This window comes from Paenibacillus periandrae, assembly GCF_022458865.1.
GTDB lineage: Bacteria > Bacillota > Bacilli > Paenibacillales > NBRC-103111 > Paenibacillus_S > Paenibacillus_S periandrae.
Genome location: NZ_JAJNMU010000036.1, coordinates 1 through 57,671, shown reverse-complemented (window position 1 = coordinate 57,671; position 57,671 = coordinate 1). Strand labels below are relative to the sequence as shown.

At 47.1% G+C, this 57,671-nt stretch carries 47 protein-coding genes and 6 pseudogenes (1 of these 53 running past the window's edge); 11 read left to right on the top strand and 42 right to left on the bottom strand.

The features are described 5' to 3' along the window. Nucleotides 1–266 carry the 3' end of a LysR family transcriptional regulator gene (locus LRL21_RS39640; protein WP_240421317.1) on the top strand. 646 nt of this gene lie to the left of the window's left edge, so the window shows 266 of its 912 coding nt (coding positions 647–912); the start codon falls outside the window, past its left edge; its stop codon occupies nt 264–266. Between the two features lie 111 nt (nt 267–377). Here LRL21_RS39640 and LRL21_RS39635 read toward each other — a convergent pair whose 3' ends face one another. The 13 genes from LRL21_RS39635 to LRL21_RS39575 all read right to left on the bottom strand — a co-directional run bounded on the left by LRL21_RS39635 (nt 378) and on the right by LRL21_RS39575 (nt 12,051). After that, the gene (locus tag LRL21_RS39635) at nt 378–1,145 is read right to left on the bottom strand and encodes an SDR family NAD(P)-dependent oxidoreductase (RefSeq protein ID WP_240421316.1); all 768 of its coding nucleotides are present in this window, start codon (nt 1,143–1,145) and stop codon (nt 378–380) included. A 12-nt stretch (nt 1,146–1,157) separates the two neighbouring features. Then, nucleotides 1,158–1,928, bottom strand: coding sequence for an SDR family NAD(P)-dependent oxidoreductase (locus tag LRL21_RS47100; protein ID WP_240421315.1), 771 nt, complete (start codon nt 1,926–1,928; stop codon nt 1,158–1,160). A gap of 15 nt (nt 1,929–1,943) precedes the next feature. Then, entirely contained in the window at nt 1,944–2,849 is a 906-nt protein-coding gene (locus LRL21_RS47095) for a fumarylacetoacetate hydrolase family protein (protein WP_240421314.1), read from the bottom strand. A gap of 32 nt (nt 2,850–2,881) precedes the next feature. Continuing rightward, complete coding sequence (locus LRL21_RS39620) at nt 2,882–3,640, bottom strand: cyclase family protein (RefSeq protein WP_240421313.1); 759 nt, start codon at nt 3,638–3,640, stop codon at nt 2,882–2,884. A 14-nt stretch (nt 3,641–3,654) separates the two neighbouring features. Continuing rightward, nucleotides 3,655–4,428 carry an SDR family NAD(P)-dependent oxidoreductase gene (locus tag LRL21_RS39615; RefSeq protein ID WP_240421312.1) on the bottom strand — a complete coding sequence of 258 codons (774 nt, stop codon included), beginning with the start codon at nt 4,426–4,428 and terminating at the stop codon, nt 3,655–3,657. An 85-nt stretch (nt 4,429–4,513) separates the two neighbouring features. Then, the gene (locus tag LRL21_RS39610) at nt 4,514–5,617 is read right to left on the bottom strand and encodes an alpha/beta hydrolase family protein (protein WP_240421311.1); all 1,104 of its coding nucleotides are present in this window, start codon (nt 5,615–5,617) and stop codon (nt 4,514–4,516) included. A gap of 23 nt (nt 5,618–5,640) precedes the next feature. Then, entirely contained in the window at nt 5,641–6,843 is a 1,203-nt protein-coding gene (locus LRL21_RS39605) for an acyl-CoA dehydrogenase family protein (protein WP_240421310.1), read from the bottom strand. A gap of 26 nt (nt 6,844–6,869) precedes the next feature. Then, the gene (locus LRL21_RS39600; protein ID WP_240421309.1) at nt 6,870–7,826 is read right to left on the bottom strand and encodes a VOC family protein; all 957 of its coding nucleotides are present in this window, start codon (nt 7,824–7,826) and stop codon (nt 6,870–6,872) included. Between the two features lie 93 nt (nt 7,827–7,919). Continuing rightward, nucleotides 7,920–8,378 carry a pyridoxamine 5'-phosphate oxidase family protein gene (locus LRL21_RS39595; RefSeq protein WP_240421308.1) on the bottom strand — a complete coding sequence of 153 codons (459 nt, stop codon included), beginning with the start codon at nt 8,376–8,378 and terminating at the stop codon, nt 7,920–7,922. Beyond that, nucleotides 8,375–9,250: an FAD synthetase family protein gene (locus LRL21_RS39590; protein ID WP_240421307.1), complete on the bottom strand. Its 876-nt coding sequence runs from the start codon at nt 9,248–9,250 to the stop codon at nt 8,375–8,377. Before LRL21_RS39590 ends, LRL21_RS39595 begins: the two co-directional genes overlap by 4 nt. Before the next feature lie 492 nt (nt 9,251–9,742). After that, on the bottom strand, nt 9,743–10,777 hold the full coding sequence (locus LRL21_RS39585; RefSeq protein ID WP_240421306.1) for a sugar phosphate isomerase/epimerase family protein: 1,035 nt from the start codon (nt 10,775–10,777) through the stop codon (nt 9,743–9,745). Nucleotides 10,778–10,837: 60 nt separating this feature from the next. After that, the gene (locus LRL21_RS39580) at nt 10,838–11,233 is read right to left on the bottom strand and encodes a C-glycoside deglycosidase beta subunit domain-containing protein (RefSeq protein ID WP_240421305.1); all 396 of its coding nucleotides are present in this window, start codon (nt 11,231–11,233) and stop codon (nt 10,838–10,840) included. 119 nt (nt 11,234–11,352) lie between these two features. Next, nucleotides 11,353–12,051 (bottom strand): PhzA/PhzB family protein, encoded by a 699-nt coding sequence (locus LRL21_RS39575; RefSeq protein ID WP_240421304.1) that lies wholly within the window; start codon nt 12,049–12,051, stop codon nt 11,353–11,355. Here LRL21_RS39575 and LRL21_RS39570 point away from each other — a divergent pair. Beyond that, entirely contained in the window at nt 12,042–12,656 is a 615-nt protein-coding gene (locus LRL21_RS39570) for a hypothetical protein (protein ID WP_240421303.1), read from the top strand. The two genes, LRL21_RS39575 and LRL21_RS39570, sit on opposite strands and share 10 nt — an antisense overlap. Then, nucleotides 12,653–13,684, top strand: a complete 1,032-nt coding sequence (locus LRL21_RS39565; RefSeq protein ID WP_240421302.1) for a hypothetical protein — start codon at nt 12,653–12,655, stop codon at nt 13,682–13,684. The genes LRL21_RS39570 and LRL21_RS39565 overlap by 4 nt, the downstream gene beginning before the upstream one ends. 67 nt (nt 13,685–13,751) lie before the next feature. Here the strand turns inward: LRL21_RS39565 and LRL21_RS39560 are convergent, their stop codons facing one another. The 12 genes and pseudogenes from LRL21_RS39560 to LRL21_RS39505 all read right to left on the bottom strand — a co-directional run bounded on the left by LRL21_RS39560 (nt 13,752) and on the right by LRL21_RS39505 (nt 32,702). Further along, nucleotides 13,752–15,380: a glycoside hydrolase family 43 protein gene (locus LRL21_RS39560; RefSeq protein WP_240421335.1), complete on the bottom strand. Its 1,629-nt coding sequence runs from the start codon at nt 15,378–15,380 to the stop codon at nt 13,752–13,754. A gap of 25 nt (nt 15,381–15,405) precedes the next feature. Further along, the gene (locus LRL21_RS39555; protein ID WP_240421301.1) at nt 15,406–18,069 is read right to left on the bottom strand and encodes a glycosylhydrolase-like jelly roll fold domain-containing protein; all 2,664 of its coding nucleotides are present in this window, start codon (nt 18,067–18,069) and stop codon (nt 15,406–15,408) included. A 34-nt stretch (nt 18,070–18,103) separates the two neighbouring features. After that, the gene (locus LRL21_RS39550; RefSeq protein ID WP_240421300.1) at nt 18,104–19,570 is read right to left on the bottom strand and encodes a glycoside hydrolase family 140 protein; all 1,467 of its coding nucleotides are present in this window, start codon (nt 19,568–19,570) and stop codon (nt 18,104–18,106) included. A gap of 175 nt (nt 19,571–19,745) precedes the next feature. After that, nucleotides 19,746–21,476 (bottom strand): cache domain-containing sensor histidine kinase, encoded by a 1,731-nt coding sequence (locus LRL21_RS39545; RefSeq protein ID WP_240421299.1) that lies wholly within the window; start codon nt 21,474–21,476, stop codon nt 19,746–19,748. A gap of 30 nt (nt 21,477–21,506) precedes the next feature. Continuing rightward, nucleotides 21,507–23,114, bottom strand: a complete 1,608-nt coding sequence (locus tag LRL21_RS39540; protein ID WP_240421298.1) for a response regulator transcription factor — start codon at nt 23,112–23,114, stop codon at nt 21,507–21,509. Nucleotides 23,115–23,159: 45 nt separating this feature from the next. Beyond that, nucleotides 23,160–24,245, bottom strand: a complete 1,086-nt coding sequence (locus LRL21_RS39535; RefSeq protein WP_240421297.1) for a Gfo/Idh/MocA family protein — start codon at nt 24,243–24,245, stop codon at nt 23,160–23,162. Nucleotides 24,246–24,270: 25 nt separating this feature from the next. Then, nucleotides 24,271–25,062 carry a sugar phosphate isomerase/epimerase family protein gene (locus LRL21_RS39530; protein WP_240421296.1) on the bottom strand — a complete coding sequence of 264 codons (792 nt, stop codon included), beginning with the start codon at nt 25,060–25,062 and terminating at the stop codon, nt 24,271–24,273. A 601-nt stretch (nt 25,063–25,663) separates the two neighbouring features. Next, nucleotides 25,664–26,548: a carbohydrate ABC transporter permease gene (locus tag LRL21_RS39525; protein WP_240421295.1), complete on the bottom strand. Its 885-nt coding sequence runs from the start codon at nt 26,546–26,548 to the stop codon at nt 25,664–25,666. Nucleotides 26,549–26,561: 13 nt separating this feature from the next. Further along, the gene (locus tag LRL21_RS39520) at nt 26,562–27,479 is read right to left on the bottom strand and encodes an ABC transporter permease (protein ID WP_240421294.1); all 918 of its coding nucleotides are present in this window, start codon (nt 27,477–27,479) and stop codon (nt 26,562–26,564) included. A gap of 318 nt (nt 27,480–27,797) precedes the next feature. After that, nucleotides 27,798–29,268, bottom strand: a pseudogene (locus LRL21_RS39515) (MDR family MFS transporter). Nucleotides 29,269–29,558: 290 nt separating this feature from the next. Beyond that, nucleotides 29,559–31,088, bottom strand: coding sequence for an ABC transporter substrate-binding protein (locus LRL21_RS39510; RefSeq protein ID WP_240421293.1), 1,530 nt, complete (start codon nt 31,086–31,088; stop codon nt 29,559–29,561). Between the two features lie 504 nt (nt 31,089–31,592). Then, complete coding sequence (locus LRL21_RS39505; protein ID WP_240421292.1) at nt 31,593–32,702, bottom strand: Gfo/Idh/MocA family protein; 1,110 nt, start codon at nt 32,700–32,702, stop codon at nt 31,593–31,595. A gap of 204 nt (nt 32,703–32,906) precedes the next feature. On the opposite strand from LRL21_RS39505, the pseudogene LRL21_RS47090 reads away from it, so the two are divergent. Continuing rightward, nucleotides 32,907–33,075 (top strand): annotated as a pseudogene (locus LRL21_RS47090) (transposase); the annotation flags it as partial. Nucleotides 33,076–33,130: 55 nt separating this feature from the next. On the opposite strand, the pseudogene LRL21_RS39500 reads toward LRL21_RS47090, so the two are convergent. Then, nucleotides 33,131–34,845 (bottom strand): annotated as a pseudogene (locus LRL21_RS39500) (glycoside hydrolase family 3 C-terminal domain-containing protein); the annotation flags it as partial. Nucleotides 34,846–34,931: 86 nt separating this feature from the next. Between LRL21_RS39500 and tnpA the strand changes: the two are divergent. Together tnpA and tnpB are read left to right on the top strand one after the other, a co-directional pair. Continuing rightward, entirely contained in the window at nt 34,932–35,240 is a 309-nt protein-coding gene (tnpA, locus tag LRL21_RS39495; RefSeq protein WP_240421291.1) for an IS66 family insertion sequence element accessory protein TnpA, read from the top strand. Next, nucleotides 35,234–35,584, top strand: a complete 351-nt coding sequence (gene tnpB, locus LRL21_RS47085) for an IS66 family insertion sequence element accessory protein TnpB (RefSeq protein ID WP_420832553.1) — start codon at nt 35,234–35,236, stop codon at nt 35,582–35,584. Before tnpA ends, tnpB begins: the two co-directional genes overlap by 7 nt. A 192-nt stretch (nt 35,585–35,776) precedes the next feature. On the opposite strand, the gene LRL21_RS39490 is transcribed toward tnpB, so the two are convergent. Continuing rightward, nucleotides 35,777–37,429 (bottom strand): DHA2 family efflux MFS transporter permease subunit, encoded by a 1,653-nt coding sequence (locus LRL21_RS39490; RefSeq protein WP_338044742.1) that lies wholly within the window; start codon nt 37,427–37,429, stop codon nt 35,777–35,779. 1,402 nt (nt 37,430–38,831) lie between these two features. Here LRL21_RS39490 and LRL21_RS39485 point away from each other — a divergent pair. Together LRL21_RS39485 and LRL21_RS39480 are read left to right on the top strand one after the other, a co-directional pair. Beyond that, complete coding sequence (locus LRL21_RS39485; RefSeq protein WP_240421290.1) at nt 38,832–39,422, top strand: TetR/AcrR family transcriptional regulator; 591 nt, start codon at nt 38,832–38,834, stop codon at nt 39,420–39,422. A gap of 689 nt (nt 39,423–40,111) precedes the next feature. Further along, nucleotides 40,112–40,249 (top strand): hypothetical protein, encoded by a 138-nt coding sequence (locus LRL21_RS39480; RefSeq protein WP_240421289.1) that lies wholly within the window; start codon nt 40,112–40,114, stop codon nt 40,247–40,249. 311 nt (nt 40,250–40,560) lie between these two features. On the opposite strand, the pseudogene LRL21_RS39475 reads toward LRL21_RS39480, so the two are convergent. From LRL21_RS39475 to LRL21_RS39460, 4 genes and pseudogenes are all read right to left on the bottom strand, one after another. Next, a pseudogene (locus LRL21_RS39475) lies at nt 40,561–40,797 on the bottom strand (Gfo/Idh/MocA family protein); the annotation flags it as partial. Nucleotides 40,798–41,057: 260 nt separating this feature from the next. Beyond that, nucleotides 41,058–41,726, bottom strand: coding sequence for a CoA transferase subunit B (locus tag LRL21_RS39470; RefSeq protein WP_240421288.1), 669 nt, complete (start codon nt 41,724–41,726; stop codon nt 41,058–41,060). A gap of 33 nt (nt 41,727–41,759) precedes the next feature. Beyond that, the gene (locus tag LRL21_RS39465; protein WP_240421287.1) at nt 41,760–42,449 is read right to left on the bottom strand and encodes a CoA transferase subunit A; all 690 of its coding nucleotides are present in this window, start codon (nt 42,447–42,449) and stop codon (nt 41,760–41,762) included. A gap of 33 nt (nt 42,450–42,482) precedes the next feature. Continuing rightward, nucleotides 42,483–43,664 (bottom strand): acetyl-CoA C-acetyltransferase, encoded by a 1,182-nt coding sequence (locus LRL21_RS39460; RefSeq protein WP_240421286.1) that lies wholly within the window; start codon nt 43,662–43,664, stop codon nt 42,483–42,485. 144 nt (nt 43,665–43,808) lie between these two features. On the opposite strand from LRL21_RS39460, the gene LRL21_RS39455 reads away from it, so the two are divergent. Further along, nucleotides 43,809–44,714, top strand: coding sequence for a LysR family transcriptional regulator (locus LRL21_RS39455; RefSeq protein WP_240421285.1), 906 nt, complete (start codon nt 43,809–43,811; stop codon nt 44,712–44,714). 346 nt (nt 44,715–45,060) lie between these two features. Here the strand turns inward: LRL21_RS39455 and LRL21_RS39450 are convergent. Beyond that, a pseudogene (locus LRL21_RS39450) lies at nt 45,061–45,272 on the bottom strand (TRAP transporter large permease subunit); the annotation flags it as partial. A 407-nt stretch (nt 45,273–45,679) separates the two neighbouring features. Then, nucleotides 45,680–46,884, bottom strand: a pseudogene (locus LRL21_RS47080) (IS91 family transposase); the annotation flags it as partial. A gap of 186 nt (nt 46,885–47,070) precedes the next feature. On the opposite strand from LRL21_RS47080, the gene LRL21_RS39435 reads away from it, so the two are divergent. Both LRL21_RS39435 and LRL21_RS39430 read left to right on the top strand, forming a co-directional pair. Further along, a complete protein-coding gene (locus tag LRL21_RS39435) occupies nt 47,071–47,364 on the top strand; it encodes a hypothetical protein (protein ID WP_240421284.1) in 294 nt (97 codons plus the stop codon). After that, complete coding sequence (locus tag LRL21_RS39430) at nt 47,253–48,452, top strand: IS110 family RNA-guided transposase (RefSeq protein WP_338044745.1); 1,200 nt, start codon at nt 47,253–47,255, stop codon at nt 48,450–48,452. Before LRL21_RS39435 ends, LRL21_RS39430 begins: the two co-directional genes overlap by 112 nt. A gap of 636 nt (nt 48,453–49,088) precedes the next feature. On the opposite strand, the gene pobA is transcribed toward LRL21_RS39430, so the two are convergent. Genes pobA through LRL21_RS39385 form a run of 9 tightly spaced genes read right to left on the bottom strand, consistent with a single transcriptional unit; the run spans nt 49,089 to nt 57,431 of the window. Further along, on the bottom strand, nt 49,089–50,273 hold the full coding sequence (pobA, locus tag LRL21_RS39425) for a 4-hydroxybenzoate 3-monooxygenase (protein ID WP_240421283.1): 1,185 nt from the start codon (nt 50,271–50,273) through the stop codon (nt 49,089–49,091). Nucleotides 50,274–50,284: 11 nt separating this feature from the next. Further along, a complete protein-coding gene (locus LRL21_RS39420; protein WP_240421282.1) occupies nt 50,285–51,250 on the bottom strand; it encodes an amidohydrolase family protein in 966 nt (321 codons plus the stop codon). A gap of 33 nt (nt 51,251–51,283) precedes the next feature. Further along, a complete protein-coding gene (locus tag LRL21_RS39415) occupies nt 51,284–51,478 on the bottom strand; it encodes a 4-oxalocrotonate tautomerase (protein WP_240421281.1) in 195 nt (64 codons plus the stop codon). 31 nt (nt 51,479–51,509) lie between these two features. Next, nucleotides 51,510–52,292: a 2-keto-4-pentenoate hydratase gene (locus LRL21_RS39410; RefSeq protein WP_240421280.1), complete on the bottom strand. Its 783-nt coding sequence runs from the start codon at nt 52,290–52,292 to the stop codon at nt 51,510–51,512. 27 nt (nt 52,293–52,319) lie between these two features. Further along, the gene (gene dmpG / locus LRL21_RS39405) at nt 52,320–53,342 is read right to left on the bottom strand and encodes a 4-hydroxy-2-oxovalerate aldolase (protein ID WP_240421279.1); all 1,023 of its coding nucleotides are present in this window, start codon (nt 53,340–53,342) and stop codon (nt 52,320–52,322) included. Between the two features lie 54 nt (nt 53,343–53,396). Then, nucleotides 53,397–54,302: an acetaldehyde dehydrogenase (acetylating) gene (locus LRL21_RS39400; protein WP_240421278.1), complete on the bottom strand. Its 906-nt coding sequence runs from the start codon at nt 54,300–54,302 to the stop codon at nt 53,397–53,399. Between the two features lie 35 nt (nt 54,303–54,337). Beyond that, nucleotides 54,338–55,117 (bottom strand): 2-keto-4-pentenoate hydratase, encoded by a 780-nt coding sequence (locus LRL21_RS39395; RefSeq protein ID WP_240421277.1) that lies wholly within the window; start codon nt 55,115–55,117, stop codon nt 54,338–54,340. Nucleotides 55,118–55,134: 17 nt separating this feature from the next. Next, on the bottom strand, nt 55,135–56,595 hold the full coding sequence (locus LRL21_RS39390) for an aldehyde dehydrogenase (RefSeq protein ID WP_240421276.1): 1,461 nt from the start codon (nt 56,593–56,595) through the stop codon (nt 55,135–55,137). A gap of 35 nt (nt 56,596–56,630) precedes the next feature. Continuing rightward, the gene (locus LRL21_RS39385) at nt 56,631–57,431 is read right to left on the bottom strand and encodes a DODA-type extradiol aromatic ring-opening family dioxygenase (protein ID WP_240421275.1); all 801 of its coding nucleotides are present in this window, start codon (nt 57,429–57,431) and stop codon (nt 56,631–56,633) included. Nucleotides 57,432–57,671 lie beyond the last annotated feature (240 nt).

The following is a 57,671-nucleotide window of genomic DNA, read 5'->3' as shown; positions in this document are numbered from 1 at the left end:
CTCCAGATGTGATACACGAATCTCCACAAACGGATTCTTTGCTTATGTTGATCGAAGCCGGAGTCGGTATTACCATCCTTCCCAGTTACGTAAGTTCACAGAAAAGCCCATCACTTCGCTTCATCGATATCGAAGGTGATGAAACGAAGATCGACATGATAGCTGCTTGGAATAAGAAAAACAATAATCCGGCAATTCGGCTATTTCTTGAAGAATTGATGAATTGGAAGGTAGAAGCAGATTTGAAAGAAGTGAACCTTTTTTGATGAGAGCAAAAATCCCCCGGATGTCTTGTCTTTAGATGTCCATGGGGATTTTTAGGATCTAGCGATCTCACGCAAGTGTTTCCTGCTGTACCGATTCCAAGAAACTATCGTTTACCAGACGGTCCAGCCTCCATCTACGACAATCGTTTGCCCTGTCACCATATCGGAAGAAGACGAGCACAAAAATATCAAGGCTCCAAAAAGATCTTCCGCTTTCGCCAATCTGCCGAGCGGAATCCGGCTCAATACTTCTGCCCGGAAACTAGGATCCTCAAACATCGGCGCCGTCATGGGAGTCTCAATGAATGTCGGAGCTATCGAATTTACATTGATTTTGCTGGACGACCATTCGATGGCCATCGCTTTCGTCATTTGCATAAGGCCGCCTTTGCTTGCGCAGTATGCGCTGCGTTTATAATAGCCGACCAATGCCATTTGAGACGAAATATTGACGATTTTCCCCTGTTTTCGGGGCACCATATAGCGTCCTGCGGCTTGTGAGCAGAAAAAAGCGCTTTTCAAGTTGAGATCCAGTACACTGTCCCAATCAGATTCAGTTACTTCTTCAATCGGTTTAGCAATATTCATTCCTGCGTTGTTGACTAATATATCGATTTGGCCGAAATGATGATGGATCCTTTCCATCAACGCGTCCACTTCCTCCACTCGGGTTACATCGCAAGAAAATGCCATGGCCTCATGTCCGGCTTCAGTCAAATGCACTGCTAATGAAGCTAGCTTTTCCTGATTTCTTGCTACTAACGCGAGTCTGGCACCGGCTTCTGCCAAAATCTTGGCCATTTCACTTCCGATGCCTTGACTCGCTCCTATCAAGACAGCAACCTTACCGTTAAGAGAAAATAACTGTTGAAAGATCATGTCCGTTCTCCTTTACGCAAAAGCTCCTCCATCTATCGCCATGGCATGTCCGGTGATGAATGTGGATTCCTCCGAAGACAGCCATAGGATCACGTCGGCGACCTCTTGCGGCTTCCCTAACCGCTTCATGGCTTGATAGTTCGCTGCATCCTCATATGCCTTGGGATCATTCCGAAGATTTCTTCGGCCATCAAGCATCATGGGCGTTTCGATTCCGGTCGGACAAACCGCATTCACCCGAATATTCTTGGTCGCGCATTCAAGAGCAGCCGTTTTCGTCAAACCCACTACACCATGTTTGGCCGCCGCATAGGAGACATTGCCCGAATGCCCGCGTAAGCCTGCAGCCGAAGAAACATTGACGATCGTTCCGCAGCCCTGTTTTAGCATTTGATCCAATACTTGCTTGACACAATACCATGTTCCGGTCAAGTTGACCGCAATCACACGGTTCCATTCGTCTTCCGGATACTCGTTCGTCGGAAGCGTCACGGATCCGCTGATCGCTGCGTTGTTCACCGCGCAATCCAAACGTCCAAACCTGCTCACCGCAACAGAAACCATATGTTCAACATCTTTAAGCTGCGAAATGTTTACCGGAACAAAAATTGCGTCGCTGCCATTTCTTTTGATTTCTGCTGCCACTTCTTCGCCGGCTTGCGCATTCATATCGGCTACAATGACGCTTGCTCCCTGTTGTCCAAATGCAATAGCGGTCGCTCTACCGATTCCAGAGCTGGCACCAGTAACCAAACAAACTTTACCAGCAAATCGTTCAGACAATCGACTCACCTCCTGTTATACGACCCGGTTGCGCAATTTGCCCAATCCCGTAATTTCAAACTCGACTTCGTCTCCCGGCTTCAGCCAGCCATGAATGTCCGGTCCCACTTCCAGAACCGTTCCGAAGCCAACCGTTCCCGAAGCCAGAATATCCCCGGGGTATAAGGTTACGTTCGCGGATGCGCGCTCGATCATTTGGGCGAAGCTGTAATAAACATCCTTATAATTTCCTTGGCACATTACCTTGCCATTGCGCCGAGCCGTCATTTCCAAATCATACTTATCTCCAATGCGGTAAGGTTCGAGTTCGTCTTTGGTAACAATATACGGACCGATGGAAGTGGCAAAATCCTTGCCCTTTGCCATTCCCAAGCCTACCTTGAGCTCTTGTGCTTGCAGGTCGCGTGCCGTCCAGTCGTTCAAAATGGTAAATCCGAAGATATGATTAAAAGCTTCCTCGGCCTTGATATCGCTCCCTTCTTTCCCGATAATGCAGGCAAGCTCCAGCTCATAGTCCAATCGGACACATCCGGCCGGACGCTTCACCGGCTGGTCTGGCCCTTTCATCGTGAAAGGGTTTGAAAAATAAAATACGGGAACCTCGTACCATTCTTTAGGTATCGGTTCATTAAAAAATCGCTTCGCATTTTTCAGATGCTGTTCGAACCCCACAAAGTCCCGAAAGCTGTTAGGCCTGGGGAGCGGAGCTATCAATTGAACTTCATCCAAGGCATATGTGGGGCTGACTTCATGATTCAAATGCTCCACGATGGACAGGCTAGACTCACTTTGATTCAGCAATTCGATCATGCTGGCCGGCAGCTTTCCTTCGCTCGCCAAATTCAAATCTACAATGCCTTCTCCTTTTATCCATCCTGCGCGCGTTTTTCCGGCTTGATTAATAAAGGTTACGAATTTCATCGCAGCTCAACTCCGTCTTATAAAATGATGAATCAGGATTCCACGATAGCAACCGCCCGGGTCCATCCCCCGCTGCCCGCCTTCACTTTGGTCGGGAAGGCATACACGGTAAAGCCATATGGAGGAAGCCGATCCAGATTCGCCATTTTTTCAATTTGACAATATTCGATATCCTTGCCGACCATATGAGCTTCGAACATAATACCGGGACGCGGATCCTTCCTGTAGGCTTCGGCCTGCAATTTCATGGGAATATCCCAACCCCAACCGTCGGTTCCGACCAATTTGATCCCCTGCTCCAGCAACCATCGTGTCCCCTCGGCAGTAACACCCACATGGGCATCGGAAAACCCGTCATCATAACGTTTCTTGTCCGCATCGCTTCGGATCAGGACGATATCAAACGGCTTTATTTGATACTGTATCTCGCTCAACTTATCCTGTATATCAGCAGCTGTAACGCCGTAGCCGGCCGGTTTATCCGTGAAATCCAGAACAACGCCGTGCCCGAAAAACCATTCCAACGGCAATTCGTCGATCGTCCGCGCGCGTTTCCCCTCGGAAGTAGGATAATAATGCCACGGAGCGTCCACATGCGTCCCGCAGTGCGTTGCCAGAGTCAACGTTTCCCCCGCAAAAGAATAGCCTCCAAAAGCTTCAACCGGGACTCCTGCCATTTTGGAAACAAAATGCACACCCTCTTCATGCCGCTCGTACTCGATCTTTAACGGCAGCGGGTCCTTCATCTCTTCGTCAATCGTCACACTTAAGTCAATCACTTTTCTGGACATGCTCATTCTCCTCTTCAATTTCCATCACTGATGGTCGTCCCGCCGTCTACAATCAGATTTTGCCCTGTAACGAATGCGCCGGCGGCTGATGCCAGCATGACGGCAATGCCTGCGATTTCGTCGGGCGTACCCGCCCTCCGCAGCGGCGTCAATCCTAATCTTCGTTCCATAATCGACGGGTTTTCCAACATCGGCTTCGCAAATTCAGTTTGGATCAAGCCCGGGGAGATCGCATTTACGTGGATGTTTCGTGGACCCCATTCAACCGCCAGGTTCCTTGCAAGCTGAGCCAATCCTGCTTTGGATAGGCCATATAAACCTATCGATCTATTGCCTCGTACGCTTGATATGCTGGACATCAGAATAACGGATCCTTCGTTTCTCTCGGCCATTTGGGGAATGACCCTATTTGTAAGCCATAAGGCGCTTCTTAGGTTTACCGTCATGGTCTGTTCCCAGTGTTCGTCCGTTGCTGTCGCGATCGGCCCTGAATGAGGGCCGATTCCTGCATTGCAGACCAAGATATCAATGCGGCCATAGTGAGATAGCGACTCGGCAACAAGCGTTTCCAATTGTGGTTTGGATGACACATCGCAAGGAATGGCATATGCCTCATATCCTTGATTTCGCAGTGACTCTTGGGCAGACCGGCATTCCTGTTCGTCGTTGCTGGAGAGAACAACGACAGCGCCATGCCTTGCCATCTGCTCGGCGACGGCAAGGCCGATCCCCCGGCTGGCCCCGGTAATCAATGCGACTTTTCCGCTTAAATCAAATAAGGATTTCAACGCCTGACCTTCTTTCCACCCGCTCAAGTTTAAAGCGTTAAACAGAACATGAGATCGCGAGCCACGTCCTGTTTAACGGAATTCATTAAGCAAGCTGCTGTTTTAACCAATCGAATAAGGAGAACGTTTCCGTGATGTTATCCAACTGGCAGTGAGCGGATCCCGTGCTGCTGGCCGGGACAACCTTCAATACCCGCGGACACTTCATTGCGTTATATACACGGTAGGCATGGCTGATCGGCACATTGCGGTCATTTTCTCCGTGGATAACATAAGTCGGACAAGTGATTTTTTCGGCAACGCCATCAAGAGTGAAGTTATTCAGCTTTTCGCGGGCTTCGGGCATCGTTTCAACTCCGATGACATGCTGGATGATTCTGGATAGGGGATGGTTATCCGGGCGGTTACGCCACACTTCTCCATAGTCATAAACTGCCCCGAGGATAGCACATGCTTTGAACCGCGGTTCGAAAGCAGCCATACGCGCAGCATGGTACCCCCCCATGGAGAAAGCCAAGATGCCGATTCGTTCAGGATTCACGTCCAGATTGGACAACGCATATTCAAGGGCAGCAGTGCCGGCTACGTTCATGTCGTAACGGGATACGATATGATTCAGCCGCAAAGCTGCGCCTTGACCCGGACCCTCAACGGCAAGAACGGAAATGCCGCGCTCAAGCAAAAAAGGGACAGTACTGTAAAACATCTCTTCAGCCGTAGAATCCAGCCCGCCAAACATGATGACCAGCGGTCCTCTCTTGACTCCAGGAACTTGATAATGGTAGGCGGGCATAAATGAGCCTTCAAAAGGAATTTCGAGTACCTTCGGCGCATTTTCCAGCAGTTCTGCGCCTTTGCGAAAAGCTTCGACGCTTTTTTTGTAAGTGGGAATCTTGCGTTCGTCATCGGGCTGCAGGAAGAATTCAGCCGTACGAATATAGTTGGATGCGCGAAAGAAAGCTGAGCGGGCGGTTTCACGGTGATCTTGATCCATTGCTTCATTCGCCACTGCAATCATTCTGTTCCCGGTGTTCATCCATTCCTTGTGGAAGCTGTCGTAATCGCCCAAAGTGATTCTCGAACAGGTATCCAGCACCTCATTAATATCGCCGCCCCCATATTGGCATTGGCTCATGATTCGAATAACTTGATAAGACCACATATAGTTGTCTGGCCAGTAATGAAACATCGTTTGTATGCTCCTTCGCTTAGTTATAAATACGCCGCATTTTTGGGATTGATCGGCAAGCCCATGACGTGACGTCCAAAATTCTCTCCGGCAAAATCGAAGTTCAAGCCTACATGCATGGACATGATTTGAATATCTCTCCAGTAGCGCTGCATCGGGTTCGATTCATAAATGCTGCTCGCGCCGCTATTTTCAAATAACCGCTGCATGACTCTGGCGCACATTTTGGTCATATAGGCATAATCGCGCGCAATACGCACTTTTTGGTCCACCGTAAGCGGCCCTCCATCGCGAACGACGCCAAGAGCAGACTTCAATAGCAATTCGGCGGCTTCAAGCTCGGCTCCGGATTCTGACAATCGGATTTGTTGATGGGTAAACTCTGTTATCGTGGTTTGTGTAAAAACCGCATGTTTCTTCTTAGCGGATTCAATCCATAACTCGTAGGCCCCTTGGGTCGCCCCCAACACGCAAGATGCCAGAAAAAACGGGATGATTGGCTGCAGGGGCAGCGTATAAACGGGTCCAGAGTGAAGAGACAGCCCCGGAGCCTCGTTATATTTCGACCAACGAAGTATGTTTACGATACGATGATCCGGAACGAAAATCGGCTCTTTAATCACAATCCGTTTGCTCCCACTGCCTTTGATACCGGCTACATACCAGTCATCCATGATTTCGAATTGCTCCTTGTTCACCAGTAGCATCAAATGCTGCGGAAACCCTCCTTCCTCTGATGGTGGTTGGATGGATCCGAGCATCGCCCAATCGGAGTGGTCGATGCCTGAGGAGAAAGGCCATTCTCCGTGAATACGATATCCGCCATCCGTCCGAACGGTTTTTCCCGTCGGCGCAAAAGCCGATGCAATGAGGGCATTGGGATTATCGCCCCACACTTCAAGTTGAGACTGCTCCGGCCACCCTGTCAACATCCATGAATGAAGACCGAGCAAGGCAAAACACCATCCCGCCGACGGATCTGCTTTTGCAATTTCCTTAATCGCATCGCAAAGGGAATCAATGTGCAATTGATGCCCTCCCCACATTACCGGCTGCAGCAAACGAATCAGGCCGGAATCAATGAATTCCTGAATCGTTTCTTTCGGCTGCTGGCGCATTTCCTCAGATTGCTTAGCACGTGAACGAATCGATGGAGCAAGTGCACGAGCTCTGGCGATCGCAGTTTCGTGTGAAAAACGTTCAAACATTCCCATTGTGTTGGTCATTCTTTATCCCTCTAATCTGTATAAATTTAGGAGATTCGCCCCAAGAATTCAGGTTTGAAAGTTCCGTCTTCATTCCAGGGGGACACAATTCCCCATGCATCATTCGGATTTTCCGAGAGTGTCCAAATATGAGGTCCGAAGTCCGGAGCGAATACAAGATGGGCACCTGCATACAGTTCAAAGCGGTTTCCGCCCGGTTCTATCACATAGAAGAAGAAGCCTTCAGCGAGTGCATGCCGGGTCGGTGCGCCCATTTCCAATCTGTATCCGCTTTCGATAATATGGTCAGCCGCAAGCAAAACTTCTTCTCTACTTTCCACAGCATAGCATACGTGATTGATATTGCCTCTTTCCCCCTTCGGATCCCGGACGATAGCAACATCGTGGGACAAATTGGAAACCGACAACCAGGAGCCCATTTCCTTGTCCCGTTTGGCGTTTGTGTAGATGCCCTCGTGATATTTGAACCCAAGACTTTGATAAAATTCACGGTCTTTGCCGGGATCCGAGCTTTGGAGGGTTACATGATCGATCCTGCGAGGAGAAATTCCTCGCATTCCGTTTTTGGACGGACGGTTTTTCCATACGCTCTGATGCTCCGGGGGTGCCTTGTACAGGTCCACGTCCCAAAAAACTTCTTCCTTATGGCCGTCCGGCGAGACGAACTGATAAGCTTTCCCATGCCCCTTGTCTCCTTCAATCCAGCCTTTGCCCGCTCCCGATTGCTCAATGAATTTGGCAGCAAGCTCCAACGCCTCTGCGCTGTCCGCGCGCCATCCAATATGTCCGAGGCCCGCTTTTTTTCCTTCAGTGATTTTCAAACTGTGGTGAAAGTAATCCCCCCACGCCCGCAAATATACGGATTGACCGTCTCTCTCGGTTTCTTGTAAGCCGATAACGTCCCGGTAAAATTTCAATGTTTCTTCAGGCTTTGGGCTGTAAATTTCAACATGTGCTAATTGAGATAAGTAATGTTTTCTCATTTCAGTTCCTCCATAAGGTTTATTAGTATAGCAAGTGACTCCGAGCAATGATTAATGTGCGTTTCATCACCTCCAACAAAGGTATCCTTGCAATCAGCGCAAAAGTGCTGTACATACTTGCTTATCCAAAGCTTCCGCTTTGCCAAGATCATAGGTTTTTTCATAAACCGGCTCTTGCGTAATTTTGGCTCCCCAAAACATGGATTCAAATACGGCATGAATATCAATCTTAATTTTTGCAAGCGGCATTGCGACCTCTTCCATTTTGCTCTCTATAATATGGGCAGTTCCTGGAATGGAATAGACTGTCCCCAATCCGATAAAACAAAGAGTGACCCTAGGGTTTTCTGAAATATTCTTATATATTCGCGAAGTGTTGGTTATGGCCAATCGAATCTCATTCCCGGAAACTGCCTTCACCCATGAAATGGCAGCTATGCTGGGCGAGCCGCTCTCATGATCGATCGTACTGAGAAGTACAAGCGTATCAAGATTAAGCTTTTCAATTTGCAGATGATTCAACGAATCAGGGAGTGCCTGCTTTTTGCTCATTGACGTCTCTCCTTCATCCAATTTCCAATTGCGGTGATAATTCTTGCTCTTCTAATCCAATCGATCTTGACCCTGGAACGATTTAAGTTCATCAATATTGTCCTTTGAAAAAATACATGAACCTCACTGCTCTTTTCTTCAAAAACAACTAGCCCGATAGCCGGTAACAGTTTATTTTCCAACTCTATGCTTATATGATAAAAATCGGAGGAGGGTAATGTAAACGGGCGATACATAGAGACGACTACCCCTTGAACCCCCGTAGAATCCTTTTTGACTCCGGTAATGATTCCTTGAGTCTGGTAAGGGCGCCCTAGAAATTGGGCCGCTTTCGTTACCTCTCCTTTATGAAGAAGCGATCGAACCATAGAGGAACTCACTTTCTCACCGTCTAATTCACACTTAGGGAAGATGACAACTTCGAGTAGTCCATCAGCTTCCTTAACTAGCGACTCCGTATTCCCCTTGCCTTGAAAACCGTAGGTAAAATCAAAACCGACCACTACGCATGCCGCATTCAATCCGGCCAAGTATTCTTTAACAAATCTTTCAGAAGAAAGCGCTGCGAATTCCGGAGAGAAAGAGACCATATAAAGAGTATCCACTCCAAGAGCCGCAAAAGTTTCCGCTTTCACCATATTTGTCATCAAGTAATCCACAGCCGACTTGCCTTTAGACAGGACTTCTCTGGGATGCGGATAAAAGGTCATTACCGCCAGCTCCACCTGCAGACGATTGGCAATTTCCTGAGCCTCGACGATCAACTTAGTATGCCCAATATGTACGCCATCGAAAAAACCAACCGCCATGACGCAAGGCTTGGTCTCAATCTCGAGCAGATCGGGATTCCTCTCCAACCAAACTGTCTTCATTTCATTCATCTCCTTCAATCTTGCCAGAAAGCGTTTCCAGATTACCTTCAGTGTAGACCTTCCAAGATTCTCTGTGAAATGCTTAAATTCGCTTGTATCATGCAAAAGGAGAATAGAGATTTACTTCAGCTTGTTTCATGCAATAATCAAATGACTTCAATAATCGTTACATATTTTTATTGATCGGCGAAATGACCATGACGAATCTCTGCCCCTACAAATCACCTGGATTACGAAGGGAATTTTTAATTTTGCCACTGCGGCGTTAGTCGTCAATTTACTGTTTGACAAGAATGTCGTAGATGCCCAATTTCCCCTTTCGATGCTTTCTCGAGAATGGATAGTTTCTTATATTTTTCTTTATACACAAAAGAGCCCCCCTATTAGTATCAGGATTATTATTATTCACCTGTCTATCATATGGGGAGCATATCAGAATTTTTTTCCAGTCTTAGTCAGATGCAGCTACTTTATGGGGTTCAGTCAACAAGTTCAGTCTATTACTTTATTTTTATCCGACGCAACCTGTTCATGGCTCTGTTCACCCAGGTACTTCCTCATCATGACATGATGACGGCGAACCTGCTCGATCGGATCCATATAGATATCGCAGCCCTGTTCGAAGTAGTGGCGCTGCCCCTCATATTCGCTTCCAATGTAGCCATTGAAGCCGTTCTCCTTCAACACTCTCAACGGTCCTTCATAGTCTACACTAACATCCTCACAATTCTCATCCATCTCATAGAATTTGCCGTGGCAATACTGGGTGTACGCAATGACTTCCTTCAGCAGCTCCGGATCGTCATAAATGTAGTGATCCGTCTGATTTCTAAAGGACAACTCAATATTTCCGCCGCCCATCTTTCTTACTTCGTCCTCCGTCGGAATCTGTTTGTTTCTATATCCCTCATCGATATAATTAAGAATTTGCTCATTTCCGCCTTCGCGAATCAGTCTCTTCTTCAGCGGTACGGGCATGCCCTTGTTGAATATACCGAAGTCCACAACAAAGCCCAAATGCTTGGTGCCGGTTCGCTGAATCATTTCAATCAGATCCTGGGTATACCAGGATCTGATTGAACGGGGGGCATGAATTTCGGTACACAGCTGAATTCCATAATGCTCCGCCGCTGGTATCGCCTTTTCATAAACCTCAAGGTCCTCTTTCTTCAAAATCCCATTGCGTACAATCTTAAAGCCCAGTTGTTTGGCACGCTTGATACTGCCAACAATATCATCAAGGTATTCATCGACCGTCCACATCCTGTTTTTAAACATGGTGTAGTTAATTCCAATGCTGTAACTGGTCGGTGTTGTCTTGTATTTGTCCATCCATGCTAACCACTTGTCAATATCCTCTTCGGTGTAATTGGGATAGCTCGGAAGCGGCATTTGATCCGGCAGCACTTCAATTCCCTCGGCACCTATTTCATTTGCTGCTTTGGCAATACAGCCCTCCAGGTCCAGCTTGCCAAGATAGTAATCCTCCTGAAAGCTGTAAAGCGATACACCGAGTTTTATTGTCATCGTTCGTTACCTCCCCAAAATATTCATTAAATTTTTACCGGCATAATTTGAAGGCTATCCTCAGACCTGCACATCAATCTCTACTTCAGCAACAGCGAAAGACCCTTTCGGCATATAGGCAATTCTTAAGAAAACCTTGACTTCAATCTTGTGTTTGCCGGGTGCAAGCCCTCCGTCCATCAACGCCGTCACTTTTGCCTTTTCTCCATATTCCCAGCGGTATTTGGTGACTGTCTCCATTTCCGTCAATGTGAAAGGATACCCTGCACGTGTCGTAAACCTCAGATTCTCCCTGGGAATCTTCTCACCGTCGACCTTCACCTGAATGTCATCGATCATGGAGAGGCTTATCCCCAGATAGTAGGGGATGCGGACGGGCAGGTTGAAACCAACCCTTTTCCCATCCTCGTTGATATTTTCAAAACCTTCGGGGCAGATCATGTACTTCTCGTTCATGCACATATACCTCCTTCGTTTTTTTGCAATTTGCATTAAAGCTTGAAGAGTTCACTAGTCTTGGTTGATTCATAATACGCTTCCAATATTTGCATGACGACATATGGCTCTGTCAAGATTTATTCGTCAATAAATGGGGGTTTCATAAGTGGTGATACTTCAATTCCGAAAGAATTGTATAGATTCAGCGGGCTAAAAAATTCCCGGAATTCTTTGATCTGACCGTCTTCAATTAGGAAAGAATTAATATATTGATTCATATATATTTCTGCTTTTCCACTTACGATCTGTTCTCCGCGTCCGCTGCACTCCACCCAGAAATAGTTCGGATCATCCGTTTCAAAAATCCGAATCTCATCCCAGTTAAAATCCGGGAAATAGGACTTATTCGATTGAAAATTTTGGTCCAATTTATTTCTTCCGGTCCAACTGATTCCGTTTGGTGGGTACCAGGGAATTATTTTCACCCCATTATCGGCAAAAAGAACATTCGCATCATGGCCCAACTCGTAAAACTTTTCAACCACCGATCGATTCCTTTTACGCAACTCATCCATTTTTATCCCTCCATATTTGTTAATAGCCTCTCGGCATTCGCCGAGGCTGATGGGACAAGCGATTCCTTGAACCATCAATTTTGCTCCCCTCCTACTTTGGTGGAGGGATTTTTTTATTTCTACCACATCTCGAACTGGAAAAATATATTTTAAAATTTGGACATTTCCCTTGAAAACACTTGACTTTTTTAATATCGCTCCAAAATCGCGCAGGAAGGGTATGCATTTTCCCTTACTACCTAACCTGTGGGGTGTCTTCATTGAAGCCTGTTTTCGTTCCTCATTCTTCTTACCAACGCTTTGTCATCAATCGACTCCGCAAACACTACTCGGATGGTCTGGCTGTCCTGGTTCGCAAAGATTGGCCTGTCATCTGGAAGTGTACGATTTCTGATCTTTCTTACACAGCAACGCTTTTACGCGATCTGTATTCAGACCGAGGACCGGCACCGCGCGACCCTGCTTCCATGTTACGCTCGTATCTCCTGTTCCTCTTGGTACGACCCGAAATCGGCATTACGGCTTGGGTCGATGAAATGTACCGGGTCCCTCTTTATGCCATTCTCAGCGGGTTTGATCCCGGAGATATTCCCGGCGTTGGAACCTTCTACGATTTTCTCACCCGATTTTGGGCTGCCGAGGACAAACATTTGAAACCTCGCACGAAGCCAAGGAAGCGTAAACCCCAAAAAGGCAAGAAGGGCGAAAAAGCACCAACCACATCCCCTGGCAAGGTCAAACGTCTTGTTGAGCGTATCCTGCGTCATGGCGAAAACGTAAAGATCAGCCTTTCGATCGCTTGCAGGAGTTCTTCCACTCCCAGATTGTCGCCGTTTCGGGAAAGCTCGGCCTGCTGGGGGATATGAAGGCCTTAACGATCGCCGGCGATGGAACGCCCGTCGTCACGACTGCTTATCTGCGAAGCAAGCCTACTTGTAATTGCAGTGCCCAAGGCCTTGCGAATTGTCCTCACCGCCGCGAATATTCCCAGCCGGATTGCGATTCCGGTTGGGACAGCGCACGTGAGAGATACTTCAATGGGTACCACCTGTACATGCTGGCTGCTGCGAACAGCAAGCATGATCTTCCGCTGTATCCCAGACTCCAGCCTGCTTCCCGGCACGACGCTGTGAGTTTGGTCGTCAGCTCCATTGAATTTGCGCAACGTTTCACCTTGGGCACAATCGATAAAATTCTCCTTGATGCCGCTCACGATGCGGAGGCCATCTATGCTTTGCTGGATCACCAGCGCATCGAGCCTTTTATTGACCTGAACAACCGGAGCAAAAAGAATACCACTACCGATTCTGACATTCAAATTTCACCTGAGGGTGTGCCCATTTGTCCCATCGGTAAGGAAATGAAGCCTAACGGATACGACCATACGCAGAACCGTCAGAAGTGGCGTTGTCCACTTGCTTGCGGGATGCAAAATACTTGCCCGACGCCTTGTTCCACAGCGAAATATGGCCGAACGTTCCATACCTTTAAGGCCGACAACTTGCGGATACCGCCGCCAAAAGACGAGCACTCCTTCAAATGTTGTCGAAACCCACCGACCAAGTATAATGCCTCCGACTTTGTCCGCTCCGCTTGGGACCCAGAAGGCGGCGGCGGTCGGACCAAGAATCCGTTTCTTAACGTCGAGCTGAAGGAAAATGGCGGGAGGCTGCGCATTCCCGACGAAAACGAAAGCAGATCAAGCTCGAACACCTCCGGCCGTTTGATGATGATACTGATGATTCAATTCCATCACCGCGGATTCAGGATACAATGCTCGCGTGGTGGTCGGGGTGTCACTGGTCGGACCTTTGCAAAGCAGCATCTCGTTACATCGCAACAAATTGATGAAATAGATAAGGAACTATCGAAGAGCTTGGGTTCACGTCCGTAAAGAACAAACAATAATGTTTTCGTTAAGATCTAAACATTTCCCTTTGGGTTGGTATAGTTCATGTCTTTCAAATCAAGCCCTCATAATCAAACCAGTCAAATTCGGCTCTGTTTGCGCATTCCATCCCATTCCCGCTAGCAAACATGCCAAGTACAGTTCCTGCCATACCGCCGATGGCCTCGGGATTTATTAGTCTACCGTCCGCATACTCGTATAGTAAGCGATGATTCCCCTCTGCACTTCTGTAATAGAAGCTATACGCTTGACCCTCTGCGCTAATGCCTAGAACGATATCTCTACTGAAAACTTCAGCAATTGCAAGCTCGGCCTCAGTCGTCAGACTCTGAAAATGGGGCTGATGCGGGTATCCGTTCAGCTCGCTGGTACACTGAATCAGTCTTATCACTTGCTTCCCTTCCTTCATCGCCCGTTCCAATCGAAATTGGTGGTTGCAAGCCTGCATCACGACTAGTCCGGCCGTTTCATTTTCCTCAAATGCATGGAAACTCATCTTGGCTGATATACGAAAGCTCACGTGCTGCTGCCTTCGACCGATAAAGCTTAAAGATGGAACTGTCATACATGCATCTGCCTTAGCAACGTCGATCTTCTTTAACTCCTGACTTATGCGGCGAGGCAGCAATTTCAAAGTTAGCTTGCTGTCCGCGATTGAATAGAAATCGTCATATGGCGTCCCGAAAAAAATCCAATGCATGTCGAGCCGATTTTCCTCAAAATCGTCCCTCGCAGGAATTGGTCTCGGTGTAAACGCCGGCAGCTCAGGTGCGTGATAGCTCCATTCGAGCCGCCCGGTGCCGGGGCTGACAACAGGCCAACCATTCTCCCAAACGATGGGTGCAATAAAAGTTTCCCTGCCCATGTTCTTGTGATACCCTTCGATCAGACGGGAGGCTAGCATCACCACGTACCAATCGCCATTTTGAAGCTCTATGAAATCCGCGTGGCCGACATTGCAGATCGGGTAATCTTTCCCCAGCTGACGATGAGTCAAAATGGGATTTCCCACATAGCCCTCATAATCGCCAAAAATCGTTTTGCTGCGTGCAACCGTGACTGCGTGGTAGTGCTCTGTTCCACCCTCTGCAATAACCAAGTAATAGTACCCGTCTCTCTTATACAGATGAGGAGCTTCGGGCGAAGCGCAATTTCTGAGTGCTCCTCCCCATATAGTCCGATTTCCGCCTACAAGCCGCATGTTCACCAGATCGATTTCGCTGATCCAGATCACTTGTTCGCCCATTGGATTGTCTTCACGGTCTTCCAGCCTTGTACCGGTAAAGTACGCCTTCCCGTCATCGTCGAAAAACAAGGAAGGATCGATGCCGTGACCATCCGGCAGCCAGTAAGGATCCGACCAGGGACCGCGGGGATCCGTCGCAGTGACAATGAAATTTCCCTTGTCGCTGAAATTCGTAGTAATCATGTAAAAGGTACCGTTGTGATAGCGAAGCGTCGGTGCCATAATTCCGGATGCCATATACTCCGCCGTAACATGAAGCTGCGACTTTCTGTCCAAAATGTTCCCAATCTGCTCCCAATGCGCAAGATCCGTACTATGAAAGATTGGAACCCCCGGGAATAAGGAGAAGCTTGAAGTAACCATGTAGCAATCGTCGCCCACGCGGCAGATCGAAGGATCGGGATAAAACCCGGCCAAAATTGGATTATTCAGCATATTCTTCAACCGTCCACGCTCCTCTTCAATTTGCCATAACTACGAGCTGAACCGGGCCTAGCAAGCCGCTCGGCTCCTGATGAATGGTCCTGAAGACAAGATCCTTCTGCTCATTCATCAGCGTATTGGTCACCTCGACGGCGAGCGAATTGCTTCCTTTCTTGAGCAGATGACCGATCTCCAGAACGTACGGCGGACAAATCCGCACCCCTGCACGCACGCCATTCACCCACACTTCGCCGATCTCGAACACACGTCCCAAATCCAGAAGAACCTCGCCAGCGCCTTGTGACCACTCAAATACAGTTTCATACCGGAATGTGCCAGAGAAATCGCGGAGCTGACCCGGCCGTCCCATATTGACCAGTGCATATGTGCTGCCCACCTTTCGGAAGGCAGGGTAATCTATAGAGGCTGAAATTGAAATGTCCCATGTCCCCTCAATCACTTTCGATTGCATTACAGCATTCGCCGCCGCTCCGTAGTCTGTTCCCATTTCCACGACGGCATCGTCAATTCCCGATCCGGCCAAGAGCACAAGCGATTCATAGGGGCTTAAAGAAATAGCTGTATCTATGCCATCCGCATCAGTCTGAACCTCCAACTCCGTAAGCAGATTGCTGAAACCATCATACCGTATAGCCCTTCCTTGCACTGGAAGCCGAACCTCAGTCTCAATCCGTTCGAGCGGATGCTCATTGAAAAACATATACACATCCAAATCCGCATGCTGCACATGATAGTATCGCAGATAAAGCTGCTCGGACTTCACGGTAATCTCGTTCCAGCCTCGCTCCTTCAGCTCCGCGGCAAGCCGGTTCAGCGGAACTACATGGCACACGTTGGATGCAGCTAAACGATGAAGCGAGTCACTTTCCCCATCGATGGAACGAACCGGATATCCATCAATAAACAACAACGGCAGTCCTTGCCCGGCGAGCTCGGCCAAACGGATAAGCAGCGAATCCGGAAGCACTTCAGAGTAAGGGATAATCAAGCATCGGAACGACTCTTCCTGAATAAGTAGCTTACCGTCCGATACTTTGGCGCTATCGTATAGAATATCGGCCGGAAGCACATCGCAATCGATTTGGCTGCGAAGTAACTCTTTGACCGGCTTGTGGAAATACATGAATTCCCCCGACCATTCGGCTTCCGCATGATACAATACCCCCGCCGGCGCAATATGTCGTCCACCCGATAGAAGGTGGCTAAGCCGGTTCGTATAATGGTTCAGTTCTTTATAGTAACGGAATTGGGGATTATGCCCTCTCGCGTAGAAGTGAGGCGGGCAGTCATCATCTGGAAACTCCTTCTGGGAGAATGCATGTGGAACGAAAACATTGACGCCGCGCACGAGAACATGATCCGTCAACCATTTCATCAGCTTGAGTCCTTCGGACCACCCGTAAGCACCAAACAACTCTACCATCGTCCGGCCCTTCTTCTTCGGGTCGAGATGCCCGAGCGAGGAAGCCATTTTAGCCAGACCGAAGTGGTAAAACTCGTTGTCCGATTCTCCCGGTCGAGTACGAAGGAAACCTTCATCGAAGCCCGGAGTGATTTGCCAGCCGATGATGTCGATGCCGGACATATCCTGCCCCCACAGCGCTCTAAAAAAGTGGCCGGCTCCTGGACCGAGACGAGCGTGAACGTTATTATCTTCAAGTACATGACCGATATATTCCACGTTACGTTCTCGGCACCAATCTCCAAGCTGCTTGGTGAAATTCTCACCGTACAGCTTGCTGACAACGTTCATATACGCGTACCGTACGTTAGCTGTACCCTCTCCTCCTTCATACCACAGGAACGGTAATTTGCGACGGAAATCGCTGCCGAGCGCCTCCTCCAGGAGGTTCGGAAGCTGCCTGGACCACGGTAGAACGACGTCTTTCTTGCCGAGCTTGGATTCGAAATCGAAGGTATCTTTATCGTTATAAAGCCCCGGTTCGTCGGAGAAGAAGCCGGCAAAGGTATGTCCGAAATCATCCCGATATCGCTCATAGAAAGCCTCATATACCGTATCGACGAGGATGCGCACCGATTCAGCTACAAGCGGGTTGACGTAATTGAAATGGTGTTCGCTTGCCCCTCTTGTCGTTTCAATGAGCATGAAAATACGCCATTGACCTTCGGGCACATCCCAGAACAAAACATTGTCCTGAACACAACCCCATAGATCGATCGTTTCGCCGGTAAGCTCACCGGTAGCCGAATGGCGCTTCGCCGCGATCACCCCAAACAGCGTCCCGCCATAAGAATATCCGGGTACTAAAGTAGGCAGGCGCTCGTTAAACGGCGGAACTTCCACGATACAACTAGTATCCTGCTGGGGACCAATCATATCCAAATGCTTCAAGTTCAGATAGACGCGACGCAGCTCGGGTGGAGCATCCTTGACTTTCCCTGCAGCATATCCGGTCGGAAAATGTTCGTCATCGAGGACCCAAACCTTCATGTCGCGTTGGCGAGCTTCCTCCATCACAACGTCCATGACCTTCCACCAGTCCGGCCCGAGAAAATCCGGATGCGGTCTTGCTTCGATGCAGACGGCCCGGATCCCGCAATCATGGATACGCGCCAGCTCTTCACGAATAATGGATTCATCCTCGCCCTTCTGCCATACAAAGGGGAGAATGTAATTGTCTTCTTTTCCAGCAAGTACTTCTTCCAATCGTCTATTCATAAGAGACATCCTTTCTTTCCGTTACTTGCTTGCATCAGACAAAAATCATAGGCCATTGTTCAATCTTCATTTCTTCTCCTCTGAACACTTCTTTGCCTATGTTTTCAAATAAATTCTCCTCGGAGCCTATGACTAAAATCCAATCGTTCTTCTCCCCTTGTGTAGGAGCCTTAAATTCAGTCCATCCTTTTTCCGCATGCACTTCAAAAACTTTGTCGCAGAGGTTATGTTCCGAATCGTAGCATTTCCCATCTCTAGGATTAAACCACAATGCCAAGAATCGCTCTCCATTCAAGCGTGCCAAATCTATTTTTTCGGAACCTCCATTCGTAAAATACACCATTGCGAATTGCCCTCGGCTATCCACAGCTGCTTGACGATGTTCATCCAGACAACCTTTGCCGCACAGTTGATCATGTTCCATGATGCTCTGATTCGGGATGCAGCGTTCAAATGGAATCGAGTCGAAAAAATCACGCAATATTTTCATTTGATAAGCGCCTGGCCGCTCCAACGCTTCATACCAGTCATATATGAGAATGTCATTTTTTTCCTTATCGGAAATCATGCACCACACACTGGAATGACCATAAGTATGTCCACATGATCCTGCAAATAGCGACCAATAGGCTCTTTTTCTGACAATCCACTCATCGTGTAAGGGGAGTGTTATCGGCCAACCCATTGGCATTTGCTCATATGCTGGCTCTGCGTCCAAAACTGGCAATGTATGAGTCCTTTCGTATTCTTTCTGAACCTCCACGTAATTTTGAGTATGCAAACCGTGGCCAGATTGCAGCATGGTAAAGCTGATCCAAGCTTCTTCCTCCGTCCAGTATGACATCGTCGAATAATTGCCTGTCTCCACTTCGTAGCACGTATGGTAAGTTATTACAAGTTCACGCCACGCTTGATTTGCTACATTATATTTGCAAGAGACGCCAGTGACTCCTTTGAGCAGACCTTCCGCCATGTTCCGCCACACGTCCCGGTAGTCGACCCCTTTATGAATCGGTTGGCGATCTCCCCCCAGGCACCAAATAAGATTTGTCTGATCTTTATACCGATTGCCGATCCATCGACCAAATTCATAGGCGTTCTGTTCTGTCACGATCTTCTCGAATTGTTCACCGTTCCAGTTTTCTCCAACCACCAATTGGCCCCAAACTGGTAAAAGAACGACATAGAATTCCATCTCTTCCGCAACATCCAATACCCAATCCAAGTACCTGAAATATGCTTCGTTAGGCTGCGATAGATTATTATTTATCAGCGCTTTTACTCCAGCAGGGTTGCGCATCTCGATATCCATCTCCGGATCCAACGCCACAATCTGCAGCACATTAAAGCCTTGCGACTTTCTTTTTTTCATGTAGTAGATGACATCGTCCCACTTTAATCTTTGCGGCAATGTCCAAGCTGTATCCGCCAGATAAAAGAAGTGCTTGCCCGTTTCTGTTTCCAGACTTCGTTTATCGTTAGACACTTTCAATCTTTCCATTTGCCCCTTACCTCCGTCTCCTTTTAAGTTTATTATAACTAACATTTTAACGGTCTTTCTACCGATATACAGACTTTCGACTATCGAAAGTTCGACCTTATTTTCCCGATTTCCAAAAAAAATGCCCCTGCACGCCATATTCGCGTAACGGGACATTCTCCAATCTATTTGCCAATCACTCCCGCAGTGGGAGCCATATTTCAACACATGCCCCCGTTGATCGGTTCGAAAACTCCAATCCCGCTTTCCCGCCATACAAAAGCTTCAACCTGCGCTGTACGTTCCAAATGCCGATATGCTCGCCGCTTTCGTCCTGGAGCTGCTCTCCTTTGTTCAGAATGTCCAGGACCTTCTCCGGAAAGCCGGCTCCTGTGTCGGTGAGGGTAATTTTCAAGCAAGACTCGGGTTCCTGAAGAAACTCAGATTCAACGGTAATATGCATAGGCTCCTCCATCGTAACCGCGTGCTTGACCGTATTTTCCACGAACGTTTGAATGATTAACGGCGGCACCTCAAATGACATAAAGGCATCAGGCGCCTGTGTGTGAAACGTCAAATGCTCCTGGTACCGAAGTTCTTGTATTCTTAAATAATTGCGTACGTGCTGCAGTTCGTCCTTCAAAGGGACAAACGTCGTATTGCTTCTAAGCATATAGCGAAAATATTGCACCAGGCTGATCGACATCTCCTGAATGAGCTCGAAGCGCTTCATGAAGGCCAAACCGTGAATAATATTTAACGAATTCATCAAAAAATGAGGATTTAACTGCAGCTGCAACAGCTTCAGTTCCGTCCGCTGATTGCTGAGCTGCTCTTCGTATACGTCGATCCGCAGCTTCTGAATTTGCGACATCATCTGGTTGAAAGCATCATTGATATTCTGAAATTCGTCTGAGGTGCGAAATTTGCTGATGCGATACTCGATAAGACCGTCCCGGGTTTTCCTCATCGCCGCCAGAATCCGGTTGAGAGGAAGAAGAAAAGTTCTGCGGAGCAAAACAAATCCAGTCGGCAGCAATATAAGGGATCCGTACAGGATCAGCATGACGAGTCGGCGAAGAAACGGCAAATTCTCGAGGATGCTTTCTTCCGGAATTAGCGCCGCCAAGCTGAAACTGCCCTGAGACGACGGTCCTCCGACCACTAGGAACTTCTCTTTATCGCCAGATAAATAATAACCGTTATTGAGTTTGGCTAAATCGACGGGCTGCTCCGCCGCGGTAGGGGAAACGAGCATAGGCGTTCCATCTCCTGTGACAAAGAACGCTTTCCCGCTCTCGCCGAGATGGATCAGGCTCATCGGAATCAGCAGCCGTTTCACGTTCACCCAGGCCCCGAAATAGATATTTCCGTTCTTAACGATGTGAAACAAATAATATTCGTTATGAATCTTGTGTACTTCCCAGTCCGGAGTCGTGAGCCCGAAGGCGCCAACGCCTACCGAAGCTTTCAGTAAACGGATGTGGTCCTGAATTTTCTGACGCTCCTGGAAATCGCCCCCCTGATTGAAGCCGTAAATCAACTCGTCATTTCGGGCGTTATAAATAAAAAGAGAATCAATCTGCGAATACGATAAAACATCCAACGACAGCTTGTTGGACAGCCGGATCATAGCCACGTCATAGTCCGCTGGGTCGATAGATTCCAGATACATGTAATCGTAATCAGTGCTTGCTACAGTCGACATATACTTTTCGACTTCGAGCAGGGTTGTATCGATCTGCTGCATGTATAGATTGATCATATTCTTGTTGGACTGAGCCACCTGGTCATGTACGACTTGAATGGAATAACGGCTGAAATAAATGAGAAGCAGGACTAACGGCAGTATGATGACCATAATGACAAAAGGTAGCTTAAAGTGAATGGAGTTAAAGGAAAATCGCATCTTGAGGTTCGCAGTCATCTCTTGTTAGTCCTCTCTCTCTTATCGATATTAGCGGATCGGCTCCTTATCGGCAAAGCGGCACCGGTACTCACCCGGGTTCATCTGCACATGCTTCTTGAACATTTGGGAAAAATGCGAGAAGTTGTTGTAGCCTACGGACAACGCAATGGCACTGACCGGCATCTCGGTTTTGGCCAGTAGCTCTTTGGCACACTTCACCCGTTCCTGCGCAATATATTCAACAATGGACTGGCCGGTTTCCTTCTTAAATACTCTCGTCAAATAGTCGGGATTCAGACAAATCATATCGGCAATGCTGTCGCGCGTAAGATCATGATCCAGATGATGTCCGATATAGTTCTTGATTCTTTGCACGATGGAATCCGATTTTTCCATGCCGACTATCGAATCTTCAGCTTTCCCTATGACATGCTCGGACCAAGCTCTCAAGTCCGCAAGGCTTCTGGTGGCATTGGAGGATAACGAGAGCGACTCCGGGTCGGTAAACAGCCGGTGGGCATGGATGCCCTTCAATTTTAGCACATAATAGATCATTTGGAGCATGTCCTGCTGAAACCTTTGAAGGTTCCACAGATCTACTCCCCTAGATTCGGAAAGTTTGTGCAAATACCGGTCTACTTCTTTCAGCACCTTCTCTTTGGAGCCGTCCTCCTTAAGCATGATTGCCCAAGTCGTCATGTCAGGTACTTTGACGTTGTCCAGCGGCGTCTGCTGCTCAGAAACGAGGAAGGCACCGCTGAGGCGTGTGACATTATTCCGGTCGTAAGCCAGCAAGCTTTCGACCGTTTCGGCCATGGCGTGGACGGCTGACGGCTGTCCGATGTAACAGGATACGTCGCAATAAAAGAATTGACAGCAGGATTCAATCAACGTTTGACATCTCTGAAGCATCGTCTCCCGCTGCGAAGCTTGTTCAAAGGTCTGAATCGCCAGCAAGGTAGCTTCATGGAGGGCGATGAGATGGCCAGCCCCGCCGTCCTGGTTGAGCAGCAGCTCTTCGCTAGCGTTGCGCAGTGCATACTCCATAATCTTGCCGTCTCTTTTCGAAAAATCTTTATTCCAACGCTTCACTTGAATCAGGATCGGTACAAACTCCATCGTTTCCGCGAGCGCAATATTCCGGCCGGCCGCTGCCTCCTGGATTGCCTGCGGATTAGCCGGAATAGATTGGCTGATCACGTCCAACCAAAAATTTTCAATGATCATAGGTTGATGACGGTTCCAGAGCAGCCGGATCTGATAGTTTTCCAGCGATTCGCTGTCTTTACGTATTTTCTCAATCCCATTCCGGATTGCTGCAGTAAGCTCGTCATAGGGAATCGGCTTCAAAATATAATCCAAGCCTCCCAGTTGGAAGGCTTTCTTGGCATATTGAAATTCGGCATGACAGGTCATGAAGATGGTAACGGTATTCGAAGCGTGCTCACGAACCCATTCCAGAAGTTCAAGCCCGCTTCCTTTCGGCATTTCGATGTCGCATAACAGGATATCGATCTTGTGTTGCCCAAAGATTTCTTTAGCCTTCTTGATATGGTTCGCCGTGAATACGCTAATAATCCCCAACTGTTCCCAAGGGACGGCATATTGAATCGCTTCGATAGCCAGTAACTCATCATCCACAATAAGCAGTTGCATCTGAGTACGCATCCCCTTCCGGTTCCATCAAAGCCTCGCCTGTATTCAGTCGTAGATAACTGCTGCAGTTCTTTCCCTTCGGGAGAGAAGAACAGGCTGGCCCAGGGAGGCGGAACGATAAAATTGATCGATAATTTCCATCATATAAACACCGTGCTCCGGCGGCGCGAGCGGTTCCTCCCCGCTTAGTATGCACGAAGTAAAATGCTCGAACTCGTTCAACAGCTTCACATTAGGGCTCAGCTGCGGCACAATGTCCACACAGGTCCCCTGCTGCTCGGAGAATATCTTTAGCCGGCCGTCAACCAGGCTGATACCACCCTTTGTGCCGATCAATTCGATGAAGGTGGTGTCCTTCTCAATATTGGACGCCCAGCTGAACTCGAAGCTGACGGCGCCTCCGTTCTTGAGCTGCAAATACCCGACTGCGCTGTCTTCCACATCGAAGATACCGTTCGGATTTCCTGCATATCCGTTCCGATTCCGTAAGTTGGTATGGTCATAGGTGCGGCGCGTGCTCCCTGTAATATAGGATGGCTCAGGATTGCCCATCAAGTAAAGAACCAAATCCAGGTAGTGCACGCCCAGGTCGACCATGACCCCGCCGCCGGACAGCTGCTTGTTCGTAAACCATGTGCCTCTTCCGGGAATGCCGCTTCTCCTTCTCCATCCGGCCTTTGCCTGATAAATGTCCCCCAGATTGCCTTCATCGATATATTGCTTGATAAAAACGGCTTCGTTGGTCATCCGGTTGTTGAGACCTATCATAAGCATTTTGCCTGATTTCCGTTTGGCGTCCAAAATTTTTTGGCTATCGACAGCACTTATGGCCAACGGCTTCTCGCAGTGGACATGAACCCCGCGGTTCAAAGCATAAATCGAAATATCGGCATGGAACAGGTTCGGCGTACATACGCTTACCAGGTCCAGCTGCTCACGGTCGAGCATTACGGTGTAGTTCGTGTATAAATTGCTAATTTGATACTTTTCAGCCATTTTCTTCGCTTTCTCCTGATTCACGTCGCAGACTGCAACGAGTTCGACATGAGGAAGCGCCGAATAGCCGGTCAAATGCTTCTTCTCTGCATTGCTGCCTGCACCGATCAATCCGTATCTCAGCTTTTTTTTCATCGTAACTTACTCCTTTCCTTCTGCCTTACTGCTTGATCAGCAGTGATTTCATGTACGCGATTGTATATTCAATCCCCTTCGCTTCCAGCTCTCCGGTCCAAACCTTCGAATGCGGCTCAATGCTTAAACCTCCCGTGTATCCCTTGGCACGGAGCAATGCGAGGAATGTCTTCCAGTCAGTTTGGTCGAGCCCCGCTGGAGGATCGTCTATGGCGCAGCCTTCGATCAACAAAGAACCTTTGAGATGGACATGATGAAAACGGTGTCCCCATTCCAGCGTTTCCTTCAAATAATCTCCTCCGAAGTAGCGGCAGTGGGAAGGATCGAACTTGATCCCGAGCTCCGGCAAATGTCCATGAACGATCTTCCAGACCTCCGGAGAATGGATGAAGTTGACTTTGCGGCAATTGTAGGTAAGCACCTTGACACCTTTCGGCCCCGCATATTCAATCAGCTTCGAGAAGAAGCGGATCGCTGCCGCGCAATTATCAAAATAAGAGATGTCCTCCACATAATTGCAGCCTGATACGAAATTCGGGCAGCCCAGCTCGCTTGCCACATCGATCAGCTGATAACAAATTTGTAGCTCTTTCTCGATCAACTGACCTTCTTGGTTGATGCGGAGCGATTTCCACCTACCGATGGAGCCGACTTTAATCTCATACTGTTCTTTCCATTTCTTAAGCTGATCCATCCGCTGGCATAAACTGTCCGGGTCGTCGCCTTCATTCATCAACAGCTCGACAAAGTCAAGGCCGCGAAGCTGGGAGAGACGAAAACTCTCCTCGGTAGCAGACGCAATAATACCTAAATCCATGAAGAAACTCCTTCCTCTTTGGTTCTCAATTTTTCACGTAATGAATGATTATATCAAAAAAACGCTGCCAGTAAGCCTAACTCGATGTCATGTTCCTGCCGTAGGATTTCACTTCGGGAGGTGAATCTTTGCAGAAGACTTAAAGTTGAATCGAAGAACGTACAGAAGATCTCGTGTGACTCGTCCTTCCAGCAGCAGGTGATATAAGAAAATATCGCTTTGAGGTCAATCGATTGCAGCTTGGCGATAGCGAGCCACCAACTCTTCGTTTGGATACTTGAAGCAGTAATAATGATTGAAATAACCGATGTGGTTCGGGCAGGTCTTGGCAAATTTCAGCGTGTTCAGGAACCCCTCAATTTACTCGAGTGCACTGCCCTCTTAAAGGAAATTCTCCCCGATAAGTTGCACATCTCTTTTAGCACTTTGATTTATACTCTACCTTAAACCTTTTTCATTATATCATCAAGAATTCGACTTCAAGCCCTGCATAAGAATACACCTCCTTATTACCAAAGGAAGGTGCATAACTTTAATTTATATTTTTTAAGCAAAATACGAATATCCTCATTCGTTAATAATATGATACCGACAAAATTTTTTACCCTTTCACCGCTCCGATCGTAATACCCTTGATAAAATATTTCTGGAAGAAGGGATAAGCAAGCAACATCGGAATAACACCGATAGCTGCGATGGCCATTCTTACGGTCGCTCCGGGTAAATTCATCGTAACATTAGTTGCGGCGCTCATATTGGTAGTAGAAAGAAAATTGATATTTGACAAAATTTGATTTAGTACGTTTTGGAGGCTGAAGTATTGTGGTTCGGTAATGTACACCATGCCGTTAAACCAGTCGTTCCAATACATGATGGCCTGCATCAGCCCGACCGTAGCCAGTATCGGCATGGAAAGTGGAAGCACGATGGACGTAAATGTACGAACCTCACCGGCACCGTCCATATTCGCAGATTCGATGACGGGAGCCGGGATCGTTGTCATGAAGAACGTCCGCATCAGCAGTACGTTAAAGCCGTTCATCAGCAGGTTCGGGATGATGAGTGCCCAAATCGTATCTTTCATATCCAGGTACTGAGTGTAAATCAAGTAAGTGGGGACTAATCCGCCGTTAAACAGCAATGTGAAGAATACGAAGAAGGCCAGGCCTTTATAAAACGGATAATCTTTTCGGGATGCAGGATATGCCAGCATGGCGGTCATCGCGAGTCCGACTGCGGTTCCGATTACCGTGATCATAATCGTGATGCCATACGCGTGCAGGATGCTTGAGGCATTTTTCCATAAGTAGCTGTATGCATCAAAGCTGTAGGCTTTAGGGAATAATTGGTAGCCATACTTGGTAATGCTCGTTTCCTCCGAAATCGACGACATGAAGAGCAGTGCGAACGGAATGATGCAGCTTAGCGAAATCACGATCAAAATCAAATGGGATGCCCACTGCCACGCCCGATTTTCATTGTTCATGCGGTTCTCCCTCCTAGAATAAGGCATTCTCTTTACTAATTCTCCTTACGATGTAATTAGAAAAAAGCACCAACACGAATCCGACGAGCGATTGGTAAAGTCCCGCAGCCGAGGCCATGCCGATATCACCGAGTTGTAAAAGACCGCGATACACATAAGTGTCGATGACGTTTGTCGTATCGTTCACAGCGCCCGAATTCATCGGAATCTGATAAAACAACCCGAAATCCGAATAGAAAATGCGCCCAATGGCAAGCAAAACCAACATGGTAATAACTGGGCTTATTAACGGAATGGTAATCGAACGGATTTGATGCCATTTTGTTGCGCCATCCAGCGTTGCCGCTTCGTAGTATTCCTGATCGATACCGATGATGGAAGCCAAATAGATAATGCACATGAAGCCGATATTTTTCCATAACTGAACAAATGTCAAGATGTAAGGCCAATATTCGCTTTCCGTGTACCAGGATATTTCCGAGATGCCAAGCATCGGTAGCAGAAACTTGTTAAACATCCCTGTATCGATGCTAAGCACGGCATAAACCAGATAGCTGACGATAACCATCGAGATGAGGTAAGGCAGCAAAATGATGCTTTGGTAAAATCTAGCTGCAAACTTGCTCTTGATTTCGTTCAGCATTACAGCAATGGCGATGGCCAAAAAAGAATTAATCAATATGAACAGCCCGTTATAAAGAATGGTATTGCGGGTAATAATAAATGCATCCTTCGTCTTGAACAAATATTCAAAGTTCTTGAATCCAATCCAATCACTACCCAGAATGCCCTTGGCAAAATCGACGTTCTTGAAGGCAATCGCGAGTCCAAACATCGGCAAATAATTGTTCACGATCAGATACAAGACCCCCGGGAGTGCCAGAAGGGAAAGTGGGATGATTTTCTTCCATTTATACCGTGTCCGATTCATTGTGCTCACTTCCATTACATTATTTGTTATCCGGTGGGGGTATTTTACCTCGTCCGGTTCTTCTCCATTATAGCGTTTGCAAGGAATCGCCTCTACCCGGAAAGAGACACGTAACTATCGTTTTTTCGACCTGTAATGCAGAAATGGCCTCGCGGTTTAAATGCAATTGTTCTAAGTTCAGCATTTTTTTCCACGAACTAAAAACTCCTTTTGAATCTCATCAGTAATTTATGCAGGGAAACAAAAGGGGCTACGACAACTCAGCACATGCTGAGTTGTCGTAGCCCCAAAAACCGCGAATTTCACGATCCTCATGAATCAAGACGTTTCCGCGTAAGACCCCGCTTCAGAAGCCATCTTCTCTTCGCTCATGAAAAGAACCGCTATGACCGCCAGCCCTGCCGGAATGATTGCCCAAACAAAGGTGTAGGAAATCGATTGGGATAGCCCCTCCGAGATTTTGACAAGCGTAGAATCCGGTATTTTAGCACGGTCCACCGAGTTCAGCAAGGAATACGGATCGCTCAGGCTCATGCCATTGGACATAACTGCTGATTCCGCGCCTGTCATACTAGCGGTCAATATGCGAGTCAACGAATGGCTGGCTCTGAACAATTCCGAACAGGGTAATCCCGAGCGTCATCCCGAGAGAGCGGATGAAATTAAGCGTAGAGTAAACAGATCCGCGCTGCTGAAGCGGAAACGAATGAAGTGCCGCGTTGGTGAGCACGGAGAAGGAAGCGCCAATGCCTGGTCCGACAAAGACCATATAAACAGTGATGGTCAGATGGGAAGTTTCTGGAGTGATTGTCGTCAAAAGCGTGATTCCCACAACAAGGAGGCTGAGCGTCGGAATCATCACTGTACGGTAGGAAAGCTTGGTGAGAACCGCGCCGCCCCCCGCGGCAGTTACTACCGTACCGAGCATCATCGGCAGCAGGACAAGGCCGGAGTTCTTAGCGGTTCCGCCGAGTACCCCTTGAATAAAGATCGGGATGTACACCGAGGCGGCGACGAACGCCGCTCCGCTTAACATGGCCAAAATCGTGCTCGAAGCGTACAGGCGGGCTTTGAACATCTGGAACGATATGATCGGCTCCGATGCACGCATTTCCGCAAATACGAACAGGATGACGAGCAAAACGAATCCCGCGAATAGCCCCAAAATTTGCGCCGAATCCCACGCATACTGTTTGCCGCCCAGTTCCAGCGCGAACATGAGGCAAACGATAGCACCGACAAGCGTAAGCGCACCCAACCAGTCGATTCACAACTTGGAATTTTCATGCGATTCCTTATAGAAGAACCCAATCAGTGCGACGGCAATGAAGCCGAGTGGCAAATTTATGTAGAAAATCCATTCCCAACGGATATGGTCGGTGATATAGGAGCCGAGAAGAGGACCGAAAATACTGGAAATGCCGAGTACGGCGCCGAACAACCCGCTCAGCCTCCCCCTTTTCTCCGGGGGAAACGCATCGAACATGATCGTGAACGAAACCGGAATCATGGCCCCACCGCCGATTCCCTGAATCGCACGGAAAATGCTCAGCTGAACGATAGAACTCGCTATTCCGCATAGAACGGATCCAAGCATGAATAAGATGATTCCGATAATAAAAAAAAGTTTACGACCGTACATATCAGACAACTTGCCGAAAATCGGCATTCCGGCCATTTCCGCGACCATGTAGGCGGAGGTCACCCACACGAATTTGTCGAGTCCGCCAAGCTCGCCTATGATCGTTCCCATTGCGGTGGCCACGATTGTGTTATCCATCGAGGCCATGAGGATCGCCAACAAGAGGCTGGCTACAACGATACCCTTTTTCTTTTGAGATCAGCTCATGTATTTCCCTCTCTTTGTCGTTTGCTCACGAAAGTTCATTCTGCGTGGTAAAAGCGATACCAATGATGTGGGATATTCCACAACCTTTTAATCTTATCCATGGTACCTAATGCAGCTACCAATTGCATCACAATATATATATGGTATTCTTCAGAATCGTTGATATTTGCCCCAGGTGCATGCTAACGCGCCCCCCTACCAAAAAGAGGAAGGAGGCGCCTGGGGTAACCTTATTTATTAGTTTTGGCCCACTCATCCAACTGCTTCTGCTTCTCGGCAATAATTTTATCGATACCCGCATCCTTCAATTTCGAGATGAATTCAGACAGCTTCTTAGCCGGATCCAATACTCCCGCCTCCAAGCCAGCCCTGTACGAATTTACGACGTTATTTACGGCCGCAATTTCCGTCTTCACTGGGGTTCCATCGAAATTGAAGCCAAGAGCTTTAGACTTCTGCGCGGATTTGTTGAACTCTTCCATCTTCTTCCAAAGCTCAGGATCATTACCATTGAAGATGTAACCCAGGTACTGATTTCCAAAGAGGTAGTTCATATTCAGGGCGTAAGGGTTACTAGCCGCTGTAATACCTGGAGGAAAATCAATGATATTGTCAGATTTCTTGACATAATCCTTGCCTTCAATTCCCCAATCAAGTAAATTCACGAGGTCTTTATCCTTATACATCAGGTTCAGGAATTGCATCGCTTTATCAGGCGCCATAGAATTTCGCGGGATTCCCCACATGAAGCTTGTTACCGAGGCTGTGGTGATAACAGGTGGGGCCACCTCGGCAATGACCACTGGTAATCCTGAGTACTTACTCGCTTGCTCCCCAACTCCAGGTTTGGTAGGGGTCAGGTAGGAAAATGCTTTGCCCGTCTTAAACAGTTCCATATGGTCTTCTTTTGTCGTAGCGATATCCTTCAAGATGTATCCTGATGTATACCAGTCCCTCATCAGCTTCACTTTTTCCGCATACTCCGGAGTCTCATAGAGATCCACTACCTTCAAGTTATTATCATAGCCGGGAAGAACCCCGTTCCCATCCCCCAATTCATCGAACCACTTGTATAATGCAAACATGTTAATGCCGATTGAGCCGTGAATCATTGGAGTTACGTTTGGCTCATTATCTTTAATCATTTTCAGAGCAGACCCCATATCCTCCAAGGTTTTAATCTTGCTGGTATCGATTTGATATTTATCAACCAGATCCTTGCGCATCACGATGCCAAACCCGGCAGCGAAGTCCTTAACCCCTGGTACGCCGTAGATGCTACCATTTATTTTAGAAGCATTCAGATATGCCGGATCGAGCACCTTCTTAATGTCTGGACCGTACTGATCCAGTAACTTGTCAAGTGGCTGAAGCTGACCTCTGGCAACTTGGTTAGTATACCCAAAGAACGGACTAACGACCACCAGGTCTACTTTCTCATTACCGGTCAGCATCAGGTTTGTTTTTTGCACAAAATCGCCTGCACTAACCAAAGTCATTTTGATGGTCACATTTATTGTGGATTTCGTCAGCTTGTTTACCTCATCCTGGACAAGCTGCAAATCCTTCACTTCGTTGCCGCCGTAGAGAATGACTAGATTCAGATCTGTCGTTTTCTCAGTTACCGCTGGTTTCGAATCACCGCCACTGACGGTGGCATTTCCGTCGGTCTTGGAAAGTTGGGGGTTCGCTGGTTCGCATGCTGTGAGCAAAAGCGCCGTAGCCCCCGCGATAAGCATAGACTTGTAAATTGTTTTCATGCAAATCCCCCTCGTATAATTGGTGATGTATGACGAAGACATTTCAATAATAATTCATTAACGCTTACCCCTCTACTCAAAGTCAGACTTCCCATTATTGTTTATTCGACCTTGGCATTTCATCTTTCACCCTTGATCATAATTTGGCGTTCCGGGCTCTTCAAAAATAGCATATCTTCAAGCGTACGGACTAGTTTTGGATCGTCCGGGAATTACTTTCCACCAAGCTCCTCCACACGTTTCATGGACTTCACTCGCTATGAATCATATTAAAATAATCCCAATTGTAAGAAAGCTGAGCTTAAGCAAATCTAGAGTTCGCAATCCAGTTTTTCTATAATTTCACTCGTGTTCTTCAGCCATTTGTCGCAATCGATAGACGAATGGCAGCTTTGTTTACTTCTTTTGAAAAGCCATGTGATCTACTACAGTTCGGTTTGATTTTCACGTTATCGCGTTAAGAAATATACAGGCGACAAATCACCTGTATATTTTTTCAACTACTTATTTATTAAATACTACTTCCTTCCCGATTTCCGCTGATTGGTAAACCGCATCTAAAATTTTCGTCACAACAAACGCTTGCTCCGGTTTGACAAGAGGCTCTTTATCGCTCTTGACAGCCTCTAGCCACTGTTTGGCTTCCAAAACTCCAGGGTCGTTGGAATCGCCTTCGAAGTAAGCGACGTTTCCAGATGCAGACTTTCTCTCTTCTACTAGCATACCATTGCGAGAGGAGTTATAAACTAATTCACGGGATTTAAAACCCATACCTGCATCGATTTGCGCTCCGGCTTTCGTTCCACAAAGAGTTGTCGCAGACTCTCTCGCCTCTAATACGTTAAGCGCCCAAGACGACTCTAAGAAAATAGTTGCTCCGTTCTCCATTTTAATATATCCGAATGCCGAATCTTCCACTTCGAATGTTTCCGGATCCCAAGGCCCGAACTCATTTCCTTCTGTCGATTCCGGCAAATTACCTAATTTGTGGAAAACGGAGCCCGTGACAGATAACGGCTTATAGTTGTCCATCATCCACAAGGTGAGGTCAAGCGCATGGGTTCCGATATCGATGAGCGGGCCCCCTCCTTGCTGGGATTTGTCAGGGAACACACCCCAAGTCGGTACTCCACGACGGCGAACAGCGTGTGCCTTGGCAAAATAAATATCCCCTAACTCTTCTTGTTGACACGCTTTGTAGAGAGCCTGTACCTCAGGTTGGAAACGGTTTTGGTATGCGATGGTAAATTTCTTGCCCGATTTCCTCCACGCTTCCATCATTTTTTCAGCAGCTTCTGTATTGTGCGCCATAGGCTTCTCGCACATAACATGCTTGCCTGCCTCAAACGCTGCAACCGTAATCGGGCTATGCATCACGTTAGGGGTTAACACATGGACAATATCAATGGACTCGTCCTTCAGAAGCTCATGATAATCCGTATATACTTTGGCATCCTCAGTACCATATTCTTTAGCTGCCTTTTCAGCGCGTTCAACAACAACATCGCAAAATGCAACCATTACACACATATCTTTAAATTGGGATAATGCCGGAAAATGCTTTTGATTGGCGATGCCGCCGCAGCCGATAATACCAACCTTTAATTTTGCCATGCTTCATACCTCACTCTCTATATTTTCCTTGAATCAGCGCTTGACGCTTACGTATATATTAGAACTTTTATCAACTAGCCCTCTACCCCGAAGGCGACCTGATTCTATCGAATTCTCGACTTTTGTCATCGTAATCAACATGCCTCCCTTTTACCTAAGGGAGGCGTGCTACAGCTTATTTACCCCTGGAACCTGGGGCGTACAAGTTGTGAAGGATGTCCACTGAAACCCAAATGTACGAAAGCGGAAGGTAATCGCGAAATCAAAGTGAGCATGAAGTAGCATGAAGTACTTCCGATTAAAAAACCAGGCACGTGAAAAGCTTCGCAGCGAAGAAAGTGACGCACTAGCCGTTCAGCGTATGATTGAGCCATAGCCTGTATTTATTCTTTTGTTTACATGAACAGCTTCCGCAAGTCACCTTCGTACTACTTCTTTTCGTTCAACCGCACTAACAATGAATCAAGTCCCTCTTCTGTCAGACCGCCTCGACTGAATGATGCCAAACCCCGGAGTGGTAAATACTTCAAGAACGCAGCATCAATACGGACATGCCTTCTTCTCCATCACTGGAAGCGGCGAACGGCGAATGCTTCAGCAAATCCATTAAGGTTTCAGCAGCTTGCGGATTCTCCATCAAATCTCCTACTGTCGAATTACGCGTATAGATTTTAGTGATAGGCACTGTTGAGTTCACCAGTATTGTCTCTTTGAGCAAGATATCTGAAGAAGACTTACCGATCAATATATCAATTTCACCTGTCTCCACATGCCAGTCATTAAGTTCCGTATTAAAGTATGCAAAGGAACGTTTTTCAAGAGTGAAGGTGACTGTTTTCTCTTTCCCCGGATTGAGCGCAACTTTAAAAAAGCCTTTCAGTTCCTTTTCAGGACGCGTTACGTTTGAGGTTACATCACTCACATATAACTGCACGATCTCTTTTCCTGCATGGTTACCCACATTCTTAATGCTAAACGTGGCGTGCAAAGCCTCCGTATCGCTCATTGCGTTTTTGTCCAGAACAAGTCCGCTGTATTCGAAGTTTGTATAGTTCAGCCCGTAGCCGAACGGAAAGAGTGGACGCTGCTTCTTTTTTTCATAATAGCGGTAACCTACGTAAATACCTTCCTTATACTCTACAAGGTCTCCATCACCCGGGAAATTCAAATATGATGGATTATCGCTCAACTGAACAGGGAACGTCTCGGCCAGCTTCCCGCAAGGATTCGCATCGCCGAAAAGTAGATCGGCAATCGCTCCGCCCAGCGCTTGACCGCCTAAATAAGCCTCGAGCACAGCCTTAACACTCCCGATCCAAGGCATTTCCACCGGAGATCCATTTCTTAGCACAATCACGGTCCGTTTCTGCACTGCCGTCACCGCTTCGATCAGCTCCGATTGATTGACTGGAAGGTGCATATGCTCCCGATCGAACCCTTCCGATTCATATCGTTCAGGTAAACCAACAAAGATAATAACGACTGATGCATCCACTACATGATTGAGTGCTTCTTTCAAAAGCAATGGGTCAGTTTGATCGCCGTCCAAATCATAGCCCTGGACATACACGATATTCGCGGCGCTTCCCCCCGATTTAGCAAGTTCCTCGCAGATATCCTCCAGCTTGCTTGGCTTAATATGTGAACTACCTCCGCCTTGATATCACGGCTGCTTGGCAAGTTTTCCGATGACAGCATTTTTACCGGACTTTGGCAATGGCAAGATGCCATCCTCGTTTTTCAGCAGCATCATGCTTTCGCGCGCGACTTCCCGTGCCAGTTGATGATGCGCCTCCGGATCGTAGGAAGTTTCCGACTTTTTGCTGTCGACCGCCTTGAAGACAATGTTCAGAATCCGTTCAACAGATGCATCCAGCTTTTTCTCGGAAAGTTTGCCGCTTTTCACCGCTTCGACAATTTTAAGCTCACCAGCGCCACTAGAAGACGGCATTTCAAGCTCAAGACCTGCAGCCAAACCGTCTGCACGCTCATTCACTGCGCCCCAGTCGGAAACAACAAAGCCCTCATATCCCCACTCGTCTTTCAAAATGTCCGAAAGCAAACGCTTATTTTCCGCGTAGTACTCGCCATTAAGCTGGTTATAAGCGCACATGACCGTCCACGGCTGACCTTTCTTAATTACGTAAGTGTCAAACCAAACCCACCTGTTCATAGCTGTTCAAATCGGTCACAATGAATCCATCACATAATGCGAAAGGGTGGACTCCCATGGATACGAATTTGCAAGAGGTATGGACAAAACGCATAATTGCTTACCAGACCAGCGGTCAGACTATGAAAGCTTGGTGCGCCGAACAGGAGTTGACCGTCCATCAGTTAAAGTACTGGCTGTACAAGGACCAAAAACAAACTCAGGCAGGCTCTGCGACCACCTTCCGTCCGGTTGCGGTTGCTCGCCAAAGCCCAACAACCGAATCGCTTCAGATTCAAGTCGGTGTTGCCCGGATCGACGTTCGGCTCGGCTTTGAGCCCGGCCTGCTTCGCGATGTGGTTGCCGCTCTTACGCCGTTATGCTGAGTTTCACCTCGGGCTCCCCTGTCTATCTGGCCTGCGGCTCAACGGACATGCGCAAATCCATCGATGGGCTTGCGGCGGTCGTGCAAGAACAATTCGCGCTCGATCCGTTTTCCTCGGCTCTTTTCGTGTTTTGCAACCGCAGTCGAGATAAGCTCATTGAGTCGTTCACACCGTTGAGAGGATCCTGCCACTGGGCTATTAGTTATTTTAAGGATCGTTACAGGCAATACTCTAGCAGACAGTTCCACCTAAACAATTTCCCCCCACCTTCAATCAGCTTTCATTGCCAGGCGTGTCCCTTCGTTTCCTCAAGAACCGTACCATCTACAGCATGCGATTCATGATAACCTCCCCTATTCAAAGGTGGTAAGCGCGTAATTATGAAAAAAGACCAAGTCCTCGATTATTCGCGAATCGGAGGCTTAGCCCTAACTGTATATTTTCTCGAAGCAGAAACCCTCATTATTTTAAAATCCTGAAGTGCTAACGTTTATCTGGATAGATTATACCTTTTGTTGATGAAGCTATGTGCCAAGTTAAACTTTGATAGGCTCCTGGGCTTTTGTAACAATATCATTGTCTTCAGAAGTGGATAACGGCGGAGATAACTCGGAAGAAGTGGGCTGCTCCTTCTTTTTCTTCTTTTCTCTCAACAAAAAGACGAGAGGAATGCATACGAATGCTGGTATCGCTGAAACAAAGAAGGTATCTGCAATTCCGCGAACCAATGCTTCCTTCTGCATAATACCTGCCAAATAGCTGATCGCTGCGCCAGTACTAGTTGCAGAATCCACCCCGCCTTGTATAAGGGATCCAGATATAGTTGAGATGAACGATGAAGCTTCATCAGAATAACTCGGAACCTCCTCAGTAAAACGGTAATAGTGAAAATATTGTCGTGAATTCATTATGGTAGTCAAGATAGCGATCCCCATTGAGCTCATTACTTGACGGGTTACGTTAGAGAGTGGGGAAGCATCATTGATCTGGTCGTTAGTCACGCTGCTCATCCCCACTGTTGAGATTGGCATCATACAAAGTCCGATGCCAAGACCGCGAATCGTCAAGTCGACATTAATCCACAAGTGAGAAGTGTCCGCCGTAAGCTTATGAAGCTCATACGTGGTTATGCCAAGGATGAGTAGCCCTATTATGCCTAAAGGGAGAACTCCCACCTTTTCTTGAAGTTTCCCGCTGATCGGCATCAGAAGTGCCATAGCAACCGACTGCGGAAGCAGTAAAATGCCGGAATCTAGAGCTGTCATAGATTGCACGTTTTGCAAATAGATCGGCATCATGAACGTGCCACCCATCATAGCCACAGTGATAAGCCCTGAGGTCAACGTACTTGCGCTAAATTGCAAGTTCTTGAACACTCTCAAATTAAGAAGTGGCGTTTCCGTTGTTAATTCCGTCCATATTAGCAACGCGAAGCTTACTGCAGAAATGTATAACAACGTGACAATATACAGTGAAGTCCATCCTTCTGTCTGCCCTTTACTCAAGGCAAGTAGTAGTGACCCGAAAAAAATGACCGACGTAGTAGCCCCAAGAATATCGAACTTCAAATTTTTCTGCCTCACGCTGTCTTTTAAAAAAAAGAAACTGGCTACTGCCGCAGCAACTCCAACCGGTACATTCAAAAAAAATAGCGTTCTCCAGCTGTAGTACTGAATTAAGAAGCCCCCTAGTGTGGGACCCAGAGCTGGTGCAACCATCGCAGCTACTCCCCAAATTCCCATTGCCAAACCGATCTGCTGACGTGGTACGATCGTATAAATTACGGCCATTCCGACTGGCATAATAAAACCACCCGTTAAGCCTTGTAGAATCCGGAATGCAATCAAGCTAGTATCATTCCACGCGAGGCCACACAATAAGGATCCTATCGTAAAGCCGGTAACAGAAAGAAGTAGCACCTGCTTACTGCCGAACCGTGCAGATAAGAATCCACTCGCAGGGATAACGACTGCTGACGCCAACATGAAACCAGTTACGACCCATTGAATAGTTGTAGTCGGTACCCCGAATACAGTGGAAAGCTTGGGAAGCGCAACGTTCACCAAGCTGCTGCTTAATACCGATACGAAAGTGGCCAGAATGATTGCAATCAATGGCAGCCAAAAGTTAGAATTCTCGTTATTATTGAGTGGTGGAACCTCTGCTATAGTTTGGGATTGCTCAGACACTTTTATAGCCCCCTATTCACTTTCACCTTAGTGCCGTCCGTTAAAACCTATGATGGATTAAGGAAGACTTAAACATTTGCTTTAAAATTATAATTCTTCTCATTCACATATACCCTACCGCACTGTCTTAAATTTTGTTTTCCATACGACATAAAAACAAAAGTACACGCCTTCTTCTTTACTCAAAAATCAAAGACTGGCCATAACTAATTTAAAAATTCATTTAGCTCTGCTGAAACCGTCTATTTCACCTCGCAATTCATACTTAGTTAATCGCAAATACATTTTACACTGTGTTTTATAATAAACACTTTATAAAATAGATTACATTAGGAAGAAATGAACTGACAAGCAACATATTACAACTAAGTGTAAGGTAGTTTACATATGATTATCTATTTGTAGATTTATATCTGTAAATACTACAATTTCCACGGAATTGTAACGCAATAAAATATATTCATAAGCAGAGAATGGAATAAAACGATTTACGAATGTAATCATTAGTCCGATGTACTTATGATTCAATCGCTCCACTTGGGGCAAAACCATCCTCGTTTGATAACTCAAACAATATAACAATTAAGCTGGTAAAACAGAAACCGAATCGTCTGTATGATGAGTCTATGAGGCATCTTGCAGGTATTTAAGATGCCAAACTCGTTAGACATCTATACTGAAGAAGTGTTGTGAATTGAAAGTCAATGAGTTGGCTTTATACTTTCATTTCATTTGGTATCTATGGGGTATTCAACATTCAATTTGGTTAGGAAAAGAGGTCGTAAATACTAGTGGCAGATGGCTTGTTTGTGATTAAACTGAACAAACATATCAACGAGGAAGAGGAAAATGCAAAATCTGATAGAATTATCGATGGGGAGAGTTTCGGTAAATAATGGGGAGATTACGTTCAAATGCAAAAAGGAAAAATAGATGAGGTAGGTGACTAAGCGATTTTTCTTGAAGTTTGCAAGCTCTGACCTTAGTGTAGGAATATCGCACTACTTAGATGACTGAGTTAGAGCGGTCATCTGAAGGAATTTGAGAATCAAATTACAGCATGAGGTAGGACGTAATGGGTACAGTACACCGTTAACTAACATGTAGTCAGCAGTTAGCCACTGAGCCGTTGTTGCTGCTATATTAAAGACTGTCATAAGTTCCATGGACGGAACACTCATAGTGGTTTGATTTTGATTCAGATTATGCGACGCTCTAAATACACTATTCCTATATTGTATGCTCTCCTTCTATGCCTCTCCAAATTGCTATTTATTCGGTTAACAAAATGTAATATAATATACATAGTGTTGTTTAGTTTATAAGTATATCTTATTTCATAGTTTAAGATTAGGGCAAGGTAAAATAGTTATTGTTAACAATGGAAAGGAGTTTAACCAATATGAATAAAGAAAAGCATCGTATTGACCCGAGGATCGTTCGAACGCGTCAGCTTCTGAAAGATGCCTTGATCGAATTATTGCAGGAAATGGAGATTGATAAAATAACGGTTAATCGAATTGCAGAGCGTGCAACCATAAATCGAGTAACTTTTTATCTGCATTATCGCGATATCCCAGACATGCTGGATAAAATGGCCGATGATATGATCAAGGACATTCAAAATGCACTGAACAACAGGCAATTCAATTCAGGTACAGAGGAAGAAAAGAAGAATTTGTTCGCTATGGTCGGTTTACTTGAACACATTGTTGAACATAAAAAATTTTACAAAGTTGTTCTTGGATCGAAAAGGACGCCTATCTTTACGGAGCGTTTGCTAAAAATGTTATCACAGACCGTTGCTTATACGGTGGAAAATAAAAAGGAGACCCTCCTCTCAGAAGCTGTTATTCAAAAAGACATCGCGATATGGTATGGCTCGTCAGCATTAATAGGCACAATTGTGGCTTGGGTGCGAAACGACATGCCTTACACGCCCCAATATTTAGCTCAACAGTTTTCTTTGCTAAATCAGCTTTTTAAGTATTAAATTATTGAATCATATGTAGATGTAGTATATCTCCACCGCACATCACTTAGTACTCCACAGTCTCGCATATTGCGGTGCAAGCCCAATGCCAGTACCGCCTTATGTGCAAGATCAGGTAGAATTCGCCATACACGCAGGAGAACCAAGCTATGTTTGCCTGCCTCGAGCTAACCCGGTTCAAATTAGGGCCTAATCATCTCCTTGGATTCTGTCGTTACACATCTTGCTTCATAGTAATCATAATCTTCACCCTTGATTGTATACGAGAAATGGAAAAATTAAAAAAGACCGGAAGCACCAAGAACGTGAACTGGCAGCTGCTCGAGCCGGCATGGGCATTCAGTCTACAACTTAATTATCTCAGTCTATCCTGAAATAACAGTATTTCATCATCTGATGGTGCCGTATTCGCGGCATGGGAGTCTAATACTTTATTGTTCAGTCTAATCCCACATGGCCTCGCAGCCACCACCATGGATGAAAATGGGGCTTGCAATTTTAACCTACCTTTGAATTAATTGAAGTAAGCAGATCAGAGGTCGAAAGTTTTTTGGTGTTCAAACCCGAAGTCTAATCTGGCCAATTGCAACCTCGAGGATCGCCGATTGTTGCCTTAAGCACGAGTATAAAAATTCCCTGAACCAGGTTGCATGATCTGCATACAACACAAAAAAAGGTAGTGACACTCCATGGATGCTATTTTAGAAAAATGCGCTGGCCTTGATGTTCATCAGGAGACTGTTGTGGCTAAAGTGCTGCATAAGGACTTAGAATTAAGGTTTGTTGTTGCCGAATCATCCGCTCTCACCCACGCTTTTTTAAGATGACTCAATTATACGGCAAAAAAGGTACAGGCTCTTCAACTTTCTTGAAGAACTGTACCTTTTCTTAAAGATGGACTTTTTCAGTGGCCTCGTACTTCACCGATGGCTCCTTTGAAATCATTTCGAGCTGATCTTTGGTTAAAACCAAATTGGTCTGCTTTGCAGGCACCACATCTCCCCAGTAAACCCAGGGACTTACACCTATCAGTTCAGAAATATGATAAATTCCATAAAAGGTTCCCCTCTTATCACTGCCAACAACAACTATCGCTTTATCAATTCCGGCGGTGGGATTATCAACTACTTGTATTTACGTTGGGCGTAAGAACATGCACGATATCGATCGATGTATCCTTCAACAGCTCGTGATAATCAGAGTAAACCTTGGCATCCTCCGTACCGTATTGTTTCGCGGATTTTTCCGCACGCTCGACAACAACATCGCAAAATGCAACCAGTTCACACAGTTCTTTAAATTTAGATAATGCCGGAAAATGCTTTTGATTTGCAATTCCACCGCAACCGATAATACCAAGTTTTAATTTCCCCATTGTCCATACCTCACTTTTATTTATTAATGAATGAGCCCTCCTTAATGAGAAGCACATCATAAGCATTTCGAATTACTCCTGCCACCTATGCTGGTCTCAACCTTTCCATTTTAGCTTTGAGATGCATATATCCGCTACTCTAAAACCGACTTACTATTATCGAATATGCGACTTAATTTTACTTACATAATTTAAGGCTGCACCGGCAGCCTCTGGTTGTACGTGTACCTCCGTTCACGTTTATCGATATTTGCTTCCTTTTAATAACTGTTCAAAACGACGCTGTCATCAACAATCAGCTTCGGTTCCGTCACCGCTTGGATATCTTCCGAAGAGTAGCCGTTTGCTACCTCCAGAAGGCGCAGCCCGTCCGGCGTGACATCGATGACCGCCCGGTCGGTAATGATCCGGTGGACCACGCCTTTTCCCGTTAAAGGAAGGCTGCATTGATTCAAAATTTTGGGCTGTCCGTGTTTGTTGACATGGTCCATAATGACAATAACCCGTCTCGCGCCATGCACCAAATCCATAGCTCCCCCCATGCCTTTGACCATTTTCCCCGGAATCATCCAGTTGGCTAGATCGCCTGCTTCCGATACTTCCATTCCGCCAAGTATGGCAACGTCGATGTGCCCTCCGCGGATCATCGCGAAAGACTCTGCACTATTAAAGAAAGAAGCACCGGTTACGGAAGTTACCGTCTCTTTGCCTGCATTGATCAAATCGGGATCCACTTGATCGCTTCTCGGATAAGGACCTATCCCAAGCAAGCCATTCTCCGACTGCAGTACCACCTGCTTGTCGTGCGAGATGTAATTAGCAACCAGCGTAGGAATGCCGATACCTAAATTTACGTAAAAACCGGTTTGAATTTCTTTCTCCGACCTTTTGGCAATGCGCTCCCGTACTGACAACTTTTGTTCACTCATCGCTTGTTACCTCCTTTTCTTTATCTTCACAACTCAATCATGAACGGTTAATCTTTCGATACGCTTCTGCTGAGCGCTGATAATCAGCTTTTGCACGTATACTCCGGGAGTTTGAATCACTTCTGGATCCAATTCCCCATTCGCTACGAGTTCTTCCACTTCCACAATCGTAATTTTGCCTGCGGCAGCCATGATGGGATTGAAGTTTCGCGCCGTTTTGTTGTATACCAGATTGCCTAACGAATCGGCACGGTAAGCACGAACGAGACTGAAATCCGCGGTCAACGCTTCTTCCAGCAAATAAGGCTTGCCGTTGAACCGGCGAATTTCCCTGCCTTCGGCGATAGGGGTACCTACCCCCGCGGGAGTATAAAATGCCGGAATGCCCGCTCCGCCTGCACGGATTTTCTCAGCCAGCGTTCCCTGAGGCAGTAGCTCTACCTGAAGCTCACCCGACAATACTTGCCGCTCGAACTCTTTGTTTTCTCCGACATATGAGGCGATCATCTTTTTAATCTGCTTGTTTTTCAGCAGCAAGCCAAGCCCCCAATCGTCCACCCCGCAGTTATTCGAGATAACGGTGAGATCTTTAACTCCTTTCATCGTCAAAGCCAGAATCAGATTTTCCGGAATGCCAACAAGCCCGAAACCGCCTACCATAATCGTTGCGCCGTCTTGAATATCTTCAACCGCTTCCGCAAATGAGTTCAAAATTGTTTTCATCCCCACAGCTCCTTTCTACATGGAAATCAAAATTTACGTTCTTTCTACTACGGTCGCAATGCCCTGTCCCCCACCGATACAAAGAGCGGAAAGTCCGTAACGCGCATCCCTGCGCTTCATTTCATGAATAAGCGTCACAAGCACTCTTGCGCCGCTTGCCCCGATTGGATGACCTAGCGCGATGGCCCCTCCGTTCACATTAAGAAATTCCGGATTAAAATCGAAATGACTGGCAACGGCCAGCGATTGTGCGGCAAATGCCTCGTTTGATTCGATGAGCTGAATGTCCTTAATCGTGAGGCCCGCCTTCTTAAGTGCTTGCTGAACGGCCGGTATGGGACCGATTCCCATTGTAGCAGGATCGACGCCATATATGGCGTTGGACCTAATGACGGCAAGCGACTCAAGCCCGAGCGATTTCGCCTTACTGGCACTCATGATGACTAACGCCGCAGCACCATCGTTGATGCCCGAGGAGTTGCCTGCCGTCACCATGCCGTCTTTTTTAAAAGCGGGCCGCAACTTAGCCAAAGCTTCCAGACTTGTGTCTGGCCTTGGCCCTTCATCCGATACCACGATAACATACTGACCATTTCGCCCAGCCACCTTGACCGGAACAATTTCATCCTTGAACTTGCCCTCCGCGATAGCGTTGATCGCTTTCTGCTGGCTGCGTAAAGAGAACTCATCAAGCTGCCCCCTTGTTAAGGAATACTCTGCGCACAAATTTTCCGCCGTAATTCCCATATGGTAGTCATTAAACGCACACCACAGACCATCGCGGATCATGCTGTCTACCAGGGTTTGGTCGCCCATCTTAAAGCCCGAGCGTCCGCCCATTAACAAATGGGGGGCCTGACTCATATTCTCCATCCCGCCGGCAACGACAATTTCACTTTCACCACTCCGAATGGACTGCCAGGCTAGGTGCACTGCCTTTAGACCCGACCCGCATACCTTGTTGATAGTCATCGCCGGAATCTCTACGGGGATACTGGCTGCAAGCGCCGCCTGGCGTGCCGGATTTTGTCCCAAACCGGCTTGCAGCACATTGCCCATAATCACCTCATCGACCTTCGCCGCATCGATTCCTGCTTGATCCATAGCGGCTCTAATCGCCGCAGCTCCCAACTGTACGGCGGATACGTCTTTGAGCGCCCCGTTAAAGCTACCGATTGGTGTGCGAACCGCGCTTATAATCACAACATCGTTCATTCGTAAACAGCTCCTCGCTATATAATCGCATATTGGTGTAAGCGATTTCGAAATTCATAGAATTATTTTACAATACATAGAATTATAGGTAAAATACTTATAAGTAATACTATTTATGAATTATAGCTATAGATAGGAGGCCCCATGGACCTGCGACAATTGAATTATTTCATGGAGATTGCCCGGCATTCCAGCTTTTCGAAAGCGAGTCAGCATCTGCATTTATCGCAGCCAACACTCAGCAAAGTGATCAAAAACCTCGAGGAAGAATTAGGCGTGCCCCTGTTCGACCGCTCTACGCGCCGAATCCAGCTTACGGATACCGGCCAAGTTCTGAAGGAACAAGGCCATCTTATTCTCAAGACATTCGACAACCTTAAGACCGCGCTCACCGATGTTATTCAGATGCGGAAGGGCAAATTCTCTTTGGGGCTGCCGCCTGTAATCGGAGCAAGCTTTTTCCCGAAAATTATCGCCCAGTTTCACGAGTTCTATCCTCAAATCGAGATTGAGTTGGTTGAAGAGGGAGGTAAGCTGATTGAGCAGCATCTATTGGATGGAGAATTGGATTTAGGGGTTGTCGTATTGCCGGTTGACGAGGAAAAGTTCGAGGTCGTTCCACTCGTTAACCGCGAATTGATGCTTATTGTTCCTCCTGCTCATCGACTTACCCAACAAACGGATGTTTCCTTGCATGCTCTGCGAGATGAACGGTTTATACTTTTCCGCAAAGGTTTTGCACTTCATGACCGAGTACGTGAGGCTTGTATCCGCTCCGGCTATGAGCCGAAAATAGTTTATGAGAGCACGCAATGGGACTTTATCGGCGAGATGGTCGCGGCGGGGCTCGGGATTTCAATGCTTCCCGAAACAATATGCATGAAGAACGACCCCACTCAAATTACGGCGGTTCGCATGACCGAACCTAAGGTTCACTGGGACCTGGCCATCATTCGGAACAAAAACCACTACCACTCTCATGCAGCCAGAGCTTGGATTATGTTTGTATGCGAATCATTTATGGGTATGAAGCACCTGTCCCCGAAATAAAGAAACCCAACCGGTTGGAACTTTTCCTTTTTCCGGCCGTGTCGGTATTATTGCTTTTTGTCGCTTCCGATAATTGTCCGTTCCTATACCTGGTACCTGTTCGAGCAATTACCGTAACTGCCAAATATTCATGCTCCGAAGGCGCTAGAACCGTTTAGGCCGTGGTCATCCTCACTGCCGAAATGCCTGGCGCATACCTTAATCTTCATTCATCATACACATTTTTTGGCAAAGGCGATTTCTTGGCTTTACAGGAATGTTTAGCTCAGTCTTTTCTTAGGTCTTTTCTTAGGTCTTTTCATTCAAAATTCACCATTCTACCGTACCAACGAAAGTCGAGGCTTTATTATAAAGGCTTTACTAGAACAGATTCTAATGCAACCCCCCATGGAACCATTACAATCTGAAGAAATACCGTGAGCAAGAAGAGAACCAGCACTTCTGCTATCAAAAATGGCATGCCCCCTTCATGATGTCGTCCATTCCGTTTTTTCCGACTCCTGCTGCGACATTAAGCACGGTTCCGACAGGCGGTGTCAGCAAACCAATGCAATTGTTGCAGCCGCTGTTGAAGTTCGTGTTCTATTGAACATTGGAATCGGGAACTACACGAACTTCAAAGGCGGACACTAACGCTCTTCCACCTCACACCCATCTCCTCCTTCATTCTTGTTTAGTCGCCTTCCACTTCTTTAATTCCAAGTAGATCTTGGGTCCGGTATTCATAACCGTGAACTCCTTTATAGTACTCAGGGTACATACCCCCTCCACAGCTTTCGCAGGTGAATTGTGGGGGTACTGTGGGATCTCCCGCGTCCATCATGTCAAAATTACGTACGACCTGGAGTGGAATGGTTTCGGTTTCCGAACAAGTTAAGCAGATATAAGTCACGCTTTGTTTGGATAACAGGTAGTTGCTTACCGGTACCTGCCGTTTCTTCTTTTTGTTTTTGGTTTTCTTACTAGCCTGTGAGATCTCGAATCATCCTTTCTAAACAGCCTTGCGTCTTGGGACACGCTGCGTACTGTATCGTTAGTTTTCCTTCTTTGAGGCAGACTTCTCCCCTATACTCATACTGGCATTCACACTTCAGACAAGTCATCGGATCCCGTCCTGTGGCTTGCTGCTTTTTCTCCCTCCAGCTTCTTCGTTTGAGTTTTCTCTGGGCTTTTACAATCCATTTCCGCGCTTCCTTCTGCCATGCTGTTACCATTTTTTTGCACAGATTTTTGAGCCTACGTGAATAGACACCGTAATACCGAATCGTTTTAAATTTTCATCCGGAATATGGCGTATAGCAAGAGCAATAGACTCTTCTACCGTTACCTTCTCTGTTTTCTCTTCCCCACTCGTTTTATCGTGGTAGCTAAATACCATGTATTCCCCGTCATACGCCTTGATCCTCCTCAGCGCAAGCGCCGGTCGTTTCATGTATCTCCCGATGTATCCCAGCTGCTGCTTCACATTCCCTCGTTGCTTCGGTGCATGCACGTAGAAACCTTCTCCATTCGCGGAATAGGCCTTCTGTAATCTCGGTTGCACTTGTTTCTTCTCTTCCTCATTCAAGCTTACCCGTATGAGCTTCAATACCACCGTTTGCCATTGCTTCCTCAGCATCTCAAAGGGGATGTAGTCGTACGTTTTCCATTCCCCATTTGCCTTCATTCCACCCATCGTCACCAGCATATGTACATGCGGATTAAAGTTCAGCCGCGAACCGAACGTATGCAATCCCGCTATGATTCCAGGTGTTATTTTATGTTTCTTTTCGAAATGTTCTTTGATGATTCGAACCGCCTCATCCATGAATCCCTTTAACATTTTTCGATGCAGCAAAAAGACTTCCCACAGCCCTTCATCGATTGTAAATACCACATGTCGATGATTCACTGCAAAGACATCCTCCACCAACAAACGGCTCCACTCTTCGGTTTCTCCACACGAGCACGTCGTGCAGAAACGACCCTTACAACGGTATGGTATTCTACGGATGTCATGGCATCCCTCACATACCAGGATTTTAAATCCGTTTCTGGGATCCCCACAGCCACGGAATTTGTGGACCTCTTTGATGACATTGGGTCTAAGCTGAGCCTTGTACTTCTCTACAAAAGCATCCCAATGTCCCTGCTTATCGAAAAATATTTGCTTGAGTAGGTTCGTCTCCATATTTCTATGTTACCAAAAATTTAAATAAGGGGGCAGCCTCCGGCTACCCCAAACCCAAAAACATATAAATTCTGGCGTGTAATATAGTTAAAAAAAGAGGAACTCACCCAGCGACTATCGAAGAAAAGAAGCACCTGACAAGGAAGCTTCAATCTGTACCTACCCACCACAGGAGGTTGAAGTCACATGGGGAAATCCTCACATATTCAAGGTATCAAGGGAATCAAGTTTAGTCAACAGCTTCGCGGAGTCAACCTGGAACAGGTGCTCATTGTAGCCATTGATGCTGCCAAGCTCCACCAGAAAGCTCTCATATGCAATTATTTCGGCGACGTTATTGAGAGACCTTTTTTCTTCTCAGTGAGTACATCCGGTATGCAACAGTTGCGAAAAAAATTGATCAAGCCTGTGCTGCAGTTCAGGCGGAACGCTTATTCCTTGGCATTGAGGCCACTGGACATTACTATGAAGACATTGTGAGGGAGATGTCCAGATATGGCTTCCACGTACAGATATTCAACCCTTACTCTACCTTCGAAGAGCGAGCCAGTGCGCTAAATTGGTGCAAGACGGATGACTTGGACTTAGTCGCCATTGCCCATGCCATTAAAAGCAACAAAGCCACCCAGACCCAGCTTCTCGAAGGCCACCATCGGCATCTGCTGGTTCTCACACGAGCCCGGCGTTCCGAGATCCGCAAACGTTCTACTCTACGTATGGAGATCCGTAACTTAATGGATATTCTTTGGCGTGAATTTCAAGGTTATGCAGACCACAGCCAAGGCAAGGCGCGTAAAATCAAAGTATTCAGTGACTTTTGGGGAAAAGCCTCCTCGTTCATGATGGAGCACTATCCCCACCCTTCGATGATCCTGCAATTGGGTGAAAAGGGACTTCGGGAGCTCTCGGTTCGACATAACTTGAAGCTCCGTCAGAGCGCTATCCAAAAATTACTGCATGTGGCTGGGCAATCCTTAGCACGTCATAAGGACGAATTACGCCCGGAATTTATGCTGCTGAACATGAAGCTGCGTGACTTAAAAGCTTTTAATTCCAAGATCGAAGCTTTGGACCAAGAAATTGAAAGCTTGTTGCTCCAAACGGATGGCAGACTACTTTTATCCGTTCCCGGCCTTGGGGTCTCGACCTCAGCTGAACTTTATGCGGAGATCGGCAACATCGATCATTTCACTCATGCGGGCCAATTGATTAAGAAAGCAGGTACGAACCCGATGATCAAGCAAACAGGCGGCCATAAAGGCTCCTATGGCCACATTTCTAAACAAGGAAATGATCACCTCCGGTATGTCGTATTCCTGACAGGACGAAATCTTTGTTTGCATAATCAGGATTTAAAACCTTTCTATGAACGTTTAAAAGGTCGTGGTAAGCATGAGCGTGCCATCTTCATTGCCATGGGTAACAAAATGCTTAAGATTGCATTCGCTCTGCTTCGAGACAAAGTACCCTTTCATTCTCAGATCAAGGACTATACACTTCAAGATGAGCTGAACAAGAAATTGAAATACAACTGCTTCGTGACCCATCTGCAGCGTACTGCTGCTTAAAATTAAGATGATGCAGAGCCGTTCTTTCTGGGACTGAGGGCAGATCGGATAAATTCTAGAGGCCCCTGGACCTCGTAAATTAGCGTTATCCTCCTCGTCCTGTAAATGCGAATTGTACGTTAGCGTAAAGTCTGCACTCAGCCAGATGGCATCGCAGGATTGAAAAACCAGGCTATATCCTTTCAAGTTTGAGAAAGTCCGGTTCTGCACATCGCTTCCATGTCAGTTGCTAACTTTTTTAAAAATAGGGGTGGTTAGGTGTGTTTGAGTTACCCAAATGTCTGAAAAATTAATTTGACATAGTACGCTGTTAAAAAAACGGTACACCTCTCCAAACGAAGGTGTACCGTCAGCTCATCTTTCTTCACGTGGCTTACGCCCGACCCCTGGTTTGGTCATTACCGCTTCTTCGACAATGCAAGGAGCTCGTTAATGATATTCGTCACAGTCTGTTTCCGAAGGCTCGCCTTACTCGGATGGTATCTTCGTCAATTATGCGAATCAAATACCTGATACGAATGGACTTATCCAAGAAAATTTGTCATTACTGCGAGAATAAGCCTTGAGCCATTTTTTCCTATAAGCATTGGACCAGCTTGAGATTAAGCGTTCTTTTTATCATGAATGATTACTTCCTCAAAACTCCATAGGAAGTCCAACATAATTTTCGGCCAGACTTATCGATGCCGCCCGTGAAGACGTTACATAGTCCAGTTCAGCAAGCTGAATGCGGTGCTCGAAAGGCGTGTGCTGATGGTTGCGGTGTAACATCGTCGTCATAAACCATGAGAAACGCTCGGCTTTCCAAACGCGCCTCAAACAAACTTCCGTATACCTCTCCAACATTTCGGTCTTCCCGGTTTTATAAAAGGCTTCCAGACCCCGGGCAAGCACCTGAACGTCGGCTGCTGCCAGATTTAAGCCTTTTGCCCCAGTCGGCGGTACAATATGTGCGGCATCCCCGGCTAGAAAAAGCCTGCCATACTGCATCGGATCGCAAACAAAGCTTTTCATGGAAATGATACCTTTTTGGAATATAGGTCCTTCTATAAGCTTAAACCCATCCTTGGACTCTAATCGGGTATGCAGCTCAGTCCAAATGCGGTCGTCCGACCAATTGACGATGTTATCGGCAGCGTCGACTTGAATATAGAGGCGCTGAACCTGCGGATTCCGTGTGCTTAATAGCGCAAACCCCCGGTCATGATTCGCATAAATAAGCTCTGGTGCAGATGGTGGCGCTTCCGTAAGGATTCCAAGCCAGCCGAAGGGATATATCTTCTGATATTCCTTGCGGACTGACTGCGGAATTGCCGGGCGGCTAGGTCCGTGAAAACCGTCACAGCCTGCAATATAATCACACACAATCTCCTGTATGTCACCCTCCTTGTCCCAGCGGAAACGGATCTTGGGCGAAGCCGTATCCACATCGTGAAGACTGACGTCTCCGACATGAAAGTGAATTTGTCCCCCTGTCTTGAGCCTCGCTTCGACCAAATCTTTAATGACTTCATGCTGCGGATACACCGTTACATGCTTACCCCCGGTCAGCTCATGCATATTTATCCGATGACCTATGCCGTTAAAGCGAAGCTCGATTCCCTCATGGAAAAGGCCCTCCTTCATCAAGCGGGCTCCAACGCCCATTTGATTCATCAGATCTACTGTACCTTGCTCCAGTACGCCTGCACGTATCGTTCCTTCGATTTCTTCCCGTGTCCGGCTTTCTATAATGATGGAGTCGATCCCTTGAAGATAAAGAAGATGAGAAAGCAATAATCCAGCTGGTCCTGCTCCGATAATTCCTACCTGTGTTCGCATGGTTTGTCCTCCTAAGAACTTTCCGTAATGAAATTTTGCATCGTAAGCATTAAAGATTGAAAACCTCGATCCCCATTAATAGCCGGTGGCCACTCACATAAATCAAACGGAAAGTCCGACCCTTGTACGACGCGGTCTTCCCCTACCAAATCAACTAAGTAGCTCAAAGCATCCGTATTCCAAAGCACCGTATCGTACCAAAACCGCTTAGCAAGCTCCAGAGGCGTTTCCTTTAAGTGTGAAAATGTAAGATTCCATTTCTCATACCCTTTATTCATTCGGCCGATCTGATAAGGCAGAAACCCTCCGCCGTGTGCAAGCAGAATTTTGACGTCCGGATATCGCTCCAACATTCCGCTCAGCAGTAAATCCGTGGCACATATTGTTGTTTCCCAAGGTACGCCGATAAGATTGGGCATCATACGCTTGCTTAGCCGCGGATCGGTGCATAGCAACGGATGAATGAAAATGATGGCCTTTCGCCTGTTAGCCGTTTCCCAGAATGGGATAAACCGATCCTCGCTTAACAGTTGACCCGACCAAGAAGAAGCGACGATAGCACCTTTGAGACCACGGTCCATCACCCGATCCAATTCGGAGGATGCAGCTTCCAGGTCATTCATCGGCAAAGTAGCCAATCCGGAAATTCGGGTATCGTTTTGTTTGACCCATCCGGCCAAGCTGTCGTTATATACCGAAGCGAGCTCCTTGGTGATATCCGTTGGAAACTCATACAGAAATAACTGGGGGATGGGGGAAATCAAGGAGTGAATGACCCCCTGTTTCCCTTGCTCTTCCAGATAAAGCTGCGGATTCACAAACGCTTCCTTCAGTTCAAACTCCCAATTTCCGTTGACACTCAAAAACTCGGCCTTGTTCGAATCCTTCGTGATCCACTTGGCGTTAATGACCGCTTGATTCTCTTGAAGCCATCCTATCACTTCAGGAGGGATAAAATGCGTATGCACATCGTACATGAAACGACCCCCATGGATGTTGATTTGATAATACTAGCGGTTTGGAATATCGGAAGCGGGAACGCCTCCGATCCCCCAATGCGTCTTCGGAACTTCGGTTACCAGTACGCGAATCCGATCCTTGGGAGAGTCTAGTTCCTCCGATACCGTATCCGTTACGCGCGCAATCAGATTTTTTATTTTTGCCGGCGTTCTGCCTTCCATAATTTCAATGTTTACGATAGGCATGTGAAATGACCATCCTTTCCTAGATTAGAGTTTATTCTTTTACTTGAAAATCAACTGTGCCGAAGCCGTCAAACTTCGCTGATACGGAATCGCCGACATTTAACACAACCGCACCGGTAATACCGCCCGTTAAAATAATTTGACCCGCCTTCAGCTTGAGGCCCTTTCTTGCCAGCATATTTGCGAGCATTGCTACGGAATTGGCAGGGTGGCCGACAACAGCAGCCCCTGCGCCTAAATCCTTTATTTGCCCATTGATGCTTAAGGTCACGCCTAGCAAATCAAGCTCTAATTCGTCAGGGCGTTTGATTCGACTTCCGAACACAACCTTCGAGGAAGAAGCATTATCGGCAATAACATCCGGCAATGTAAAATTGAAATTTTCATAGCGGCTGTCGATGATTTCAAGCGCAGGTACAACATATTCCGTTGCCGCTAGCACTTGTGCACCGGTCATACCGGGCCCTTCAATATCTTTACCCAAAATAAACGCAACCTCTGCTTCAACCTTCGGATGAATGAAATCCTGCATCGATATTTCTTGACCGTTTACGACCATATAATCAAAAATGTATCCATAAATCGGCTCGTTTACGTTCATTTGCTTCATTTTAGCCTGACTGGTGAAACCCATCTTAGGACCAACAATTTGGTAGCCCTCCTCCAGCTTCAGCTGCACCAGCTGCTCTTGAATCTCGTAAGCTTTCTCAACAGTCAGCTCGGGATGATCATTGGTAATCTTCAAGACCTCTCTTTTCTCTACTTCCGCGTCAGCCAGAAAACGAGCCAAATCCTTGATTATAACTTTATCCACCGTTTAATATACCTCCCCTGTATAAAATTAAGTTTGCACTTTAATTTGCTTCGCAAGTTCTGCCGCTACATCTACGATCATATCTTCTTGACCGCCTACTACCTTACGAGCCCCCAGCTCAATCAAAATATCACGTGAATCCATGTTAAACCTTTTGGCCGCCCGCTGCGCATGAAGGAGGAAGCTGGAGTAAACCCCTGCGTAGCCGAGTACCAGATTATCTCTTGTAATTTCCTGCGGCACCAGCAGCAGAGGGGCGATAATCTCTTCCGCCGTGTCCATAATGGTATAAAGATCGATGCCGGTACGAATTCCCATTTGCTCCAGAACCGCTACCAGCACTTCTGTCTGCGTATTGCCGGCTCCCGCACCCAGGCACCGGATGCTGCCATCAATTCGGGTAGCGCCTTCTTCAATAGCTGCAAGGGTATTCGCCATCGCCAAGGAAAGATTATTATGGCCGTGGAAGCCAATGTTGACCTGCAGACTTTGACGCAGGGCTCGGACTCGTTCCTTGACCTGATGCGGAAGCAATGCCCCCGCGGAATCAAACAAATAGACGCTGTCAGCGCCATAGCCTTCCATAAGCTTTGCCTGTTCAACCAGCTTCTCTACAGGAGCCATATGAGACATCATAAGAAAACCGACCGTTTCGAGCCCCATATCCTTCGCTTTGGATAAATGCTGTGCAGCTACATCTGCTTCCGTCACATGCGTGCCGATTCTCGCCATCTTGACACCTAAGCCAGCCGCTTCCTTCATTTGGTGAATTGTGCCGATACCGGGAAGCACAAGCACCGCTATCTTCGAATTACCGCTGACCGATACCGCCGCTTCAATCAATTCCATTTCGTTGGTCAGGGACAATCCGTATTGCAAGGAGGACCCGCCAAGACCGTCTCCGTGCGAGACCTCAATGTAAGGAACACCCGCTTCGCCTAACGCTTTGGTTACCTTCTCTACTTGCTCAACCGTATATTGATGCGCAATAGCGTGACTGCCATCCCGCAGGGCAACTTCCGTAATCAACACATCTCTTTCCATGGCCATTGAGAAATCTCCTCCTAAGGACTTTCATAAGTAGTCAACGACGTAATCATAGTCTTAGTCTTGAACGGTCTCAGTATCTGTCGCTTTCAACAGATGGTGCGCTGCAAATTCCTCGGCAACCTTTACTGCTGCAGAAGTCATAATATCGAGGTTTCCGGAATACTTGGGTAAGTAGTCTCCCGCTCCTTCTACTTCCAGGAAAACCGTGACCTTATTCCCGTCAAAGATCGGCTCCGTCCGAAGTCTATAACCTGGCACGTACGAACGGATCGCTTCCACCATCCCGAGGATAGACCAGCGGATCGCCTCTTCGTCCATCCGTTCAGGGTCAACCAAAGCATAAACCGTGTCTCTCATCAAAATCGGTGGCTCAGCCGGGTTTAATATGATGATAGCTTTGCCTGCCTTAGCCCCGCCTATTGTCTCAAGACCACGAGCCGTCGTCTCTGTAAATTCGTCAATATTTGCCCGCGTACCCGGCCCGGCGCTTTTGCTTGAAATGGTGGCAACGATCTCAGCGTACAAGACAGGACTGATTCGATTCACGGCATGCACGATCGGAATGGTCGCTTGACCACCGCAGGTAACTAAGTTAATGTTATCCCTATCAAGATGCTCGTTTATGTTGACCGTCGGTACTACCAGCGAGCCGACAGCAGCTGGTGTTAGATCCAATGCCAGCATCCCCACTTCTCTCAACGCTTTAGCATGCCGAATGTGTGCCTTAGCGGAGGTTGCGTCGAAAACAATATCCGCCTGGTCCGCATGTTGCTCCAGAAATCCGGGCAAGCCGGAATCGACGGTGCAATAACCAAGCTCTCTAGCTCTAGCCAATCCTTCTGAATTCGGATCAATACCAATCATTGTCGTCATTTCCAATACGTTGGAGCGCCGTAATTTATACATCAAATCCGTGCCTATGTTGCCAGATCCAAGCACTGCGACTTTTACTTTAGACATGGAAAGTACCACCCTTTCATCATTGGTCGTTTCTCTTATTCAAAGCTAACGCTGACTTCACCCAGATGCGCGATACGTGCCCGGTACTTATCGCCCGGCTTAGCTTGCACCGCGGCCGACAGCGCCCCTGACAAAATTACTTCCCCAGCTTTGAGCATGATCCCAAACTCAAACAGCTTATTGGCTAGCCACGCTACACAAGCCGCCGGATCGCCAAGCGCAGCAGCACCAACTCCGGTATTCATGATCTCACCATTCTTGTACAGCGCCATCCCCACCAATGAGAGGTCAACTGCATCGGGCTTCACCGGTTTACCACCAAGGACATATAGACCAGAGGAAGCATTATCCGCAACGGTGTCTTGAAGCTTGATTTTCCAATCCGCCACTCGGCTGTCCACGATTTCCAATGCCGGTAGCACATAATCCGTCGCCATCAGTACATCCAATGCCGAGACCTTGGGGCCAATCAAATCCTTCTTTAGTACAAAAGCAATTTCCGCTTCCACACGCGGCTGCAATACGCGACAAAAGGGAATCACTCCACCATTTTCAACTACCATATCGTCCAGCAAATGACCGTAATCAGGTTGGTCTACCATAAGCAGTTGCTGCATAGCCAAAGAGGTCAAGCCGATTTTTTTCCCTACAATCCTGCTCCCGGCCTTTACCTTTTTGTCAATGTTAATTAACTGCACTTGATAAGCATCGTAAACCGTGATTTCCGGATCCAATGCTGTTAGAGGCTCCAACCCTTTGCCTTGAACAGCAGCTTGCTCCAGATGGTTCGCATATTTGTCCCATATAACCGTCATAATAAATCCCACCATCCTTAAAGTTTGATGCAAATATTAGTCAATTCCGAGTAAAATTCGAAGCTGTGCAGGCCGCCCTCACGACCAATTCCACTTTGCTTCATACCACCAAATGGGGTCCGAAGGTCTCGCAGAAACCAAGTGTTTACCCATACAATACCCGCTTCGATCTGACCCGCTACCCGGTGAGCACGGCGAAGATCATTGGTCCAGACAGATGCGCTTAATCCATAATGTGTATCGTTAACTTGGTCAAGCACTTCCTCTTCCGTATCAAAAGGCATAACTGTAACGACCGGTCCGAAAATTTCTTCATTGACTACACGACATTTGCGGTCCAATCCTGTGATGATCGTCGGCTCCAAATAAAATCCTTTATCCAAGCCGCCAGGACGTTTTCCTCCTTGGACAATCGTCCCGCCTTCTTCAAGGGCCAGTTTGATGTAGCCTGTTACACGCTCATAATGCTCTTCGCTGATCAAAGCACCGACCTTTGTCTTCGGATCGAACGGATCGCCGATGACAAGCTCCTTCGTTTTGGCAACAAACTTTTCCAGGAAAGCTTCATAGGCCGGACGCTCGACATAAATTCTCGATCCGCATAAACACACCTCGCCTTGATTGATAAAGCTCGATTTTATCGTCGTTTCGATCACTTCGTCCAAGTTCGAATCAGAGAAGATGACATTCGGATTTTTACCGCCGAGCTCGTAAGACAACCGCTTTAATGTTTTTGCAGCTGTCGTCATAATCACCTTGCCCGTTGTCGTTTCCCCAGTAAAGCTGATCGCATTAACATCCGGATGCTCAGTTAACGCAGCACCCGCCGAGTGTGGTCCGAAGCCGTGCACCAGATTCACAACTCCGTCGGGAATACCGGCATCGCGGCAAATTTCCGCAAGGATGGTCGCTGTCATCGGAGTCAGCTCCGCCGGCTTCATCACAATTGTATTCCCAGCCGCTAGCGCAGGCGCCAATTTCCACGTCAACAAGAGCAGCGGGAGATTCCACGGGTTGATCAGACCTATGACGCCGACCGGGCGGCGTATGGCGTAGTTCAAGGCTACATCGTCCATTAGAGTAGATTCGTTTGTGATTGTGCGGATATAATCCGAAAAGAAATGAAAGTTATACGCTGACCGCGGAACATCGATGCTACCTGACAACCAAGTCGGCTTACCCGTATCAAGCGACTCCAGGGTGGAGAGCTCATCCTTCCGCTCCAGTATAAGATCGCCTACTTTTCGAAGCACAGCAACGCGTTCATTTGCCGTCATCTTTTTCCATGGACCGTTCAGTGCGCGTTTCGCCGCCTTCACTGCGAGGTCAATTTCTGGCGCTCCGCCTTCCGCTACTATCCCTAGCTTCTCCTCCGTCGCAGGGTTAATGTTGTCGAACGTCTTCTCATCCAGAGAAGGTACAAATTTACCATCTATAAAATGTAAACAATCAATCGGTTGATATGCCTGCTTTTGCATAGCGTATGTTCTCCTTAATATCGGTTGTTTTTTATTTAAGAAACGAAAGAAATGATGGCATTCGCACTGCCTGACGATTGTCCATAGCCCCAAAATTCGGCCCGCTGCTCCGGTGTCAGCACACCAAACAATGCGGCTAAATGCCGTCCACCTGACTCCACTCCTGCAATCTTTGCATACTGGTTCAGCATTTCGCGTGCGACTCCATACTGCCCCTTCATCAAGTATTCAATGAACTGGTTATCCATAGCTTGCTCGGATAGGGACGGTTTGTTATGGCGTCCTCGAACAAGGTTATGGGATAAAGCTCCGCTGCTTATAAAAACAGCGCGTTTACCGCTTTGTCTAAGAACGTTCCCGATTTGAATCCCCCATTGATACGACTCTTCAAGGCTGGATGCCCAGCAAACCGATAAGCTGATAATGGGAATATCTTGGTTAGGTACTAAGTAGCGAAGCGGAACCACAGTGCCATAATCCCACATGTGGGTCGGTTCATTAACCTCCACAGCGGGGATACCCGCTTGCTTTCCAGCTTTAACCAGCTCAAGAGCCAAAGCCTCATCTCCCGGATAGTCATAAGGTACGTCGGATATCAAGTCGGGACACTCCACAGCGGTCAATACACCGGTATGCCGTGGTGTTGCATCGACATAATGAACAAAAGTACCGGGAAAGTGACATGACATCAGCACAATGACGTCCGTCTGCTTCTCCCTGATCGTGTCCTTCATCAAACGTAATCCCTTGACCAATTCAGTTTGAAAATCAGGCACCTTAGCTTCATGGCAAATACTCGGAACATGCGCAGCCAGCAAAACCATTTCCAGCGACATAGACTTCCTCCTTCGTACATCTGATTATTTATTACAAACACTTACATTTATGTTAATGCCAACTGATTGTTATAACAACACACTAATTCTGCTATATGCAACAGTTGAATATATTTTTTTCTACGATTGACCAATTAACTAACAAGGATTTCCATGTACTTCTGTCGAAGTATTAAGCAACCACTTTGATGGAGGTTTCTTTGCTTATGCCGCTGCCGAAGAATCGTATCGTGCCACAAG

Coding starts and splice junctions, on each gene's coding strand:
- LRL21_RS39635 (WP_240421316.1), bottom strand. CDS start 1,145: ATGATCTTTCAACAGTTATTTTCTCTTAACGGTAAGGTTGCTGTCTTG.
- LRL21_RS47095 (WP_240421314.1), bottom strand. CDS start 2,849: ATGAAATTCGTAACCTTTATTAATCAAGCCGGAAAAACGCGCGCAGGA.
- LRL21_RS39620 (WP_240421313.1), bottom strand. CDS start 3,640: ATGTCCAGAAAAGTGATTGACTTAAGTGTGACGATTGACGAAGAGATG.
- LRL21_RS39610 (WP_240421311.1), bottom strand. CDS start 5,617: ATGTTTCATTACTGGCCAGACAACTATATGTGGTCTTATCAAGTTATT.
- LRL21_RS39605 (WP_240421310.1), bottom strand. CDS start 6,843: ATGACCAACACAATGGGAATGTTTGAACGTTTTTCACACGAAACTGCG.
- LRL21_RS39600 (WP_240421309.1), bottom strand. CDS start 7,826: ATGAGAAAACATTACTTATCTCAATTAGCACATGTTGAAATTTACAGC.
- LRL21_RS39595 (WP_240421308.1), bottom strand. CDS start 8,378: ATGAGCAAAAAGCAGGCACTCCCTGATTCGTTGAATCATCTGCAAATT.
- LRL21_RS39590 (WP_240421307.1), bottom strand. CDS start 9,250: ATGAAGACAGTTTGGTTGGAGAGGAATCCCGATCTGCTCGAGATTGAG.
- LRL21_RS39585 (WP_240421306.1), bottom strand. CDS start 10,777: ATGACAATAAAACTCGGTGTATCGCTTTACAGCTTTCAGGAGGATTAC.
- LRL21_RS39580 (WP_240421305.1), bottom strand. CDS start 11,233: ATGAACGAGAAGTACATGATCTGCCCCGAAGGTTTTGAAAATATCAAC.
- LRL21_RS39575 (WP_240421304.1), bottom strand. CDS start 12,051: ATGAAGACACCCCACAGGTTAGGTAGTAAGGGAAAATGCATACCCTTC.
- LRL21_RS39565 (WP_240421302.1), top strand. CDS start 12,653: ATGAAGGCCTTAACGATCGCCGGCGATGGAACGCCCGTCGTCACGACT.
- LRL21_RS39560 (WP_240421335.1), bottom strand. CDS start 15,380: ATGCTGAATAATCCAATTTTGGCCGGGTTTTATCCCGATCCTTCGATC.
- LRL21_RS39555 (WP_240421301.1), bottom strand. CDS start 18,069: ATGAATAGACGATTGGAAGAAGTACTTGCTGGAAAAGAAGACAATTAC.
- LRL21_RS39550 (WP_240421300.1), bottom strand. CDS start 19,570: ATGGAAAGATTGAAAGTGTCTAACGATAAACGAAGTCTGGAAACAGAA.
- LRL21_RS39545 (WP_240421299.1), bottom strand. CDS start 21,476: ATGACTGCGAACCTCAAGATGCGATTTTCCTTTAACTCCATTCACTTT.
- LRL21_RS39540 (WP_240421298.1), bottom strand. CDS start 23,114: ATGCAACTGCTTATTGTGGATGATGAGTTACTGGCTATCGAAGCGATT.
- LRL21_RS39535 (WP_240421297.1), bottom strand. CDS start 24,245: ATGAAAAAAAAGCTGAGATACGGATTGATCGGTGCAGGCAGCAATGCA.
- LRL21_RS39530 (WP_240421296.1), bottom strand. CDS start 25,062: ATGGATTTAGGTATTATTGCGTCTGCTACCGAGGAGAGTTTTCGTCTC.
- LRL21_RS39525 (WP_240421295.1), bottom strand. CDS start 26,548: ATGAACAATGAAAATCGGGCGTGGCAGTGGGCATCCCATTTGATTTTG.
- LRL21_RS39520 (WP_240421294.1), bottom strand. CDS start 27,479: ATGAATCGGACACGGTATAAATGGAAGAAAATCATCCCACTTTCCCTT.
- LRL21_RS39510 (WP_240421293.1), bottom strand. CDS start 31,088: ATGAAAACAATTTACAAGTCTATGCTTATCGCGGGGGCTACGGCGCTT.
- LRL21_RS39505 (WP_240421292.1), bottom strand. CDS start 32,702: ATGGCAAAATTAAAGGTTGGTATTATCGGCTGCGGCGGCATCGCCAAT.
- tnpA (WP_240421291.1), top strand. CDS start 34,932: ATGGATACGAATTTGCAAGAGGTATGGACAAAACGCATAATTGCTTAC.
- tnpB (WP_420832553.1), top strand. CDS start 35,234: ATGCTGAGTTTCACCTCGGGCTCCCCTGTCTATCTGGCCTGCGGCTCA.
- LRL21_RS39485 (WP_240421290.1), top strand. CDS start 38,832: ATGAATAAAGAAAAGCATCGTATTGACCCGAGGATCGTTCGAACGCGT.
- LRL21_RS39480 (WP_240421289.1), top strand. CDS start 40,112: ATGGATGCTATTTTAGAAAAATGCGCTGGCCTTGATGTTCATCAGGAG.
- LRL21_RS39470 (WP_240421288.1), bottom strand. CDS start 41,726: ATGAGTGAACAAAAGTTGTCAGTACGGGAGCGCATTGCCAAAAGGTCG.
- LRL21_RS39465 (WP_240421287.1), bottom strand. CDS start 42,449: ATGAAAACAATTTTGAACTCATTTGCGGAAGCGGTTGAAGATATTCAA.
- LRL21_RS39460 (WP_240421286.1), bottom strand. CDS start 43,664: ATGAACGATGTTGTGATTATAAGCGCGGTTCGCACACCAATCGGTAGC.
- LRL21_RS39455 (WP_240421285.1), top strand. CDS start 43,809: ATGGACCTGCGACAATTGAATTATTTCATGGAGATTGCCCGGCATTCC.
- LRL21_RS39435 (WP_240421284.1), top strand. CDS start 47,071: ATGGGGAAATCCTCACATATTCAAGGTATCAAGGGAATCAAGTTTAGT.
- pobA (WP_240421283.1), bottom strand. CDS start 50,273: ATGCGAACACAGGTAGGAATTATCGGAGCAGGACCAGCTGGATTATTG.
- LRL21_RS39420 (WP_240421282.1), bottom strand. CDS start 51,250: ATGTACGATGTGCATACGCATTTTATCCCTCCTGAAGTGATAGGATGG.
- LRL21_RS39415 (WP_240421281.1), bottom strand. CDS start 51,478: ATGCCTATCGTAAACATTGAAATTATGGAAGGCAGAACGCCGGCAAAA.
- dmpG (WP_240421279.1), bottom strand. CDS start 53,342: ATGGCCATGGAAAGAGATGTGTTGATTACGGAAGTTGCCCTGCGGGAT.
- LRL21_RS39400 (WP_240421278.1), bottom strand. CDS start 54,302: ATGTCTAAAGTAAAAGTCGCAGTGCTTGGATCTGGCAACATAGGCACG.
- LRL21_RS39395 (WP_240421277.1), bottom strand. CDS start 55,117: ATGACGGTTATATGGGACAAATATGCGAACCATCTGGAGCAAGCTGCT.
- LRL21_RS39390 (WP_240421276.1), bottom strand. CDS start 56,595: ATGCAAAAGCAGGCATATCAACCGATTGATTGTTTACATTTTATAGAT.
- LRL21_RS39385 (WP_240421275.1), bottom strand. CDS start 57,431: ATGTCGCTGGAAATGGTTTTGCTGGCTGCGCATGTTCCGAGTATTTGC.